General features: G+C 63.7%; 53 protein-coding genes and 1 tRNA gene (2 of these 54 only partly in view). 25 read left to right on the top strand and 29 right to left on the bottom strand.

Features of this window, described 5'->3' with window-relative positions; all coding sequences use genetic code 11:
* Positions 1–407 carry the 5' portion of a ComF family protein gene (locus tag AC3YMN_RS09310; RefSeq protein ID WP_489889783.1) on the bottom strand. The gene continues 334 nt to the left of window position 1, outside the view, so 407 of the gene's 741 nt are visible here — the first part of the coding sequence; it begins with the start codon at positions 405–407; the stop codon falls past the left edge of the window.
* 104 nt (positions 408–511) lie between these two features.
* Here AC3YMN_RS09310 and AC3YMN_RS09305 point away from each other — a divergent pair, with 104 nt between their 5' ends.
* Positions 512–1348, top strand: coding sequence for an SAM-dependent methyltransferase (locus tag AC3YMN_RS09305; protein WP_489889782.1), 837 nt, complete (start codon positions 512–514; stop codon positions 1346–1348).
* A 61-nt stretch (positions 1349–1409) separates the two neighbouring features.
* Here AC3YMN_RS09305 and AC3YMN_RS09300 read toward each other — a convergent pair whose 3' ends face one another.
* The 5 genes from AC3YMN_RS09300 to AC3YMN_RS09280 form a co-directional block, all read right to left on the bottom strand.
* Complete coding sequence (locus tag AC3YMN_RS09300) at positions 1410–1994, bottom strand: CarD family transcriptional regulator (RefSeq protein ID WP_127754578.1); 585 nt, start codon at positions 1992–1994, stop codon at positions 1410–1412.
* Between the two features lie 312 nt (positions 1995–2306).
* The gene (gene fdxA, locus AC3YMN_RS09295; RefSeq protein ID WP_172125747.1) at positions 2307–2645 is read right to left on the bottom strand and encodes a ferredoxin FdxA; all 339 of its coding nucleotides are present in this window, start codon (positions 2643–2645) and stop codon (positions 2307–2309) included.
* A 148-nt stretch (positions 2646–2793) separates the two neighbouring features.
* Positions 2794–3204: an RNA-binding S4 domain-containing protein gene (locus AC3YMN_RS09290; protein ID WP_489889781.1), complete on the bottom strand. Its 411-nt coding sequence runs from the start codon at positions 3202–3204 to the stop codon at positions 2794–2796.
* 3 nt (positions 3205–3207) lie between these two features.
* A complete protein-coding gene (locus AC3YMN_RS09285; protein WP_489889780.1) occupies positions 3208–6282 on the bottom strand; it encodes a helicase-related protein in 3075 nt (1024 codons plus the stop codon).
* A gap of 1324 nt (positions 6283–7606) precedes the next feature.
* On the bottom strand, positions 7607–8404 hold the full coding sequence (locus tag AC3YMN_RS09280) for a DUF3108 domain-containing protein (protein ID WP_127754580.1): 798 nt from the start codon (positions 8402–8404) through the stop codon (positions 7607–7609).
* 229 nt (positions 8405–8633) lie between these two features.
* Between AC3YMN_RS09280 and rpmB the strand changes: the two genes are divergently transcribed.
* Complete coding sequence (rpmB, locus tag AC3YMN_RS09275) at positions 8634–8921, top strand: 50S ribosomal protein L28 (RefSeq protein ID WP_127754581.1); 288 nt, start codon at positions 8634–8636, stop codon at positions 8919–8921.
* Between the two features lie 687 nt (positions 8922–9608).
* Complete coding sequence (locus AC3YMN_RS09270) at positions 9609–10244, top strand: VUT family protein (RefSeq protein WP_489889779.1); 636 nt, start codon at positions 9609–9611, stop codon at positions 10242–10244.
* Between the two features lie 191 nt (positions 10245–10435).
* Here the strand turns inward: AC3YMN_RS09270 and AC3YMN_RS09265 are convergent, their stop codons facing one another.
* The 4 genes from AC3YMN_RS09265 to AC3YMN_RS09250 all read right to left on the bottom strand — a co-directional run bounded on the left by AC3YMN_RS09265 (position 10436) and on the right by AC3YMN_RS09250 (position 15162).
* Positions 10436–11431, bottom strand: coding sequence for an esterase-like activity of phytase family protein (locus tag AC3YMN_RS09265; protein WP_489889778.1), 996 nt, complete (start codon positions 11429–11431; stop codon positions 10436–10438).
* Complete coding sequence (gene cobT, locus AC3YMN_RS09260) at positions 11428–13317, bottom strand: cobaltochelatase subunit CobT (protein WP_127754584.1); 1890 nt, start codon at positions 13315–13317, stop codon at positions 11428–11430. The genes AC3YMN_RS09265 and cobT overlap by 4 nt, the downstream gene beginning before the upstream one ends.
* Positions 13318–13456: 139 nt before the next feature.
* Complete coding sequence (gene cobS, locus AC3YMN_RS09255) at positions 13457–14440, bottom strand: cobaltochelatase subunit CobS (protein ID WP_127754585.1); 984 nt, start codon at positions 14438–14440, stop codon at positions 13457–13459.
* Between the two features lie 92 nt (positions 14441–14532).
* Entirely contained in the window at positions 14533–15162 is a 630-nt protein-coding gene (locus AC3YMN_RS09250) for a J domain-containing protein (protein WP_127754586.1), read from the bottom strand.
* On the opposite strand from AC3YMN_RS09250, the gene AC3YMN_RS09245 reads away from it, so the two are divergent.
* On the top strand, positions 15162–15485 hold the full coding sequence (locus AC3YMN_RS09245) for a BolA family protein (RefSeq protein WP_489889777.1): 324 nt from the start codon (positions 15162–15164) through the stop codon (positions 15483–15485). The genes AC3YMN_RS09250 and AC3YMN_RS09245 overlap by 1 nt on opposite strands.
* Positions 15486–15676: 191 nt before the next feature.
* On the opposite strand, the gene aroB is transcribed toward AC3YMN_RS09245, so the two are convergent.
* Together aroB and AC3YMN_RS09235 are read right to left on the bottom strand one after the other, a co-directional pair.
* Positions 15677–16789 carry a 3-dehydroquinate synthase gene (gene aroB / locus AC3YMN_RS09240; RefSeq protein WP_489889776.1) on the bottom strand — a complete coding sequence of 371 codons (1113 nt, stop codon included), beginning with the start codon at positions 16787–16789 and terminating at the stop codon, positions 15677–15679.
* Positions 16790–16791: 2 nt separating this feature from the next.
* On the bottom strand, positions 16792–17376 hold the full coding sequence (locus AC3YMN_RS09235; protein WP_489889775.1) for a shikimate kinase: 585 nt from the start codon (positions 17374–17376) through the stop codon (positions 16792–16794).
* A 142-nt stretch (positions 17377–17518) separates the two neighbouring features.
* Here AC3YMN_RS09235 and AC3YMN_RS09230 point away from each other — a divergent pair, with 142 nt between their 5' ends.
* From AC3YMN_RS09230 to AC3YMN_RS09210, 5 genes are all read left to right on the top strand, one after another.
* On the top strand, positions 17519–17791 hold the full coding sequence (locus tag AC3YMN_RS09230; RefSeq protein ID WP_489889774.1) for a hypothetical protein: 273 nt from the start codon (positions 17519–17521) through the stop codon (positions 17789–17791).
* Positions 17788–18699, top strand: a complete 912-nt coding sequence (gene xerD / locus AC3YMN_RS09225) for a site-specific tyrosine recombinase XerD (RefSeq protein ID WP_127754589.1) — start codon at positions 17788–17790, stop codon at positions 18697–18699. The genes AC3YMN_RS09230 and xerD overlap by 4 nt, the downstream gene beginning before the upstream one ends.
* Before the next feature lie 144 nt (positions 18700–18843).
* Positions 18844–19797, top strand: coding sequence for an acetyl-CoA carboxylase carboxyltransferase subunit alpha (locus AC3YMN_RS09220; protein ID WP_127754590.1), 954 nt, complete (start codon positions 18844–18846; stop codon positions 19795–19797).
* 148 nt (positions 19798–19945) lie between these two features.
* Entirely contained in the window at positions 19946–20956 is a 1011-nt protein-coding gene (locus AC3YMN_RS09215; protein WP_489889773.1) for a L,D-transpeptidase family protein, read from the top strand.
* Positions 20957–21044: 88 nt separating this feature from the next.
* On the top strand, positions 21045–21692 hold the full coding sequence (locus AC3YMN_RS09210) for a hypothetical protein (protein ID WP_489889772.1): 648 nt from the start codon (positions 21045–21047) through the stop codon (positions 21690–21692).
* Here the strand turns inward: AC3YMN_RS09210 and AC3YMN_RS09205 are convergent.
* Both AC3YMN_RS09205 and secA read right to left on the bottom strand, forming a co-directional pair.
* Positions 21682–22110 carry a VOC family protein gene (locus AC3YMN_RS09205; protein ID WP_489889771.1) on the bottom strand — a complete coding sequence of 143 codons (429 nt, stop codon included), beginning with the start codon at positions 22108–22110 and terminating at the stop codon, positions 21682–21684. The two genes, AC3YMN_RS09210 and AC3YMN_RS09205, sit on opposite strands and share 11 nt — an antisense overlap.
* A 354-nt stretch (positions 22111–22464) precedes the next feature.
* On the bottom strand, positions 22465–25206 hold the full coding sequence (gene secA / locus AC3YMN_RS09200; protein WP_489889770.1) for a preprotein translocase subunit SecA: 2742 nt from the start codon (positions 25204–25206) through the stop codon (positions 22465–22467).
* A gap of 410 nt (positions 25207–25616) precedes the next feature.
* Between secA and AC3YMN_RS09195 the strand changes: the two genes are divergently transcribed.
* Entirely contained in the window at positions 25617–26609 is a 993-nt protein-coding gene (locus AC3YMN_RS09195) for a peptidylprolyl isomerase (protein ID WP_172125681.1), read from the top strand.
* A 6-nt stretch (positions 26610–26615) separates the two neighbouring features.
* Here AC3YMN_RS09195 and AC3YMN_RS09190 read toward each other — a convergent pair whose 3' ends face one another.
* Positions 26616–27230, bottom strand: coding sequence for a TetR/AcrR family transcriptional regulator (locus AC3YMN_RS09190; RefSeq protein ID WP_489889769.1), 615 nt, complete (start codon positions 27228–27230; stop codon positions 26616–26618).
* A 98-nt stretch (positions 27231–27328) separates the two neighbouring features.
* Here AC3YMN_RS09190 and AC3YMN_RS09185 point away from each other — a divergent pair, with 98 nt between their 5' ends.
* The 5 genes from AC3YMN_RS09185 (at position 27329) to AC3YMN_RS09165 (ending at position 30289) form a co-directional block, all read left to right on the top strand.
* A complete protein-coding gene (locus AC3YMN_RS09185) occupies positions 27329–27565 on the top strand; it encodes a hypothetical protein (RefSeq protein WP_489889768.1) in 237 nt (78 codons plus the stop codon).
* Between the two features lie 110 nt (positions 27566–27675).
* Positions 27676–28911: a bifunctional glutamate N-acetyltransferase/amino-acid acetyltransferase ArgJ gene (argJ, locus tag AC3YMN_RS09180; protein ID WP_489889767.1), complete on the top strand. Its 1236-nt coding sequence runs from the start codon at positions 27676–27678 to the stop codon at positions 28909–28911.
* Positions 28892–29662: a GNAT family N-acetyltransferase gene (locus AC3YMN_RS09175; protein WP_489889766.1), complete on the top strand. Its 771-nt coding sequence runs from the start codon at positions 28892–28894 to the stop codon at positions 29660–29662. The genes argJ and AC3YMN_RS09175 overlap by 20 nt, the downstream gene beginning before the upstream one ends.
* Complete coding sequence (locus AC3YMN_RS09170) at positions 29659–30066, top strand: (deoxy)nucleoside triphosphate pyrophosphohydrolase (RefSeq protein ID WP_127754599.1); 408 nt, start codon at positions 29659–29661, stop codon at positions 30064–30066. Before AC3YMN_RS09175 ends, AC3YMN_RS09170 begins: the two co-directional genes overlap by 4 nt.
* A gap of 22 nt (positions 30067–30088) precedes the next feature.
* The gene (locus AC3YMN_RS09165) at positions 30089–30289 is read left to right on the top strand and encodes a Flp family type IVb pilin (RefSeq protein ID WP_172125671.1); all 201 of its coding nucleotides are present in this window, start codon (positions 30089–30091) and stop codon (positions 30287–30289) included.
* Between the two features lie 36 nt (positions 30290–30325).
* Here AC3YMN_RS09165 and AC3YMN_RS09160 read toward each other — a convergent pair whose 3' ends face one another.
* Together AC3YMN_RS09160 and AC3YMN_RS09155 are read right to left on the bottom strand one after the other, a co-directional pair.
* Complete coding sequence (locus tag AC3YMN_RS09160; RefSeq protein ID WP_127754601.1) at positions 30326–31804, bottom strand: M48 family metalloprotease; 1479 nt, start codon at positions 31802–31804, stop codon at positions 30326–30328.
* Positions 31801–32610: a thermonuclease family protein gene (locus AC3YMN_RS09155; protein WP_349236752.1), complete on the bottom strand. Its 810-nt coding sequence runs from the start codon at positions 32608–32610 to the stop codon at positions 31801–31803. The genes AC3YMN_RS09160 and AC3YMN_RS09155 overlap by 4 nt, the downstream gene beginning before the upstream one ends.
* Before the next feature lie 215 nt (positions 32611–32825).
* On the opposite strand from AC3YMN_RS09155, the gene AC3YMN_RS09150 reads away from it, so the two are divergent.
* From AC3YMN_RS09150 to AC3YMN_RS09135, 4 genes are all read left to right on the top strand, one after another.
* Positions 32826–32902 (top strand) — tRNA-Arg (locus AC3YMN_RS09150).
* Positions 32903–33019: 117 nt separating this feature from the next.
* Positions 33020–33775: an SDR family NAD(P)-dependent oxidoreductase gene (locus AC3YMN_RS09145; protein WP_489889765.1), complete on the top strand. Its 756-nt coding sequence runs from the start codon at positions 33020–33022 to the stop codon at positions 33773–33775.
* Between the two features lie 132 nt (positions 33776–33907).
* Positions 33908–35728, top strand: a complete 1821-nt coding sequence (locus AC3YMN_RS09140; RefSeq protein ID WP_489889764.1) for a heavy metal translocating P-type ATPase — start codon at positions 33908–33910, stop codon at positions 35726–35728.
* Between the two features lie 204 nt (positions 35729–35932).
* Positions 35933–36901, top strand: a complete 969-nt coding sequence (locus tag AC3YMN_RS09135; protein ID WP_489889763.1) for a sensor histidine kinase — start codon at positions 35933–35935, stop codon at positions 36899–36901.
* A 114-nt stretch (positions 36902–37015) separates the two neighbouring features.
* Here the strand turns inward: AC3YMN_RS09135 and AC3YMN_RS09130 are convergent, their stop codons facing one another.
* From AC3YMN_RS09130 to AC3YMN_RS09110, 5 genes are all read right to left on the bottom strand, one after another.
* Positions 37016–37237 carry a hypothetical protein gene (locus AC3YMN_RS09130; RefSeq protein ID WP_127754605.1) on the bottom strand — a complete coding sequence of 74 codons (222 nt, stop codon included), beginning with the start codon at positions 37235–37237 and terminating at the stop codon, positions 37016–37018.
* A 121-nt stretch (positions 37238–37358) separates the two neighbouring features.
* A complete protein-coding gene (locus AC3YMN_RS09125; protein ID WP_489889762.1) occupies positions 37359–37853 on the bottom strand; it encodes a hypothetical protein in 495 nt (164 codons plus the stop codon).
* A complete protein-coding gene (locus tag AC3YMN_RS09120; RefSeq protein WP_127754607.1) occupies positions 37850–38584 on the bottom strand; it encodes a helix-turn-helix domain-containing protein in 735 nt (244 codons plus the stop codon). Before AC3YMN_RS09120 ends, AC3YMN_RS09125 begins: the two co-directional genes overlap by 4 nt.
* Positions 38585–38894: 310 nt before the next feature.
* Positions 38895–39719 carry a universal stress protein gene (locus AC3YMN_RS09115; protein WP_489889761.1) on the bottom strand — a complete coding sequence of 275 codons (825 nt, stop codon included), beginning with the start codon at positions 39717–39719 and terminating at the stop codon, positions 38895–38897.
* Between the two features lie 9 nt (positions 39720–39728).
* Complete coding sequence (locus AC3YMN_RS09110; RefSeq protein ID WP_489889760.1) at positions 39729–39851, bottom strand: hypothetical protein; 123 nt, start codon at positions 39849–39851, stop codon at positions 39729–39731.
* A 184-nt stretch (positions 39852–40035) separates the two neighbouring features.
* Between AC3YMN_RS09110 and AC3YMN_RS09105 the strand changes: the two genes are divergently transcribed.
* The 3 genes from AC3YMN_RS09105 (at position 40036) to AC3YMN_RS09095 (ending at position 41706) form a co-directional block, all read left to right on the top strand.
* Positions 40036–40266: a hypothetical protein gene (locus tag AC3YMN_RS09105; RefSeq protein WP_127754609.1), complete on the top strand. Its 231-nt coding sequence runs from the start codon at positions 40036–40038 to the stop codon at positions 40264–40266.
* Positions 40267–40425: 159 nt separating this feature from the next.
* Positions 40426–40920, top strand: coding sequence for an Hsp20/alpha crystallin family protein (locus AC3YMN_RS09100; RefSeq protein WP_127754610.1), 495 nt, complete (start codon positions 40426–40428; stop codon positions 40918–40920).
* Between the two features lie 189 nt (positions 40921–41109).
* The gene (locus AC3YMN_RS09095) at positions 41110–41706 is read left to right on the top strand and encodes an HdeD family acid-resistance protein (protein WP_489889759.1); all 597 of its coding nucleotides are present in this window, start codon (positions 41110–41112) and stop codon (positions 41704–41706) included.
* A gap of 115 nt (positions 41707–41821) precedes the next feature.
* Here the strand turns inward: AC3YMN_RS09095 and AC3YMN_RS09090 are convergent, their stop codons facing one another.
* From AC3YMN_RS09090 to AC3YMN_RS09080, 3 genes are read right to left on the bottom strand one after another with little or no spacing between them, the layout of a single operon-like run.
* Positions 41822–43726 carry a glycosyltransferase family 2 protein gene (locus AC3YMN_RS09090; RefSeq protein WP_489889758.1) on the bottom strand — a complete coding sequence of 635 codons (1905 nt, stop codon included), beginning with the start codon at positions 43724–43726 and terminating at the stop codon, positions 41822–41824.
* The gene (locus tag AC3YMN_RS09085; RefSeq protein ID WP_489889757.1) at positions 43720–45447 is read right to left on the bottom strand and encodes a cellulose biosynthesis cyclic di-GMP-binding regulatory protein BcsB; all 1728 of its coding nucleotides are present in this window, start codon (positions 45445–45447) and stop codon (positions 43720–43722) included. Before AC3YMN_RS09085 ends, AC3YMN_RS09090 begins: the two co-directional genes overlap by 7 nt.
* A 9-nt stretch (positions 45448–45456) precedes the next feature.
* Positions 45457–46650, bottom strand: coding sequence for an NAD-dependent epimerase/dehydratase family protein (locus tag AC3YMN_RS09080; protein WP_489889756.1), 1194 nt, complete (start codon positions 46648–46650; stop codon positions 45457–45459).
* 356 nt (positions 46651–47006) lie between these two features.
* Here AC3YMN_RS09080 and AC3YMN_RS09075 point away from each other — a divergent pair, with 356 nt between their 5' ends.
* Positions 47007–47543 carry a DUF1269 domain-containing protein gene (locus AC3YMN_RS09075; protein WP_172125741.1) on the top strand — a complete coding sequence of 179 codons (537 nt, stop codon included), beginning with the start codon at positions 47007–47009 and terminating at the stop codon, positions 47541–47543.
* Positions 47544–47622: 79 nt separating this feature from the next.
* On the top strand, positions 47623–48210 hold the full coding sequence (locus AC3YMN_RS09070) for a helix-turn-helix domain-containing protein (protein ID WP_127754616.1): 588 nt from the start codon (positions 47623–47625) through the stop codon (positions 48208–48210).
* A gap of 101 nt (positions 48211–48311) precedes the next feature.
* On the opposite strand, the gene AC3YMN_RS09065 is transcribed toward AC3YMN_RS09070, so the two are convergent.
* Together AC3YMN_RS09065 and AC3YMN_RS09060 are read right to left on the bottom strand one after the other, a co-directional pair.
* Positions 48312–49124: a universal stress protein gene (locus AC3YMN_RS09065; RefSeq protein WP_127754617.1), complete on the bottom strand. Its 813-nt coding sequence runs from the start codon at positions 49122–49124 to the stop codon at positions 48312–48314.
* A gap of 18 nt (positions 49125–49142) precedes the next feature.
* Complete coding sequence (locus AC3YMN_RS09060) at positions 49143–49688, bottom strand: GNAT family N-acetyltransferase (RefSeq protein WP_489889755.1); 546 nt, start codon at positions 49686–49688, stop codon at positions 49143–49145.
* A gap of 245 nt (positions 49689–49933) precedes the next feature.
* Between AC3YMN_RS09060 and AC3YMN_RS09055 the strand changes: the two genes are divergently transcribed.
* Positions 49934–50350, top strand: coding sequence for a host attachment family protein (locus AC3YMN_RS09055; RefSeq protein WP_489889754.1), 417 nt, complete (start codon positions 49934–49936; stop codon positions 50348–50350).
* Positions 50351–50377: 27 nt separating this feature from the next.
* On the opposite strand, the gene AC3YMN_RS09050 is transcribed toward AC3YMN_RS09055, so the two are convergent.
* Positions 50378–52417, bottom strand: a complete 2040-nt coding sequence (locus AC3YMN_RS09050) for a response regulator (protein WP_489889753.1) — start codon at positions 52415–52417, stop codon at positions 50378–50380.
* Positions 52414–55507: the 3' portion of a HAMP domain-containing protein gene (locus AC3YMN_RS09045; RefSeq protein ID WP_489889810.1), read on the bottom strand. It continues 2582 nt past the right edge of the window; the window shows 3094 of its 5676 coding nt (coding positions 2583–5676); its start codon lies off the right edge, out of view — the gene reads right to left on this strand; it ends in the stop codon at positions 52414–52416. The genes AC3YMN_RS09050 and AC3YMN_RS09045 overlap by 4 nt, the downstream gene beginning before the upstream one ends.

The following is a 55507-nucleotide window of genomic DNA, read 5'->3' as shown; positions in this document are numbered from 1 at the left end:
TCGCGCTGGCGCCGCCGATGCAGCGGCACCGGCACCAGCACCGCTGGCTTCCCCGCCCAGAGTTCGTGCCCGGCACTGGCCATCAGCCGCGCGCAGAATTTTGCCAACTCCGGCCGGTCACCATATTTGAGGCGCGATACCAGCGTGCGCGCCACCTCGTTATAGACTACCGCTGCACGGGCTCGCTCAAAGGGTGGGGGGTCGGCGAGCGCTTCGGCTGAAACTGCGTCGGCGCCGAGGGAAAACTCAAACGGAATTCCGAGCGGTGGGCAAAGCGGCGCGCTGATCGGGCGCAGTTGGGCAAAGCATCCTGCACAAAGGCCATCGCTGTGCGCCGTTGGCGCTTCACATCGCAGGCAGACGGGCGGGTAGAGCTGATCCAGCACGGCAAGGCCGAGCCAACGCATGCCGGCAACGGCACCTCGCGCCAGCCATTGGCTTTTGACACTGGGCTCCTGGCTCTCCATATAGACTAGTAGTGCCCCTTCCCGCTCCGGCTGCAAGACCCTCCATGCAAGCGCCTCCGCAGATTTTTGACCCAGGGCTGATCCGTCTGCATCTGGATCGCCGGAACAGCACCGAACCGGACTTCGTTACCACCCTGGTTCTGGGTGACCTGGAGGATCGCCTGGCGACACTGCTGCGCCCGTTCAGCCGGGCCCTCATCATCGGTCCAGATCCTGACAAGCTCCCGGCGTTCGGGCAAAGCGGGCATGGCAGTTTTTCCTTCCAGCGCTTGCCTGCTTTCACATCAGTCGGAGAGTTGCCCGAAATAGAGGGGGACAACTACGACCTGATCGTTTCACTGCTGCATCTGCAATGCGTCAACGACGTGCCCGGCTATCTCGCGCGCCTGCGGGCCAAGCTGGCGCCCGATGGCTTGCTGCTGGCGGCCGCGCTGGGCGGGGAAACCCTGACCGAGTTGCGCGAAGCCTTTTTGTCGGCTGACGCCAGCGTGCAGGGCGGCGCCTCTGCCCGAGTAGCGCCGTTCGTCCAGGTGCGTGATGCCGGAGCATTGTTGCAGCGGGCCGGGCTGGCCTTGCCCGTCGCCGATGTGGAAACCCACATTGTGCGCTACCCCCATGCCTTGGCCCTGATGGCCGAGCTCAAGAGCCTTGGTGCCAGCAACCCCCTTGCCGATCGCTCCCGCCTGCCCGCCACCAGAACCCTTTTGGCTGCAGCGGCCGAAGCTTATGCCAGCCGTGATGCCGATCCGGACGGCCGGATCCGGGCGACGCTTGAAATCATCTGGCTTTCCGGTTGGGCTCCGCACGCGTCCCAGCAACAGCCGCTCAAACCCGGCAGTGCGACGACCAAGCTCCGCGACGTCCTCGCCGGAGGAAAATAGCTGCCTAAACAAAAAGGGCCGGCGCTGGCGCCGACCCTTTCAACTCCAACGCTGCGGCGGATTACGCGGCAGCTTCCTCGTCGCTCGCGTCGGCCGCGTCGCCTGCATCAGCAGCGTCGGCCTTAGTGCGCTTGGGCGACTTGGCAAGATTCTTTTCGATCAGCTGCACCGCTTCGGTCAGTGTCAGGCGGTTCACCGCACTGATTTCACGGCTCATGCGATCCATGGCCTGTTCAAACAGCTGGCGCTCCGAATAGCTCTGCTCGGGCTGTTCTTCGGAGCGATACAGGTCGCGCACCACTTCGGAAATGGCGATCAGATCACCCGAATTGATCTTGGCTTCATATTCCTGGGCGCGACGCGACCACATGGTGCGCTTGACACGGGCCCGGCCGGTTACGGTATGAAGGGCCTGATTGACCATGTCCTCTTCGGCCAGCTTGCGCATGCCAACGGACTTGATCTTGGCTACGGGAACGCGCAAGGTAAGCTTGTCCTGCTCGAAGCTGATGACGAACAACTCGAGAGTGAGACCAGCAACTTCTTGTTCTTCGATCGACACGATCATGCCGACGCCATGTGCGGGATAAACGACATACTCGCCGGTCTTGAACCCCAGCCGCTGCTGTGACTTCTTGGCTACCATATGGTGGAACTCCTTGTTGACGCCCCAGTGGACAGTTCCCGGCGGGAAGGACCGTCCACATTAACTCTGCTTGCCCGCGGCGCAGGCGCTGCAGCAGTCGAGCTCCACGATCGTTCCGGTCCGCTTTGCCGGAACGCCATGCCTCTAGCGATGTAGCCAGAAGTCGTGCCCGCGGGCACGGTTGAAGATGAGCTCAACTGCAGACAAGCAACACCCTAGCACAAAAATTCGGCAAAATCAAAAAGAACGAATCAGTGCGGCAACTAAGCCGCATTGCTTTGCCGATTACCATGTGGCCGAGGGTTGGGACCGTCAGTCGCCTTCGCCAGGCGCTTCGGAAAAGTACTTCTCGAACTTGCCAGCTTCACCGTCATGCTGCTTGGCATCCGCAGGCGGATCGCGGCGTTCCGAGAGGTTCGGCCAGATTGCAGAGAATTTGGTGTTGATCTCGAGCCAGGCGTCCAAGCCACTTTCAGTGTCCGGCTTGATGGCTTCGGCGGGACATTCCGGCTCGCACACGCCGCAATCAATGCACTCGTCGGGATGGATGACGAGCATGTTCTCGCCCTCATAGAAGCAGTCCACCGGACACACTTCGACGCAGTCGGTATATTTGCACTTAATGCAGTTGTCAGTGACGATATAGGTCATGGAGGCGGGCTTTTCGGAGCGGACACAAGGGTCAACGGAGATCGCCGGCAGGCGTTGCGCCGGTGCTAAACGCTTTTTCCCCACATCGCAAGGTTGGAGGAGAGCAGCCGATTGCCGCTTCCTGGGTGAGCGCGCAAAGCTGTTCCTTTTACTCGTCGGGGTCCTCGATCAGCCGATCGGTATCGCGACGTTCTTTCTTGGTGGGTCGCCCCGAGCCGGCCACCCGCTCTCCCACCGCCCGCTCGAAGGGCGATAGTGCCTCCCGCGGCAACGGGGGAGGCGACAGGTCTTGGTAAAGCCCGGCAGCTTCGCTGGCTGGCCCCCGCCGCTCACCCACATCAAGAATCTTCCAGATCACGATGCGGCCATGCAGGGTCATGGTCAAAACGTCACCCGCGCCCACCCGGTGATCACTGCTCAAGGTGCGCTCGGAATTGACCCGGACGGCGCCCGCCTCGATGGTTTTCTGCGCGAGGGTGCGCGACTTAAGGGCGCGCGCAAAAAACAGGAACTTATCGAGCCGCTCCTTGCGGACGGCTGGCTCGATCGGCCCCGCCAAGCGCTAGTCCTTCTTGTTGCGCAACGCCGCCAGCGCTGCGAAGGGGCTGTCGGGATCGAAGGCAACTTCGCGCTTTTCGCGCACGGGCTTGTCAACGCGTGGCGCATCGCTGCGCGGCTTGTCGAAGCGCCTGCCTTCGGGTTTTGGCTTGAGATGCTGGGCCTTGGACAAGTCCTGCACTTCGCCCACTGGACGACGCTTGGACAGATCCTGGACTTCCCCTTCGGGGCGGCGTCGGGACGGTTGACGCTGACGATCCTGACGTGGCCGGCTCTCCGCTTCCCCACCTTCGGCACCACCGCGGCGGCCACCTTGCTGGCGGCGGTTGTCGGGGCGCTTGCCGCCGGGGAACCAGACTTCATCCCATTCAGGCTCGGCAGGAGCGGCATTTTCGGTGTTTGCCGCTTCAGCGATGGGGGCGGCAATTTCGTCGCCCACCGGTGCCGTCGCCTCGATGATGGTGGTATCAGGAATGTCGAGCGCCAGGGGCTCGGGCACGAGCTCAACGGCAGGTTCAGACTCGCCGCTAGGTTCCACTTCGCTGGGGTTGTCGGCCAGTGTCTGCTCGAGGGCTGGCGCTTCCGCGCTGGCCTCGGCCGGCGTTACGCTTTCGGTCGCCGCTGCTTCTGGAGCCGCGACCGGCTTGAGCGTCCGGCGCAGGCGATAACCAAGCGACTGAAGGATCGAGGCAAAGTCCTCGCCCGAACAACCCAGCAGCGAGGTCATTTCGACGGTCACGCGGAAGCCATTGCCTTCCGCCGCGCCGACAGGAACTTCACCCTGGTAATGGCCGGGGTCGATCGCGATCAGCGGCCGGATGATGTCGGCAAGCCGCTCGAGGATGTCGATACGAACTGCGCGCTTGCCCGCGACCTTGAAACCCGCAACCTCGTACAAGCGCGTATCGACTTCCGGGTCCACCAGAAACGAGGTGCGTCCCGACAGCACGATATGCGGGATGTCCGAAACGCCCGGCTGCCTGACGCCGCCATGCTTGAGCGCAAAAAGGATCAGCGCCAGCTCCCGTGGAGCAGGCTTGAGCGAAAGCGGCAGGTAAAGGTGATAAGCACCAAACTTGATGCCCAGCTTGCGCAGCTTGCCGCGGACGTCCTGATCAAGCCCCTTGACCTCGTCGCTTACGGCGGAGCGGGGCAGGATGCCGAGATTTTCGAACAGCTGGAAGGCAATGCCGCGGGCGGCGCCTTCAAGATCAGGGGGCGCTTCAAGCGCCATTACGCCTTCAAGCACGGTATTGATGTGGTGACGCAGCCAAAGGTTGAGCCGATCCTGCACACGCTCGAGATCGGGGCCGGTCAGTGTTTCATCGGCGAGCAGCAGGATGCGGGGGCGCAGCAGGCTGTCGCCTTCGAGCAATTCGGCGACTAGATCGCCCTTCCAGCGCAGCCGGCCATCCGTGGCCAGCACGATTTCCTCGTTTGGCGCGCCCGCAAGCCGATCGGCACGATTACGAATTTCGGGCGCCACGGCGTGATCCGCCGCGGCGCGCAGGCCCTTGGCGTCAACATCCCCGTCATTGCGCGCCAGGGTAAAGCGGAAGCCTTCCAGGGTGCCGATCAGGTGGCCTTCAAGGCGCACTTCGCCTCGGTCATTGATCTCGGGAGATACCATGCGTTTGTCTTTCAGATGGCGGAGCAGCACGCTAGTGCGGCGGTCGACGAACCGCTGGGTCAAACGCTCATGGAGAGCGTCGCTCAGCCGATCTTCGATATCACGGGTCTTTTCGCGCCAATGAGCCGGGTCTGCAAGCCAGTTTTTGCGGTTCGCGACAAAGGTCCAGGTTCGGATCTGCTTGATGCGGTTGGAAAGCGTGTCAATATCGCCGCTCGCATTGTCGCAAAACCGGACCTGTTCGGCCAGCCAATCGGCGTTGACGGCGCCGCGGCGCATCAGGTCCGAATAGATCCGCGTGACGATTTCCCCATGCGCCGCCGGAGAAATCCCTTGGTAATCCGGGATTTGGCAGCACTCCCACAGCAGCCGGGCCCCATCGAGCCCTCGCGCCAGCTGCCCCGCCTCGTTGCGCGCGACGAACTCAAGCGCATGCTGGTCGGTGGCTACCGGTACCCGGGTGAGGCTGCGGTGCTCGGGGGCCATTTCGAGGCTATCCCGGAGCGCGGCGATCGATGAGAAATCCAGCCGATTGTTGCGCCATTGCAGCACTTTGATCGGGTCGAAGTCGTGCGTTTCGAGCGCAACGATCATTTCCTCCTCAAATGGCTCGGTGCCGCCGGTGACGCCGAAGGTGCCATTGCGGGCGTGGCGACCAGCGCGGCCGGCGATCTGGCCGAGCTCGGCGGCGGTCAATGGACGGCTTTGGTGGCCGTCAAATTTGGTGTCGTCGGCGAAGGCGACGTGGTGAATGTCGAGGTTAAGACCCATGCCGATGGCATCGGTGGCGACCAGGAAATCCACATCGCCATTCTGGTACATGTCGACCTGGGCGTTGCGGGTGCGCGGGGACAGCGCACCCATCACCACCGCGGCGCCACCGCGCTCGCGCCGGATCAATTCGGCGATGGCGTAAACCTGTCGGGCCGAGAAGGCGACAATGGCGGAGCGCGTCGGTTGGCGCGAGATCTTCTTGGAGCCGGCATAGGTCAGCTGGGAAAAGCGTGGGCGGTCGATGATCTCGGCATTGGGCAAGAGCTTGCGGATCACTGGCGCCATGGTGGCGGCACCCAGCAGCAGCGTTTCATGGGTGCCCCGGGCATTGAGGATGCGATCGGTGAACACATGGCCGCGGTCGAAGTCGATCGCGGTCTGGATTTCGTCGATGGCAACACAATCCACCCGGATATCGGTGGGCATGGCCTCGACGGTGCAAACCCAGAAGCGCGGCTTGGCGGGAACGATGCGCTCCTCCCCCGTGACCAGCGCGACGGACTGAACGCCAACCCGTTCGACCACGCGCGTATAGACCTCGCGCGCCAGCAAACGCAGGGGCAGGCCGATCATCCCGGTGGGATGGGCCAGCATGCGTTCGATGGCGAAATAGGTTTTGCCCGTATTGGTGGGGCCGAGAATCGCTTTGAGCGAGGAGGAGGATGAAAAGCTCATTGCCCTGCTATGTAGGGTCTCGCATCGGCGGTTGCGAGGGGTGGGCGCGTGTCCCAATCGGGGACAGGATCGGGCGCGGTTCTAGCCTAGTTTTCGGCTTTCGAACAGTGCGGGAACGAACGGGGCCCGAATCGGCGCGAATCGGGGAATGCGGGTTTGTTCCACACCAGAGCTGGTGGGGATAACTTATCGGGACCCACAAGTGAGATCGGCAGCGGCGCCCAAGTTGCCACAAAGCGTACACAAAGATGAACCGATTATGAACGTGTCCTGAACCGGGGCGGAAGTGACCTGCTCGTTAAGCTCCACCGGGCGGAAAAACTTATCCCCGTAACTATTGAACAGCGCATTCTGGGCCGTGTGAAAGCCGGCGTTAAGCCTTGGCGCCATTGACTGTCCCAAATCGGGACGGCGTGGGGCAAGGTGCTTGGGGAGATGGAATGTTGGAGAACAATCGGCGGGTGGAAAATCGGCGCTGTCCCGATCTGGGACGTTTCGGCGGGGTTTGGACTGGCGGCGCAAGGTGTGAACCATAGCGTGAACGAACAGGGGGAGAATCGCAGCAATGGCCCGAATCCCGGTTTGTTCACCCCAAGGGATAGACGCTGGGGGATGGCGGGGCACAAGAGTGCGTTGGTACCGGCGAAAAGGATGCTGAACGACCGAAAAGCCGTTCACCAGTGCTGCTGAGCGGTTAATGGGCTGCAGGAATCGGGGAGTGTTGCGCGATCCTTGCTGCAGTTTTTCGCGGAGCGGTGGTGATGTTTACCATTGCGCCCAGTCGGGACGGGCCGGCGGGGAGCAGCTGTTAAGGAAAAAACCGTTGACCGTGCCAGGCCGGGACTGGGCGGCAAGGTGAGATGGGCAAGGCTTGCTGAGGGTTCCACCACCTCCCCCCGGGGCTAGGATCTCGTGGAGGGACGGCTTAAGGCCGGGGTGACAATCGAGGGTGGGGGAGCGCTGGGGCCTACCAGGGGCAGCGGTGCAAGCGGGAGGGGACTAGGGACTGGACCGTGCACGGTGTGAGCGGTGGGGCTGCAGGGGTGGGAGGCGCGGCTTACGCGACCAGCCGGTGCACTTGCCCTCCAGTCCGCCTCACCAGACGGTGTCGCTCCCGCTTTTGAGCCGGGATCCAGCTTGAGGTGGTGGTTTTGTGCACGGTTGCTGTGGCCGCAATCCACGATCTAGCGGCGCAGTGAGGCATTTCGGGATGGGCCCCGGCTCGAGGCCGGGGTGACAGTGGGGGGCGGAAGGGTTGGTGCACCCATGCCACCGCCAAATGCTGGCCCGCCCGCGTCGGTGGCAGCGGTGCCGTTGCCTTGGCTTAGAAGCGCATGCCGGTGAGGACCATGGAGAGATCGCCCATATTGGTGCCGAGCAGCACGCGATAAGGGATGAAATAGCCGGTGGCGCCGAGGGGAGCGTACCAGATGACGATGCGGCCGTTCTCGGCGAGGTAATTGGTGATCTCGGACGTAGTGAAATGGCCCGAGATGGGAATATAGCGCACGCTGCAGAGCACGACCGGCCCTTGATAGCCGGTACGCGGGGAGGTTGCTTCGTCGGTGCCAGCCGGGGTCATCGCAATATCGAAGCGCTCGACGCCCGTGAAGATGCCGGTACGTCGCTGGCACAGGCTTTTGTCGAGTGTGCCGCCCTTGATCACAAAGGCGGAGAGAAAATCGCCCACACCGCCGAGATGGCTGCGCTCGATCGGGATACGGTCATAGTTGTCGACAATGGCCGGGTTGACCTTGAACGCGGCGACAGCGCCCCGCGCAAAGGAGACATCGACATTGAACAGCTCGCCATTGGCCCGGGTTTCAAGGGCGAACTTGTCCGAGCTCAATTGCGGGCTTGTCGAGCGGCCGGCTGAACTGGCTGTGGCGGTGCCGCTGGCAACGAGCGAGCCCAGGCCGGCGACATTGGCCTTGAGATCAAGGCTGTAGCGGGCACCATCATCGAGCAGGTCGACATCCATCGCGGCGATATTGATGCCTCCCAGCGTCAGCACATAGCTGGCGCGGGCATCCACGGACTGCGACTGCGCCAGGGCGGGCATAGAGAGGACAGCAGACAGGCCAGCAACAACAAGGCCACGAGTGAAGCGAGACAGAAACACGCTGATTAACTCTCCAAGCAGGCATTGCGCCAGCAGCGCAGCGAATCAACACAGGAGTGCAAACTGCCGTGCCCGGGGATGAGGTGCAAGGCGCTCGCGCCGGGTTGAGCCGCGCTTGCCTTGACGCCGGGGGCCTATTTCTCTAAAGAACCCGCAGATTTCCCGACAATCGAGGCCCGTTGCGGACTGTTCCGCCACGCAGGACCTTTACACAAACAGGATATATCAAATGGCACGTCGCTGTGAACTGACCGGCAAGGGCGTAATGACCGGAAACAATGTTTCCCACGCCCTTAACCGTACCCGCCGCCGCTTTCTCCCCAATTTGCTCAATGTGACGCTGCTGTCCGAAGCACTGGGTCGCCCGGTCAAGCTGCGCATCTGCGCTGCAGCCCTGCGCACCGTCGAGCACCGCGGTGGGCTGGATGCATTCCTGCTCAAGCAGGCCGATGCCGATCTGTCGCCGCTGGCGCTGGGCATCAAGAAGGAAATCCGCGCGAGCCTCGCGGCCGCCTGAGCTTTCGAGCCGAACTGAATTTTTGAACCGCGTCGGGTAAACCCCGGCGCGGTTTTTTGTTGTTTTTGACTTTTGTTCTGCCGGGTGCCTTGCAGCCGTGAGGTTGGGCCGGAGTGACCAAGTGCGCGATGCGCACCTCCCCCTTGACGGGGGAGGATGGGTGGAGGTGCGAGAGGCACCGTACCGGGGCCAACCGCCCCCCTCCCTTGATCCCTCCCCGCGAGGGGGAGGGTGTTGACTGCGAGATCGGTGTTCTCCGCAATTAGTGTTTGGCGCTAGATTTCGCCGCTGGGCCTCCCTCCCCCTTGAGGGGAGGGCTGGGGTGGGGGTCGGTCGGTGCTTGAACCGCATCACCCCCTCCCTTGGTCCCTCCCCTCAAGGGGGAGGGAAGGCCTGACTACGCACGCCAGTTTTAATCGTAGCGATCGAAACGGGCACAGACCGGCCAAGTGCGCGATGCGCACCTCCCGCTCGACGGGGGAGGATAGGTGGGGGTGTGGAAGCCGCCTTGCCCGGGCCAGCCGCCCCCCTCCCTTGATCCCTCCCCGCGAGGGGGAGGGTGTCGACTGCGATGGCCGGTGCAAATCAAGCTCGACTGTTTTTCGGGGTGGCACCGCGGGCTCGGAGGAGGTAGACAGCGCCCTGCCCCGGTCTGTTGCCGGTCAGCGGTTTTTTGAGGTGCATTCCATGCGTGCTCGTTTCTTGGCGGCTGTGGCCGCCATGGTGGCGGTTGTCGCCGCGTCCAATATCCTTGTGCAATATCCCGTCGGGTTCGAGATCGGCTCGGTCGATCTCGGCGATATCCTGACCTGGGGCGCCTTCACCTATCCAGTGGCGTTTCTGGTCACCGACCTCACCAACCGCGCCTTTGGCCCGGCCAGAGCGCGGGTCGCGGTGGTGGCCGGCTTTGCGGTGGCGGTGATCCTCTCGATCTATCTTGCCACGCCGCGCATCGCCATTGCTTCGGGCACGGCGTTCCTGCTGGCACAGTTTCTCGACATTTCCATCTTCGATCGCCTGCGCAATGGCGCCTGGTGGCAGGCGCCCATCTTCTCCTCGTTGGTGAGCTCGGCACTCGACACGATGATCTTTTTCACCCTGGCGATGAGCCCGGCCTTTGCCGTGCTCGACACGATGTTTGGCCGCGAAGACGGCTCGCTGGGCTTCGGGGCACCGCTGCTCGGCGTCGGGACCGAAGTGCCGCTCTGGGTGTCGCTGGGTCTCGGGGACTTTTTGGTCAAGCTCATCCTCGCGCTGCTGCTGCTGGCGCCCTACAAGACGCTGCGCGGTTGGCTGGCCGGGCGGAGCACGGCGCTGGCTTAAGATACGCACCCGCCGACGAGCAGGGCACCAAGACATCCTCCGCACAGCTGTCACCCCGGCCTTGAGCCGGGATCCATCCTGAGGTGGCGGGGGAGAAATCTCGAGATGGGCCCCGGCTCAAGGCCGGGGTGACACCGGGGGTGGGGTGGCGTTGGTGCCCCATTTGGGCGAACGGCCGGGCGAAGGCCCGCCTATTCGGGCACGCCGAATTCCAGCAGCAGGGTGCGCTGCCAGTCGTTGAAATTGTTGTCTGAGCCGATGAGGATGCGGGTTTCCCCGTCTGGGGCAGTGTGGACAGCAAGGGCTTCCATGTTGTCGATGGTGCCGCCGCTCGCTTCGAGGATCACTTCACCCTGCATGACGCTGCCCGGGCGCACCAGTTCGGCCGGGATGCGGCGCAGGCCCATGGTGAAGGCGATAAAGGCAATCCCGCGCTCGAGCACCAGAAGGTCGCCATTAGGCAGAAAGGCACAATCGGTGGGCACGCGGCCGGGGCTGGGCACCAGCGAAAGCGAACCCTTGTCGGTTTGCCCCAAAAGCTCGGCGCGGTGATTGCCCGCCTCATCCATGATGGCTTCGGTGATGAGGAGCGTCGAGCCGGCCACGGGTGACGATGTGGGCGCGATGCACACCGATTCCAGCGTTTCATTGGAGCGATTATCGCTGAGCCACGGGGGAATGGTGACTTCCCGCGCCGGCCCGTCGGGAACGCCATCGGTGAGGGCGAAATCGGCGACGCGGGTCAGGTGTTCAAAACTGACGCGCACCGCCACGGGCGCGCCGTCGCGATGCACGGTTTCGACCGATTCCGCATCCCGGGCATATTGGCGGGGCAGCGGCGCGCCGCTGGAATTTTGCATCGGCGCAACCTGCACACCGAGCAGGCCGAGCAGGCGATTGTGGTCGTCATAGGCGAGCTGGCCCGACACGAACTGGCCGCGATCGGACACAAACACCACATGCTGATCGGGGCTGGTGAAGGTGACGCCAGACAGGCCGCCGAAATCGTCGTGCTGGCTAACAAGGGCAATGCCGCCCCGCCAGATCAGCTTGCCAGCAGGCTGGTCGAGTGCGGAATTGCCGAACTGGGCGATCTGCACCGCCCCCACCGTGGTGGATTCCGCGGCCTGGCCCGGTGAGCAGGCCAGCAGCAGCGGGCCAAGCAGCAGTGCCAGGCCTGCCCTCAACCCCGGCCCCGGCGGCGGGTTTGGGTGGGCAGTTCCTCGTCAAACAGCGCCGCGAGCTCATCGGTCAGCGCGCCGGCCAGTTCCTCGGCATCGAGCAGGGTGACGGCCCGGCGATAATAGCGGGTCACGTCATGGCCGATGCCCACGGCAACGAGTTGGATGGGCGAGCGCGTTTCGATATCCTCGATCACCTGGCGCAGATGGGCTTCGAGGTAATTGCCGGCATTGACCGACTGGGTGCTGTCATCGACCGGCGCCCCATCGGAAATCACCATGAGGATGCGCCGCGCTTCCGGGCGGGCCATCAGGCGCTTGCGCGCCCATTCGAGCGCCTCGCCATCGATGTTTTCCTTGAGGAGGCCCTCGCGCATCATCAGCCCGAGATTGCGCCGGGCATGGCGCCACGGCTCGTCGGCGGCCTTGTAGATGATGTGCCTGATGTCGTTGACGCGGCCCGGATTGGCGGGACGCCCGGCTTCGAGCCAGGCTTCGCGCGACTTGCCGCCCTTCCAGGCGCGGGTGGTGAACCCCAGGATTTCGACCTTGACGCCGCAGCGCTCGAGCGTGCGCGCGAGAATGTCGCCGCAGATGGCGGCGATGGTGATCGGGCGGCCCCGCATGGAGCCGGAATTATCGATGAGGAGGGTGACCACCGTGTCGCGGAAATCGGTGTCGTTCTCGACCTTGAAGCTCAGCGCCTGCATCGGATCGGTGACGACGCGGGTGAGGCGGGCGGTATCGAGCACGCCTTCCTCAAGGTCGAACTGCCAGCTGCGATTCTGCTTGGCCATGAGGCGGCGCTGCAGCTTGTTGGCGAGGCGAGCGACGGCGCCGGCGAGGTTTTCGAGCTGCTTGTCGAGGAGGGCGCGCAACTGGTCGAGCTCGTCGGGCGGGCAGAGTTCGGCCGCCTTGACGATCTCATCATATTTGGTGGTGAAGACCTTGTAGTTGAACTGATTGGTCAGCTGGGTGCCGGCGTCCTTGCCGGGGGGCGGCATGGGGGCGTCCTCGCCGGCCTGGGCGGCAGCGTCCTCGTCGACATCGGCCATATCCGATTCAAGGCCCTCGACATCGCCGGTTTCTTCCGATTCCCCGGCAGCCTCTTCCTGCTGGCTGTCGGTCTGCTCGTTTTCGCCTTCGCCCTGTTCGGGCGATTCATCGGAACCCTGGGCCTGGTCGGGCTGGCCCTCGTCTTCGCCGCTCTCGTCGGCGTCGCTGGGGTCTTCCACTTCGCTTTCGGGCACGAGATTGAGGTCGCGCAGCAGCGCCTTGGCGGCCTTGCCGAACTCGTTCTGGTCCTCAAAGCGGGTGAGGAGCGTCGCGAGCGAGGTGCCCGCCTTGCTTTCGATCTCGCTGCGCCACAGATCGACCAGCGCATGGCCCGAGGGCGGCACGGGCACGCCGGCGAGCTTTTCGCGCAGCAAGAGGCCCAGGGCCTCGGCAATGGGGGCATCGTCACGGGCGGTGACTTCGGCGAAATTGGCGCGGAACAGGCGGTCCTCGAGCATTTCCCCGATATTGCCGACCATGCCGGGCATGCGCACGCAGCCCAGCGCCTCGACGCGCGCCTGCTCGAGCGCATCAAAGGCGGCGCGGGCCTGCGGGTCCATGGGCGAGCGCTTGCGGTGCGCTTCGGGATCGTGGCTCGCGAGCCGCATCGCCATGGCATCGCCCTGCCCGCGGGCAATGGCAATGTCGCGCCGGGTCGGCAGGCGGGGCAGATTGGCGAGGCGCGCCTTGTCGGCCGTCAGCAGCGGGCGGTCGGCGGTGAAGGTGACCTCAAGATCGCTCTTGCCCCCGATAGCGCGCACGGTGGCGCCCATGGCCGTCTTGAAGGCCAGGGTTTGATCGGGCTTGTTGGCTTTGCTGCGGGGCGATTGTGCCATGCTCATCCGGTCCGGGCTTGCGCCCAAGGTGCGGCGACCTCGTGGATCGACAGGCTCGCCATGAGGTCTATGGGAAAGTCGCAGAAGTCTCGAAAGACCTCACCCTGAGCCTGTCCAAGGGTGAGGCCGTGCAGCGCGATCAGGCCGTGACGGCCAGGTTCGCGGAGCTTTCGGGCAGGTCTTCGCCAAACACGCGCTGGTAGAACTCGGCGACCACGGGGCGTTCGAGCTCGTCGCATTTGTTGAGGAAGGTGAGGCGGAAGGCAAAGCCGACATCGCCGCCGAAGATCTGGGTGTTTTCGGCCCAGGTGATGACGGTACGCGGGCTCATCACCGTGGACAGATCGCCATTGATGAAGGCCTGGCGGGTGAGGTCGGCCAGCCGCACCATGTTGCTCACGAGCTTTTTGCCGCGATCGTTTTCGGCATAGGTTTTGTTCTTGGCCAGAACAATGCCAACTTCCTTGTCATGGGGCAGATAGTTGAGCGTGGTCACAAGGCTCCAGCGGTCCATCTGGCCCTGATTGATCTGCTGGGTGCCATGATACAGGCCCGACGTGTCGCCCAAGCCGATGGTGTTGGTGGTCGCAAACAAGCGGAATGCCGGATGGGGCACGATCACGCGGTTCTGATCGAGCAGGGTGAGGCGACCCGCGACTTCGAGCACGCGCTGGATCACGAACATCACATCGGGGCGACCGGCGTCATATTCGTCGAACACGAGAGCGACATTGTTCTGCACCGCCCAGGGGAGGATGCCGTCGCGGAACTCGGTGATCTGCTTGCCGTCCTTGAGCACGATCGCGTCCTTGCCGACGAGATCGATACGCGAGACGTGGCTGTCGAGATTGACGCGCACCAGCGGCCAGTTGAGGCGGGCAGCGACCTGCTCGATATGGGTGGATTTGCCCGTGCCGTGATAGCCCTGCACCATGACGCGGCGATTAAAGGCAAAGCCGGCCAGGATCGCGAGCGTGGTGTTGCGGTCAAACAGGTAATCGGGATCGACCGGCGGCACATGCTCGGTGCGCTGAGCGTAACCGGGCACGGTCAGGTCGGTGTCGATGCCGAAAAGATCCCGGGCCTGGTATTGGGTGTCCGGCAGGTTGGTGAATTCACTCATGGCGGGCTCTTGGGCAGATGGAACGGCAAAGGAAGGATGCGGCGGCTCTATAGCAGCATTGTGCCCGAGGCGGTAGCCCGAGCCATGGCGAACTACTTGGCGACGAACCCCGATTTCTTGAGATGGGAATAAGCCGCGATAATGGTGCGCAGCCGCTCTTCGGAGGACTTGTCGCCACCATTGGCATCGGGATGGTGGATCTTGACCAGGGTCTTGTAGGCCCGCTTGATTTCTTCGGATTTGGGCGGACCGATGATCCCCAGGGTTTCAAGGGCGCGCTTGTCGAGCTCATTGGTGGGCTTGACGCGTTCGGCCGCCGGGGTCTGGGCCTGGCGGTGGCGATAACGGGCAAATACCCCGAACGGGTCGCCATACTTATCGCCGGGCCGGATGCCGGCCGCGCTCGCGGCACGCGATCCGCGCACACCGGGCTGGCCGGTGGCAAAGCTTGAGCGGCTTTCCGCCTTGGGCGGGGTATGGAGCGCTTCTTCCAGCGCGTCCTTTTCCATGCCGGCAAAAAAGTTGAAGGCCGTGTTGTAGTGACGGACATGCTGCAGGCAGAAATGGTGGTACTGCCCTTCAGCACCATGGCCCTTGGGGGCCTTGTGGGTGCCGGGTTCCTCGCAGCCTTCCCAATCGCAGAGCTGGGCCACGGGTTCGGGCTTGGCTTCGCGACGCGGCCGGATGCGGATGGGGTCGAAGAGCTTGGATTGCGATTTCATTGCGCCTAGTTACTTTGCTTCAAACCAATGGAAACCTCAGCCCGATGTCCTTTAAAGACACCATAACAGCCAAGCTTACCGACCGCTTTTCACCCGAATTCCTCGAAGTGATCGACGAATCCAACAAGCATCGCGGTCATGCCGGTTGGCTGGAGGGGGGTGAAACCCATTTTCGTGTCAGAATCGCGACCCGGCAGTTTGACGGGAAGCCTCGCGTGGCACAACACCGCGCCGTTATGGAAGCGCTGGATGCCGAGCTCAAGAGCCGGGTCCATGCGCTGGCCATCGAAGTGCTGCCCAGTGATGGAAATCACAAGGGCTAGCATTGTAGCGGGAGGACCCTCCATATGGAAAGGGTTCTTGCGTTTTGAAAGAGCGCTTTGGGGCAAAAGCGCAGCTTTTAGCTTGGAAGTTCCCTCCCCGGCCCTCCCCACAAGGGGGAGGGTGAGGCCAGTGCGCTTGGCACCGGAACGCCCAGCTGGCGGCCGCAACCGACCCCCAGCAACGGGACGCCTCAGCCCCGCATATCGTCCAAAAACTGCGCCACGGCGGCTGGATCAACATTTCGTTCAATGAAGGCCTGGCCGATGCCGCGGGTCAGGATAAAGGTCAGGGCGCCGCGCGAGACTTTCTTGTCTTGGGCGATGGCGGCCATGAGGGTTTCGGTGGAGCCGACGCCCCCGGCGATATCGGCCAAGCGCGTGGGCAGGCCCGCTGCTTGCAGATGGGCCTGTACCCGGCCGGTGTCCTGCGACGGCGCGAGGCCCAAACGGGCAGAAAAGGCGTGCGCCAGCACCATGCCGATGGCGACGCCCTCGCCATGCAGCAGCCGATCGCCAAAGCCAGTGTCCTTTTCCAGCGCATGGCCGAACGTGTGCCCCAGATTAAGCAGCGCCCGAACGCCCTGCTCGCGCTCGTCCTCGATGACGACGCGGGCCTTGTGGCGGCAGCAGCGGGCAATGGCTTCACCCCGGGCCGCTCCGCCGGCGAAGATTTCCGCGCGGTTGGCTTCGAGCCAGAAAAAGAAGTATTCGTCGTCGATCAGCCCGTATTTGACGACTTCCGCATAACCGGCGGCAAATTGCCGGGGCGCGAGGGTATCGAGGGTGGAGAGATCGGCGAGCACCAGGCGAGGCTGATGAAAGGCGCCGATCAGGTTCTTGCCGTGGGGCGAATTGATCCCGGTCTTGCCCCCGACCGAGCTATCGACCTGGGCGAGGAGCGAAGTGGGCATCTGGATCAAGTCCATGCCGCGTCGGGCGATGGAGGCGGCAAAGCCCGCGACATCCCCGATCACCCCGCCGCCAAGGGCGATCACCGCATCGCCCCGCTCGAGCCGGGCGGCAAGAATGGCTTCGGTGACATATTGGAGCTGAGTCCAGGATTTGCTGCCCTCGCCCGCCGGCACGATGATGGGGGTGTGAAGGAGGCCCGCGGCATCGAGGCTGCGCTGCAGGCGCGGCAGCTGCGCCTGGGCGACCGTGGCGTCGGTGACGATACCAAAGCGGCGCCCGGCAAAACGCTCGGCGAGAATGGCGCCGGCATCCTCGAGCAGGCGATCCCCGATCAGGATATCATAGGCACGCTCGCCTAGGGCGACATGAACGGTATGGGCGATGGCGGGCATGGCTATGGTTTTTCCTGCAGATGGGCGAGAACGGCTTCCACCAAATCGCTAGCCACGGTTTCCTGGGGCACATCGCGCGATACCACGGTCACATCGGCCTCGGCATAGATGGGGTAGCGCTCCTCGACGAGCCGCTCCAATGTTTCACGTGGATTGGCGGTTTGCAGCAGCGGGCGGTTGGAGCGGCGCGACACGCGCTGGAACAACAGGTCCGTATCGGCCTTGATCCAGACCGAAACCGCTTCGCTTTTGAGCACGGCCCGGGTTTCGGGATGCACAAAAGCCCCACCGCCCGTGGCCAGCACCAGGTCGGGATGCTTGAGCACCCGGGAAATCACCCTGGTTTCCCCGGCGCGAAATTCGGCTTCCCCGCGTTGGGCAAAAATCTCGGGGATGCTCATTTGCGCGGCTTTTTCGATTTCCTCGTCGCTATCGAGGAACTGGCGGCCCATGCGATTGGCGAGGCGCCGGCCGACAGTGGTCTTGCCTGCGCCCATCATGCCTACGAGAGCCAGGGGCCTGCCATCCAGCAGCTCGACAAGAAGTTGGGCTTGGGCCTGCCGGTTGGCCGCAGTGGATCGGGACAAAAGGGGCTCCCCATGTGGTGGTCGCTATCAAGCGGGCGAGACGGCCGCTGTCAAGAAGCGAGCAACGCTCCCAACCAGATCGAAAGCATTTGCCGGTATTTTCATGTACTGTGCCCGCGCCCAGAACAGATTCCGGACAACCATGCCCACCCTGATCCGCCTCCTTGTTACCCTGCTCATCCTGGTTGGCCTTGCTTATGCAGGCATGTTCGCGCTGGTCCTCAGCGTCAAGCCGGCACCCAAGGAAACCACGATCCGCATTCCCACCAATGAGCTGCTGGGCGAAAGCGCGCCCGGCCTGCCGGGGCAAACCCGCGCACCAGCTCCCGCCCCAGCCGCCGAGCCCGCCCCCGCTGCACCGGCGGATGCTGCACCGGCCGAGGCTGCCCCGGCCGAGGCCCCGGCCAGCCCATGAGCGGCACCCATCTGATCGGCGCGTTTCTCGAAATGATGAGCGCCGAGCGGGGCGCGGCACCAAACACGATCGATGCCTATCGGCGCGACCTGTCCGACTATGCCGGCTTTCTGGCCGGCAAGGGCAAGACGCTGCTGACGGGGGAGCGCGAAGAAGTCGCCGCTTATCTCGATCATCTCAAGCAAAGTGGGCTGTCGGCGTCCTCGAGCGCACGGCGCCTGTCAGCCATCCGCCAGTTCCACCGCTTTTTATGTGCCGACAATCTGCGGGCCGACGACCCCACCCGCATTATCGCCAGCCCCAAGAGCCGGCGCGCCCTGCCCAAAGTGCTATCGATCGCCGAGATCGACAAGCTTCTGACCTTGGCTGAAGCGGAAGCCAACACCGAGGCGTCCGCGCCCAAGCAGGCCGCGGCCCTGCGGCTTTATGTGCTGCTGGAGCTGCTTTACGCCACCGGCATGCGCGTGAGCGAGCTGGTGAGTTTGAAGCGCGCGGCGGTGATGCGCGACGCCAGCTTTTTGACGGTGCGCGGCAAGGGCAACAAGGAGCGCGTTGTGCCGCTCAATGATCGCGCACGCGATGCAATCAAGGCTTATCTCAAGACCATTGAGCCGGGCGTGTTCCTGTTTCCTGCGAGCGGCGCCGAGGGATATTTGTCGCGCCAGGTGTTTGCGCGCGATCTCAAGGGGCTGGCAGCGCGGGCCGGGATCAGCGCCAGCCGGGTAGCGCCCCATGTGCTGCGGCACGCCTTTGCCAGCCATCTGCTGGCGGGTGGCGCCGATCTGCGCGTGGTGCAGATGCTGCTGGGCCATGCCGATATTTCAACCACCCAGATCTATACCCATGTGCTGGACGAAAAACTGCGCCATCTGGTGGAAACCCACCACCCAATGGCAGACGGATCGTAAACCTTTCACGGCGTTCCGAGCGGCCCCCTGCTGCGAAGGCGCTTGACTCAGACAGACGCCCTCGCCACTTTCCGGCCACTTTGGGGCGCAACAGCAGCGGCCCATTGGCATGGGTCAAAGATTGACCCCTAACGGGCAGGTTGGATGCAGACTTATCTCGATTTTGAAAAGCCGGTCGCCGACCTCGAGGCAAAGATTGCCGAACTCAAGAATTTGGCAGCGGGCGATCAGGCCGTTTCCATCGACGAGGAAGTGTCGCGCCTGTCGGCTCGCGCCGAAGAAGCGCTGCTCGACATCTACAAGCGCCTGACGCCCTGGCAAAAAACGCAGATCGCGCGCCACCCGCAGCGTCCGCATTTTTCCGATTATACCCGCAGCCTCATCACCGAATGGACCCCGCTGGCGGGCGACCGCAAGTTCGCCGAGGATCCCGCGATCCAGGCCGGGTTCGGGCGCTTCAACGGCCAGCCCGTTGCGGTCATGGGCCAGGAAAAGGGCAACTCCACCGATAGCCGCATCAAGCACAATTTCGGCATGGCGCGCCCTGAAGGCTATCGCAAGGCCGTGCGCATCATGGAAATGGCTGACCGGTTCAACATTCCGCTGATTTCGTTCGTGGATACGGCCGGCGCTTATCCCGGCATCGGCGCCGAGGAACGCGGGCAAGCCGAGGCCATTGCCCGCTCCACCGAAAAATCGCTCGAATTGGGCGTGCCCAACCTCGCCATCATCATCGGTGAAGGCGGCTCGGGCGGCGCGATTGCCATCGCCACGGCCAATCGGGTGCTGATGCTCGAGCATTCGATTTATTCGGTGATCTCGCCCGAAGGGGGCGCCTCGATCCTGTGGCGCGATGCCGCCAAGGCGCAGGACGCGGCCACCAATATGAAGATCACCGCGACGGATCTGTTGGGCTTTGGCGTGATCGACGCCATCGTTCCTGAACCGGCGGGCGGCGCGCACCGCAACCCGGCAGCAGTGATGGATGCGACCCGCACCGCCATCAGCACTTTCCTCAATGATTTCAGCGGCCGCAGCCGTTTGGAAGTGCGCGAACACCGGCGTGAAAAGTTCCTCGCCATCGGCACCGCCCTGTAAGGGGGCGATCACGCCGACTTGACCGCAGGGGGCCCCTGTTCGGGCCCTTTGCGGGCGTGGTAAGAACGGGTTAACCATGATTTCTTACCGCGCGGTAACCAAGCAGGCCTAAGGCTAGCCCCGTGTTCCGCTGTATGGGCTGCCTGCTGTGACCGCCAATTTTCTGCGCAAATTCTGCTCCGTCGTGGTGCTGCTCTGGGCGGGTCTCGCGCTCGCCGGCTGCGGCTTCATCAAGGGCGACAACCGCCACAACCAGCCCCTCGCTGCTGCCACCGTCACCGCGCTGCGCGCGATAGGCTCCTCGCCCGGCGAAGCCATGGTGGTGCGCATCTTCAAGCAGGAACGTACGCTCGAGGTGTGGAAGCGCACCAATACCGGCCAGTTCGCCTTGTTCAAAAGCTACGAGATCTGCACCTATTCGGGCGATCTGGGGCCCAAGTTCAAGGAAGGCGACCGCCAAAGCCCCGAAGGCTTCTACACGGTCACGCCCGGCCAGATGAACCCGAAATCGGCCTATTACCTTGCGTTCAACACCGGCTTTCCCAACAAGTTCGACCGCGCGCTTGGGCGTAGCGGCTCCAATCTGATGGTGCATGGCGATTGCAAGTCGGTGGGCTGCTACGCCATGACCGATGGCAACATGGCCGAGATCTATGCCCTGGCCCGCGAAAGCTTCAAGGGGGGCAATCCCGCCTTCCAGGTGCAGATCTTCCCGTTCAAGATGACGGCGGCCAACCTGGCCAAGCAGGCCACCAACCAGCACCTGCCCTTCTGGAAGAACATCAAGGAAGGCTATGACTTCTTTGAGTTCAACAAGACGCCCCCATCATGGGATGTGTGCGAACAGCGCTATGTGTTCAATGCCATGACCAGCGGCCCGCTCGATCCGCTCGGCCCCTGCCCGGTGCTCACCACCCACCCCACTCTCGTGGCCGAACAGCAGGCGGCCGACGCCAAGATCAATGATGCGCTGGCGCTGATCGACAAGCAGGCGGCCGAAAAAGCCGCCATTGCGGCGCGTGGCGAGGCCATTGGCGGCGCCGTGACCGGCTTTTTCGGCGGGGTCGGCAGTGTCCTGGGCGGCGGTGCGGCACCGGCCCAACCTGCGATTTCGGGCGCTGCGGCACCAGCTCCGCTGACCAAGCCCGCCGGCGTCTAGGCCCCGGCGGGAGCGTGACGCTCCCGTCATGTTTTGGGCACGCTCTTGGCGCATGCCCCGAAGCGATGGGCCACGAAGGATAAGTTTCTTGCACGACGATGTTGCCACCCCCAAGCCCGCCGAGCGGCCCCTGCCGCCGGTCCCCGCGCGCCAACGCTTTGGCGGGGAACGCCTGCTGAGCTTTGTGGCAGGCCTTGTGGCCGTGGGCGCCATCGCCGCCTCCGCCTGGGTTTACACCGATACCCAGCGCGACATCCGGCGCATGTCGAGCGACATCGCCCAGATCCGGGTGAGCCTTGAGCTGTTCAACCAGCAACTGGCCAGTGCGCCGGCGGCTGCAGCAGCCTCGGGGGAAGACCCCTTGGTGGAACTGTCCAACCGGCTGGCGATCCTGGAAGAAGACTGGCGCAACCAAAGCGCAAACACGGCCCCGGCTGGCGCCCTGCCGCCGCTGCCCGACGCCGCGCCCGCCGCCGCCACTGCTGCCTCAGGGGGCGATTGCATGCCCGCGGGCACGCGCTTTTTGGTCACGGGCGGGGACAACTACCCCATTTGCGGCAATGGCGCCGAGGTCAATGTTGCCGCCGTGGAAGCGGGCTATGTCGCGCTGGCGGACGGCACCACCATCCCCAATGGCGGCAATGCCCTGTTGCGCGGCACCACCTGCACCGTCGCGGTGGTGTCCTCGGGCGCTGGTGGCATGACCGGCTACGCCGAACTGCGCGTCAACTGCTGAACTCAGGCTCGGCACGGGTAAAATCGACGCCGCGGAAGCAGGCTTCGATATTGTTGCCATCGGGATCGAGCACGAAGGCGCCGTAATATTCCCCTGCGCCCTGGCGTGGACCGGGCGGGCCGTGGTCGGTACCGCCGGCGGCAAGGGCTGCGCGATAAAACGCATCCACCATGGCGGGGCTGCGCGCGCGGAAGGCAAAATGCATCTGGTTGAGCCCGGGGCGCGAGCCCTCGGCCCAGAATGACGGCCGGCTGGTGCCGATCCAGAGATAGGGGATGGGCTCCTGCGCGCTTTTGCCGAGCAGGAACGCATTGGGGCCGTTGTCGATCGTGCCCAGCTCAAGCGCCCGGGCGATCGCATCATAAAAGCGCCTGCTGCGGGCAAGGTCGGCAACAACAAAGCCGGAATGGTCGAGCATGGCAAACACTCCTGAGGCTGATAGGCGCGCAAACGCGGTTTTTGGACCGAAGTTCCGGGGATGTGGTGGATGTCTCGGCCCGAGGGCCCCGGCTTCGCATTTGCGGAGAAGCCTGAACCCCCACCCTTGATCCCTCCCCTCAAGGGGGAGGGTGTCGACTGGGGAGCCGGTGCGAGAGGTGAAGCGACCCTATTGCTGGATTTCCCGACGACCTCCTCCCCGGCCCTCCCCTCAAGGGGGAGGGAGGGCAGGAGCCGATAGGGTTGGGATAGGGATGTTCCCTCGGCCACAGGCACTAGGCTTTGAGCTCTTTGCGCAAACGAAAAGGCCCGGACTTGCGTCCGGGCCTTTGGCTTAGAAAGCGCCGTGGCAGTGTTTGAATTTCTTGCCCGAACCGCAGGGGCAAGGGGCATTGCGGGAGACGCCGACCATGAGGGCGGGGTCGAGGGGCTTGAGGGAGGGGTCCTCGCCGGTGGCACCCAGCGAGTCGTCGAAAGTGTCGTCGCCATCGGCATCGTTCTCGCCGGTCAGCGGATCGATATGGGTTTCGCGCAAGCCACTCAGATCAGGCGCCGAGACGGGCGGGCGGATCTGCAGCTCGACATGGGAAAGCTGGGTGGTCACCAGTTCGCGCAGATTGGTCAGCAGCGCCTGGAACAGCTCATAGGCTTCCTGCTTGTATTCGTTGAGCGGATCGCGCTGGGCCATGCCGCGCCAGCCCACGACCTTGGAGAGGTGATCGAGGGTCACGAGGTGCTCGCGCCAGAGCCCATCGATGGACTGCAGCAGAATGGACTTTTCCACCTGCCGCATCACGGTCGGATTGGGTGTGCCGGCCGCTTCCATCGCTTCGAGCGTGCGCTGCTCCTTGGCGTCAAAGAAGTCGTCGGCGGCCTTGATCAGGCGCTCGGTGACCGTTTCGGCGTCGATGCCTTCTTCCTCGGCCCATTGGGCGATCGGTGCATCGATGTTGAGATAGGTCTTGGCCGCGGCGGTCAGCTGCTCGACATTCCACTGCTCGGGATAGGAGCGCGGGGGAATTGCCTTGGCGACAATGGCTTCCACCACATCGTGGCGCATGTCGCGCACGGTATCGCTGACGTCCTCGGCATCCATCATCTCGAGACGCTGCTCAAAGATCACCTTGCGCTGATCATTCATCACGTCGTCATATTTGAGGATGTTCTTGCGGATGTCGAAGTTGCGCGCTTCGACCTTGCCCTGGGCACGCTCGATGGCCTTGGTGACCCAGGGATGGGTGATGCTTTCGCCCTGTTCGAGCCCGAGCTTGCCCAGCATGGAATCCATGGAATCCACCGGGAAGATGCGCATCAGATCGTCCTGCAGCGACAGGAAGAAGGCCGAATGGCCGGGGTCGCCCTGACGGCCCGAACGGCCGCGCAGCTGGTTGTCGATGCGGCGCGACTCGTGGCGCTCGGTGCCGATCACCATGAGACCGCCCGCGGCAATAGCCTTGGCCTTGTCTTCGGCGATCTTGGCCTTGATCTCGGCGATCTTGGCATCGCGCTCGGCCCCTTCGAGACCCTCGGCTTCCTTTTCGATGCGCATTTCCAGATTGCCGCCGAGCTGGATATCGGTGCCGCGACCGGCCATGTTGGTGGCAATGGTGATGGCGCCGGGCATGCCGGCATCGGCCACGATCTGGGCTTCCTGCTCGTGGTGACGCGCGTTCAGCACGTTCATGGCGCCGACATTTTTCTGGCGCAGCAGTTCGGCCAGCATTTCCGATTTTTCGATCGAGGTCGTGCCCACGAGGACGGGCTGGCCGCGCTCCTGGCACTGCTTGATCATATCGGCAATGGCGTCGAACTTTTCGGCCGCGGTGCGATAAATGGCGTCTTCGTCGTCCTGGCGCTGCACCGGCAGATTGGTGGGGACGGTCACCACATCGAGCTTGTAGATATCAGCGAATTCTTCCGCTTCGGTGGCGGCCGTACCGGTCATGCCGGCGAGCTTCTCGTACAGGCGGAAATAGTTCTGGAAGGTGATCGAGGCCAGGGTCTGGTTTTCCGGCTGGATCTTGACGTGTTCCTTGGCTTCGAGCGCCTGGTGCAGGCCTTCCGAATACCGCCGGCCAGGCATCATGCGGCCCGAGAACTCGTCGATGATGACGACTTCATCATTGCGAACGATGTAGTCCTTGTCCTTGCGGAAGAGCTTGTGCGCGCGCAGGGCCGAGTTGGCGTGGTGCACCAGGGCGACGTTTTCCACGTCGTAAAGAGATTCAGATTTCAGCAGTCCGACTTCAGCCAACCTGGCTTCGAGCTTTTCGATGCCGGCATCGGTGAAGGTGGCGGAGCGCTGCTTTTCGTCGAGCTCGAAATCGTCCTCCCCGATCAGCTCCATCATCTCGTCGATCTGGACGTAGAGATTGGAGCGGTCTTCGGAGGGACCCGAGATGATGAGCGGGGTGCGCGCCTCATCGATCAGGATGGAGTCCACTTCGTCGACGATCCCATAGGCATGGCCGCGCTGCACCATCTGGGCGCGCGTATATTTCATGTTGTCGCGCAGGTAATCGAAGCCAAATTCGTTGTTGGTGCCGTAGGTGATGTCGGCGGCATAAGCGGCCTTGCGCTCGGCATCGGTCAGGCCATGCACGATAATGCCGTAGGAGAGACCAAGGAAATTGTAGATCTGGCCCATCCAGGCAGCGTCGCGGCGGGCAAGGTAGTCGTTGACCGTGACCACATGCACGCCCCGGCCGGTCAGCGCATTGAGGTAGACGGGAAGCGTCGCCACCAGCGTCTTGCCTTCACCGGTGCGCATTTCGGCGATGGAGCGGTCATTGAGCACCATGCCGCCGATCAGCTGCACATCGAAGTGGCGCATGCCGAGCACGCGCTTACTGGCTTCGCGCACGGTGGCGAAGGCGGGCACGATCAGGTCATCGAGATCGGCGCCATTCTGGAGCTGGGTCTTGAACTGCTCGGTGCGGGCGCGCAGCGCCTCATCGGAAAGTCCCGCCAGTTCGGATTCCAGTGCATTGATGGCAGCGACATTGGGATGAAACCGCTTCACATGCCGATCGGACGCGGTACCGAAAAGCCGCCGGGCAAGTGCAGCAAGAGCCATCTAGATCGTCCTTTGTTTGATCATCGTGGCGCGAAGGGCCGTTTGCGGTCCGCGCAGGGGCAAGAAGATCATCTTTTGCCTCTATAGCACGATGTGGAGCCAGCTGGCCCCGAGGGTTTCGCGCATGCGTCATCAGCCATTCTGGCCACCGAAAGCATGCCGTAAAATGCGGCTGAGATGTAAGAGCGCCCCCTTGCCTTGTCAACTTCGGCGAAATCGGCCACATCTGCGCGCGGCTCAGTAAAAACGGGTCCGTCATGGAGCCTTAACCATCCCCGACGCTTCCCCCTTGGGCGGCACATTTTGGCCGCTAAGCCATGACAGGCAGGCGCGCGCCTGATCGGGGCGCCCCCATTGCCGACCACCAGCGGCCATGCCCATGGCATGCGCCCGTCAAGGAGAACCACGCTATGCTGTTTTCATCCAAGCGCCTCGGGCGCACCGTAAGTGCCTTGGCGCTGGTTCTGGCCGCGGGGCTGCCCGCCCTGGCCCAGGACGCGGCTCCCGCGGCTCCAACGACCGAAACTGCCCCCGCTGCCGAGCCGGCTACCCCGGCCCCTGACGCGGTCGTCGCAACAGTGGGTGGGGAGCCCATCACCGAGGCTGACCTCAGCTTTGCGGCCGAGGACCTGACCCAGGAACTGAGCCAGATGCCTCCCGAACAGCGCAAGGCCTTCCTGTTGCGCGTGCTGATTGACATGAAAGTGATGGCTGGCGCCGCCAAGGAAGCGGGCATGGACGCCACGCCCCTGTTCCAGCAGCGGCTGGATTACCTGGAAGAGCGCGCCCTGCGCCGCGCCTATTTTGCCGATGTGATCGCGGCGGCCGTGACCGAAGAAGCTGTGCGGGCCGAATACGACAAATATGTCGCGGAGTTCGAGCCAGCCGACGAAATCCATGCCAGCCACATCCTGGTGCAGACCGAAGACGAGGCCAAGGCGGTCAAGGCCGAGCTCGATGGCGGCGCCGATTTTGCTGAAGTGGCCAAGGAAAAGTCGATCGACCCCGGTGCAGCCAATGGCGGCGATCTCGGCTTTTTCAGCGCTGGCATGATGGTGCCGCAGTTCGAAGAGGCGGCCTTTGCCCTGACCGAGCCCGGCCAGATCAGCGATCCCGTGCAGTCCCAGTTCGGCTGGCACGTCATCCGGCTCGAGGAAAAGCGCAAGTCGAGCCCCGCGCCCATCGAGCAGGTCGCCGGCCAGTTGCAGCAGCAGCTGCTGATGAACGCTTTTGATGCCGAAGTCGCCAAGCTGATGGAAGGCGTCGAGATCGAGATTCCCGATCCCGCGCTGGCCGCTGCCGTCGAAGCCCAGACCGAGCCGGCGGAAGCTGCAGAAGCTGCCGAAGCGGGCGAAGAGGAAGCTGCTCCGGAAGCCGCACCAGAAGCGGCCCCCGCGCAGTAAAACCGATCAGGCGCCGGGGGCGAGCAGCCCCCGGACCATCTGCCGGGCCAGTTTGGCCAATTGCTCAGGGTCGCATTCGACCCGCCCCGTCAGCAGCCGGTGCCACACAAAGCCGGCCAGCGCATCGGCCGCAAGGCCCACATCGGTATCGGCCGCCAGCTCGCCCCGCGCCACGCCCCGCTCGAAAATCGCCCCGGTCTGGATCCGCCGCTGCGCCGCATAAGCGCGCAGCGACTGCGCGGCCTGTTCGTCGCGCTGGGCTTCCGCGATCACGAAGCGAAACACATTGCCCGCGCCGGTTTCCCCCCAATGGGTGAAGATACCGGTGAGGAATGCCAGCACATCTCCTTCGGTGCTGCCGGTATCGGTATGCACCGCCGCCGGCTTGTGGCGGTGATAAACATCAAGCAGCAGCGCGGTTTTGCCCGGCCACCACTTGTAGATGGTGGGCTTGCCGGCCCGGGCGCGCTTGGCCACCGCCTCGATGGAGAAGCCGCCGATCCCCTCTTCGGCCATGATGGCTTCGGCCGCCTCAAGGATTGCTTGTTCGGTTTCCGGATTGCGCCGGGCACCGATGGAGCGGCGTCGATCATCGGCCTCGTCTGCTGGGGAAATGCTCATGGCGCTAATATGAGCCAGCCCAACCATAAAGAAAAGACTTGATCGAAACGGCGCGTTTCATTATAGAACGAAACGTACCGTTCTGTTGGAGCATACAAATGCCTTCTTCCCTCGCTTCGCGCCTGCGCATGGCGCTGGTCATGACGCTCGCGGTTTATCCCATCGTCACGCTTTATCTTTACCTGCTGACCCCCCTCACCGTTGGCTGGGACATCTGGCAGCGCAGCCTCGTGCTCGTGCCATTCATGGCCAGCACGATCGTGCTTGTGGTCGTGCCTTTGATCGGCCGGCATTTCGGTGGTTTTATTGCCGGCAGGAAGCGGGCCGCCAGCTAAGGCGGGAAAACCGGTCGGGACGGCGGGCCACCCCGCCCCGGCCGTCTTGCGAATGGGCTATGTTTGAGGCACACCCGGAGCCAGCTTTCCTTGTTCAAAGGCGTTTAGGCATGGCCCATCCGGTTTCCCCGCTTGCCCCTCAATCCTATCCGGAACTGCCGGCCGTCGCCGGAGTGCGCTTTGCCACCGCGGAAGCCGGCATCAAGTACAAGAACCGCACCGATGTGCTGCTGGTGAGCCTTGCCGAGGAGACGACCGTTGCCGGCGTCGTCACGCGTTCGCTGTGCTCGTCGGCGGCGGTGGATTGGTGCAAGGCCAATCTGCCAGCGGGTGTGGCGCGCGGGCTTGTGGTCAATTCAGGCAATGCCAATGCCTTCACCGGCGCCAAGGGGCGCGACAGCGTGGCAGCGACTGCCGATTTTGCCGCCAAGGCATTGGGCTGCGCCCCAAGCGAGGTCTTCCTGGCGTCCACGGGCGTTATCGGCGAGCCGCTCGATCCCAGCAAGTTTGCTGGAGTGCTCGAGGATGCGGCCACGCGGCTGGGCGACACGCCCTGGATGGAGCCGGCCAAGGCCATCATGACCACCGACACCTTCCCCAAGCTTGCGGGTGCAACGCTCGACATCGACGGCAGTGCGATCACCATCAACGGCATTGCCAAGGGCTCGGGCATGATCGCGCCCGACATGGCGACGATGCTGAGCTTTGTGTTCACCGACGCGCCGATCGCCGCCGATGTGCTGCAGGCGCTGCTGAGCCAGCATGTGCGCACCACCTTCAATGCCGTAACGGTCGACAGCGATACCTCCACCTCCGACACGCTGCTGGTATTCGCAACGGGCCAGGTACCCGGCGTCGAGCCGATCACCAGCCTCGAGGACCCGCGCGCCGAGATCTTCGGCACCGCCCTCCATGACGTGCTGTTCGACCTGGCCATCCAGGTGGTCCGCGACGGCGAAGGGGCTACCAAGCAGGTGAGCGTGCATGTGCAAGGCGCTACCAGCGACGAGAGCGCATTTCGGATCGCCAAGTCCATTGCCGATAGCCCCCTCGTCAAGACGGCGATAGCCGGCGAGGACGCCAATTGGGGTCGCGTCGTGATGGCGGTGGGCAAGGCCGGCGAGCCGGCTGACCGCGACAAGCTGTCGATCCGCTTTGGCGACCTGGTGGTCGCCCAGGCCGGGGAACGCGCGGCGGTCTACGACGAAGCCGCGACCTCCGCTTACATGAAGGGGACCGAGCTGGAAGTGACCGTCGATATCGGGCTCGGCCAGGGACGCGCGACGGTCTATACCTGCGACCTGACCCATGGCTATATCGACATCAATGGCAGCTATCGGAGCTGAAATGGTGCTGCCCGGCGTCCTCGAACTGGAAGAGGCCGGGCTGCAGGCCTGGCCGGGTGTGGAAACCGAATATGACGGCGGCTGGATCCGGCGTGCCGCAAATGGCTTCACCAAGCGCGCCAATTCGGTGCAATGCCTTGACCCCGCAGATGGGACAAACGCCGTGGCGCGGGTTGCGGCGAGCCGCGCCTGGCTTGAACAACGCGGCCTGCCCCCCGTGTTCCGGCTGACGCCGCTGGCAAGCCCTGAGCTTATTGCCGCGCTCGATGCCGGTGGGTGGCGCAGCATCGAGCTGTCCCATGTTTATGCGGCAAGGCTCGGCGCGGTGGCGCCTGACACGCGGGCGCGAGCGACCGACCCGCTCGACCCGGCCTTTCTCGCAGCCCAAGCCCGGCTCCAACCCTATGATGGGCCGACAACCGACAAGTTCATCGCCCTGCTCAAGGCGATGCGCGTGCCCGCCCGGGGCGTCGTGGTTTATGCCGGCAATGGCGAGCCGGCGGCTTCGGCCTTGTTCGCGCTGGCCGGCGATATTGTTGTTGCGGGCAATGTCGTCACCGACCCCCGGCAGCGGCGGCAGGGCTTTGGCCAGGCGGCGATGCAAACCGGGCTTTATTGGGCCCAACATGCCGGCGCCACGTTCGCGGCGCTCAATGTTGCGGGCGACAACCTCGCCGCCAAGGCACTCTACCAGCGCCTCGGCTTTGTGCACCAATATGATTACACCTACCGGATTGTTCCCAGCCCATGAGCGCATACCCCACACTGCTTGTTGTTGCCTGTGCGCTGGTGGATGCGGACCGGCGGGTGCTGATCGCCCAGCGGCCCGAGGGCAAGTCGCTGGCGGGGCTGTGGGAGTTTCCGGGCGGCAAGGTCGAGCCGGGTGAATCACCCGAAGCCGCCCTGATCCGCGAGCTCGAGGAAGAGCTCGGGGTATCGACCAAGACCGCGTGCCTCGCGCCCCTCAGCTTTGCCAGCCACCCTTACGAAACTTTTCACCTGTTGATGCCACTTTATGTGTGCCGGAAATGGCAGGGCCAGCCGCAGGCCAAGGAACATGCCGCTCTTAAATGGGTGCGCCCGCAGGCCCTGCGCGATTATCCCATGCCCCCGGCCGACGAGCCATTGATCGCCGCCCTGTGCGATCTGCTCTAGGGAGCAAGGAGGCGCAGCGCCGATGCCGACCCGGATAGTTCATCGGTTTTTCGCCGAGGAGCGCGGCGCCACCGCCATCGAATATGGCCTCATTGCCGCCCTGATTGCAGTGGCCCTGATCACGAGCCTCGTGGCGCTGGGCGACAATGTCACTGTCTTGTTCGGCGACGGGGTCGGGGGGGCGTCCCGCGCGATCGAGGACGCCATGGAGAGGACGCGCTGACGCCAACGGCGCGGCATCAGCCCCGACGGGGGCGCGCTAGTGCAGCGCGACCACCTTGTATTTTTCCCCGACCCGGATCGGATCGCCGGGGAACAGATCATTGATGATGTAAAACAGCTCGGTGCCGCGATTGAGCCCGGCCATCTGGCGCGCCAGCGATTCACTGGTGTCGCCCGGTTTGGCCGTGACGATCCGCACCGCGACGCGTCGGATATCGGCAAGGTCGGCGGTCGTCGTGCGCCGGAAGCTCTTGAGCGTGGCTTCAGCGCCAGCCGCAAAGCGGGCACTGTCGGACTTGGCCGCAAAGATGAAGCGGTAAACCTGGCCATCAAGCCGCATCACCGACACGCGGAAGAACCACTGATCGGTTTGCGCCAGGCCCGAGGCCATTTCGATGCCGTTGAAGCTCTGCGTGCTCACGGTTTCGCCCTTGAGCCCGGCGATCCAGCCGGACTTGAGATAATCGGCCAAGGGCATGCTGGCATTGACCTCGGCACTGTCGAAGCGCACCGCCTCGCCATCGCCGGCAACGCCCACCACCGCGCTTTGCGAGTTCTGCAGCGTATAGCCCTGGGGCACGGTGAAGGTGAACTTGCTGGCCGGATGCACGAAGCGCCGGCCGATGATCGAGCCTTGCGCCGGGCTGTCGCCGAAGGTCAGGCCTGTGATGCTGGCCAGATATTCCTCGCGCCCGACCTCGCCAATGCCGGCCTGGCCGAACATGGTGGTTGCCGTATCCATCGCCTTCTGGATGCGGGCGGGGGTCGATGGGTGGGAGGACAGGAATCCCTCGCCGGCATTTTCGCCGGCCGAGAAGCTGGCGAACCGGCTCATCACCCCGAGGAACCGCGCGGCCGCGGACGGATCATAGCCGGCCTTGCCGGCAAACTTGATGCCCTCGCGATCCGCTTCCAGCTCCTGGCTTTGGCCGAAAGCGGCCATGGATTCGCGCGAACGGTTGGACAATTGATCGGTCGAGCTGTCGCCGCCAAAGACGCCGGTGATCACACGGTCGACAATGGCCGTGGTGCGGGTGCGATCGGTCCGGGCGCGCGCATGGCGCAGCGTCACGTGGGCGATTTCGTGTGCGAGGACCGCAGCGAGTTCACTGGTGTCGGACGCCAGCGCGAGAATGCCTCTCGTGACATAGATATAGCCACCGGGCAGGGCAAAGGCATTAACCTCGGCACTATCGAGAATGGTGACCTGGAACTGGGCATTGGGCTGGTTGGCCGCGGCCAGCAGCCGGCCGACAATGCGCGCCACCATGATTTCGGCGGGGCGATCGGAATACACCCCACCATAGGCGGCGATGATGCGCGGATGCTCGCGCCGGCCGATCACCACATCCTCTGGATCGGTGCCTTCGGGCACGACCAGGGGAGCGGGATTATCGCCCGTCTGGGTCACCGCAATATGGGTGCCGCTCATTGTGGTGCAGGCCGAAACCACCAGCAACGCGCTCGCGAGCAATGCGAGCCGGACCGGCCGAGCCTTACGCAGATACCCCGTCATTGTGTGGCTAAAACCTCGATCTGCTCGGGATGGGTTACTTCGATGCGTGGACCATCCCGATCATCCACCCATCCTCTGATCCGGACCAGGGCGCCTTCCAGCGCCATTGGATCAAAGCCATCTTCGGCAAACAGCCGCAATGCGGATGCCTCGATAACGGCGGTGAAGTCTTGCTTCCAAAACCGGCCGAAATTGAGATAGACCCGCCCGCCGCTGCGATCGGCCAGCAACACCCGCCCTTCCACCAGTTCATAGTGGCCGGCGCGCGCGAGCAATTCTTCAGGCCGATCTGCCGCCCGCACGCTGTAATAGGGATCGGACCAGATGCCAAGCCCGGCCGCCCGGGCCCGCCCTTCCGCGGCGAGCAATAAATCAAGGCACGCCCGGTTGTCGGGAAAGGAATATACCCGCGCCAGCCCTTGGGCGATCATCGCCTGCTGGGCCCATTGTTCTCCCTCTGGCCCCTCGACAAAGAGGTGGGCCAGGGCGCGCTCATAGCGATCCACTTCCTCCCCGCCGTAGCCCAGCCGCACGGGGCGGTTGAGCGCGAGGGTTTCGAGCGCCGCCTTGGCTTGCGGCGCCAGCGGCCAGGTGGGAAAACCCTCGCGCCCCAAGGGCAGCTTGGGCGCCTGGGTGCCGATCAGGCGCACGACGAGCCCCGAATCAAGCACCACCGTGTCGCCATCGGTGACCTGGACAACCGTGCCGCCGGGCACCATGCGCAGAGCTTCGCACGCCATCGCCGCGGCCGAAACGCTGGACAGCGCTGCAAGCGTGGCGAGCCGAACAAAGCTGGTCTTGAACACGGGGCCGACCTCGGTAAGATTCGGTTCACCATAACGGCAAAGCCTGCAACAAAACCTTACCGAGCCAGTTCACGGCCCCACGAAGCGCACCAGTGAGGCTTTAGCGCAACACCGCACGCTGCGGGTTTTCCCCTAGCTGCTCCTGAAGCGAAAAAGCACGGTCGTTTCGCGCGTTTGCACCCGCCCGCCAGGTTCTGTATAACCCCAGACCGTGTGGTCTCGTAGCTCAGCAGGATAGAGCACAGGATTCCTAATCCTGGGGTCGTGGGTTCGAATCCCGCCGGGATCACCATTTCGCCGCCCGCGCCGCTGTGCAATTTACCCGCGGCATTCACTGGCTTGATTTCGGTCAAGGCCGGCGCGGCGACAGCACCCTAGTTTCGTTCTGACTCAACGCAGTGAGGAACGCATGGACCAGGATTTCAAAGGCAAGGCCGCATTGGTGACCGGGGCAGCGTCGGGGATCGGGGCAGCCATTGCCCATGAACTTGCGGCCCGTGGCGCTTCGGTGATGGTTGCCGATCTCAACCAGGAGGGTGCCGACGATGTCGTCCTGGCCATCCGCGCTGCGGGTGGAACCGCCCAGGCTTACGCGCTGGATGTGGGCTCGGCCCTCGAAGTGGAGGCGCTGGTCGATAATGTCAAACGCAGCTTTGGCGCGCTGCATTACGCCGTCAACAATGCCGGGATCAGCGGCCCGGCGGCCCGCACCGGGGAATACCCGCTGAACGGCTGGGCGAGGGTCATCGACGTCAATCTCAACAGCGTGTTCTACGGCCTGCGCTACCAATTGCCTGCGATCCAGGCTTCGGGTGGCGGGGCGATCGTCAACATGGCATCCATTCTGGGCACGGTCGGCTTTGCCAATTCACCGGCCTATGTGGCGGCCAAGCATGGCGTGGTGGGCCTGACCAAGGCGGCCGCAGCCGAATATGCCGAGCACAATATCCGCATCAATGCCGTTGGCCCTGGGTTCATCGACACCCCGCTGATTTCGGACGCGCTTGACGCGCAAACCCTTGCCGGCTTGCGCAATCTGCATCCGATCGGCCGGCTGGGCACCCCGCAGGAAGTTGCGGCGCTCACCGTGTTCCTGCTGTCCCCGGCTGCCAGCTTCATCACTGGCAGCTACCACCTGGTGGACGGCGGCTACACCGCCGTTTGATCGAGAGCGCCGGGCCGTCACTTGCGCGCCAGCTGTCCAGCTGGCGCGGATGGTCGCAACTTGACGGCCATCAAGTCGGGGTAGCGCCAGCGGGATACAACAGCCACCAAGATCCACGGGGGCCAAGCCAAGATGAAGCAGCGGACCACCTACCTGCTGCTGGCGCTGGCCCTGGTCGGGCTCCTCGCCGGCCTTTTGGTCATGTGGCAAGGGCCGGCAAACTGGGCCCACGCCATCTGGACCGCGGCAACCCTGCCCGTGCTGGGTGCCCTGCTGGTCCAGATCTGGACCTCGCTGCGGCGTGGGGATGTGGGGCTCGACGTGGTGGCGGCGCTGTCCATGTCGGCAGCCCTCGTTTTCGGGGAACCGCTGGCCGGCAATGTGGTCGCCCTGATGTATGCCGGCGGGCAACTGCTGGAAAGCTACGCCCAGGGCCGTGCGCAACAGGAGATGACCGCCCTGCTGGGCCGGGTAGCCCGCACCGCCATGCGGTTCGAGGGCGAGCACCTCGTGGAAGTGCCGATCGATGAGGTCGCTCCGGGCGACCACCTGCTGATCCGGCAGGGCGAGGTGGTGCCGGTGGACGGCAGCCCGCTTGATGGCGATGCGGTGCTCGATGTCTCGGCGCTGACGGGAGAAGCCAATCCCGCCCGCGTGGCCGCCGGCGGCGAGGTGATGAGCGGCTCGACCTCGCTCGGCCCGGCCTTCACCCTGCTTGCCACTAACCTCGCGCGAAACAGCACTTATGCCGGCATTGTCCGGATGGTGGAAGCGGCCCAGCGCAGCAAGCCGCCCATGGTGCGCATGGCCGATCAATACGCGATCTGGTTTCTGGTGCTGACGCTCGCAATGGCCGGCCTCGCCTGGGGCCTGAGCCACGAACCGGTGCGCGCCCTGGCCGTGCTGGTGGCGGCAACCCCCTGCCCGCTGATTCTGGCCGTGCCGGTGGCCCTGATTTCGGGCATGTCGCGCGCCGCCAGGATCGGCGTGATGATCAAGAATGGCGGCGTGTTCGAAACCATGGCACGGATAAAGGTGGTGATCCTCGACAAGACGGGCACGCTCACCTATGGCCGGGCCGCGGTGACGCAGATCACCACCATGGCGGGCTACACCGAAAACGATGTGCTCGGGCCGGCCGCCAGCCTCGAACAAGCTTCCAACCATGTTGTGGCCGAAGCGCTGATTGATGCCGCCGCCGAGCGCAAGCTGCAGCTTTCCGCCCCCAGCCACGTCACGGAAACGCCGGGCACCGGCCTTGTCGGCACGGTCGAAGGGCAGCGCGTCGTGGTCGGCGCACCCGATTGGGTGCTGGCGCAAATACCTACACACAGCGTGCCGCCAGCCCAGCTTGCCACCTCCGAAGAGGCCATGTCCGTGGCCGTCGCCATCAACGACGAGCTTGCGGGGTTCATCATCCTTGCCGATCGGCTGCGCGAGGATGCCGGCCAGGTCTTGCAGGCACTCCGTGCCGCCGGAGTGGACCGGATCGTACTGGCTTCAGGCGACCGGACTGCGGTTGCCCAAGCAGTGGGCGACCGCCTCGGCGTTGACGCTGTGCGGGGGGATCTGAAGCCGGGCGACAAGGTGGCAGCGGTCCGCTCCGAACATGGGTCAGGCTATACGATGATGGTGGGGGACGGGGTCAATGATGCCCCAGCGCTCGCCGCCGCCGATGTGGGCGTTGCCATGGGCGCGCGGGGTGCGGCCGCGTCCTCGGAAGCGGCGGGGGTCGTGGTGCTGGTGGACCAGCTTGCCCCGCTGGCCGAAGCCATCGGCATTGCCCAGCGCTCGCGGGTCATTGCCCTGCAAAGCGTTACGGTCGGGCTTAGCCTTTCGGTGCTGGCGATGACTGCCGCTGCCTTCGGCTTTTTGCCTCCTGTCCAGGGCGCGCTGGTCCAGGAAGCGATCGATGTTGCCGTGATCCTCAACGCCATGCGGGCGCTGCGCTGATCCGACGCATGCGCCGGACGCCACCATACCCATCTGCGTTGACGGTGATCAAGAAGGGCCAGTGAGCCGATCATATAGTGGCAGCCAGCCCAGGAGATTCCCGATATGCCGACGCCAGGTGGCTATCCCCTTGAACCGCGGCCTCGACCCACGAAACGCCCTGGGTCCGCGAACCGTGAAACGGCACTCCTTGATCGCCCTTTCTTGCAGGAAACCAGCAAGCTCAGGCGCGCTCTCGATGCGGCCGGGGTGGCGCTGTGGTCATGGTCGCCCGAAACCGACGCTTTCATCATGGACGAACTCGGCTTCGATCTATGGGGCTTGCCGCGCCGCAGCAGGGTGACGCTGGAGGACCTTTCCTCGCGCGTCTACCCGGCCGACCTTGAAATGGTGCGGGCCAATCTGCGGGCCACGCGCGCCATCAAGGGCACCTACGAGATCGATTTCCGCATCCTTGTGAACAAGCAGGTGCGCTGGGTGTCGGTCCGGGGCCTCGGGGAAGACGAGCGGCTGCATGACGGGCAGATGGTGGGGGTGTTCCTGGATGTGACCCGACGCCGGCAGGCCGAAGAAAACAACGCATTGCTGGCGGGCGAAATGAGCCATCGGGTCAAGAACCTGCTGGCCATTGCCGAGGGGCTGGTCGACCTGTCGTCGCGCTCGAGCACCAGCGTTGCCGAGATGACCGCGGAACTCAAGGGGCGGCTGCAGGCGCTGCGCCGTGCCCATGATTTCGTCCGGTCCCTCCCCGGTCATGCGGCGGGCGGCGCTGCGCTCGAGGACCTGATCAGCGTGATCCTGGCGCCCTATGATGCTTCGGGTGATTTCAACCGGATTTATGTCGATGTACCCCCGATGGAAATCGGCGAGCAATCAGCCACCACCCTGGCCTTGGTGATCCATGAACTGGCGACCAATTCGGTCAAATATGGCGCGCTGTCCGTGGGATCGGGCCTGCTGGTTATTTCGGGGAGCCTTACGCCCGACGAGCTGTGCCTGATCTGGACGGAACGCGGGGGCCCCCCGGTCAAGCCGCCGACCGACCAAGGCTATGGGGGCAAGCTGCTCAACCGCAGCGTCACGGGCCAGCTGGGCGGCTCGATCCAGACCGACTGGTCCGACGAGGGGATCGTCGTCACCCTTTGGGCCAATACCCACCAATTGGCAGTCTGACGCCAGCTGTCCCTTCGGACCCTGGCCGGGCAGGCGACTGCAGGAGTGGGGTTTGGCTGCTTGCCCGATCGGGGCAGCGATGGGGCCTGTCAGCCCCATCTGCTTGCCCGGCGCTCAAAGCCCGGGGCGGAGCGCGCGGGCGGTGACAGCCACATTGCCTTCGGGGCGGGAGGTATGGCCGGGGACGATCACGCCCATTTCGTCGAGCTCGCGCAGCACGAACTCGGGGAGTGAGCTGCAGGAGCAGGCGGCCTCGTGCCGCAGGTGCCAGCCCAGCAATGCCGAGCGCGGAAACAGCGGGCGCGGGTTGTCACGGTGCCATCTTGTGTTGAGCATGGTGCCCTCCAAACCAGGGCCAGGCATTCAACCTGGAGAGTTGTGTCGGTGGTGGTCCCTGATGGCGACGGGCCGACCGGGAACGAACAAAGCGTTTCCCCATCCAAGTCGCATCAGCGGGTCAGGGCGCGGGATCGCTTGCCCCAGCGCTATTGCGGCTATTGGCTTCCAGCTCACCGTCGCGCCCGGAGGCTCCTTCGGGGTGCAAGGGCAGATCACCCGCGTCCGAGCCTGGGCCCGGATCGAGCGGGGCCGCATTGGCTTTGCCCGCGCCAGTCAAGGGGGCCGCAGAGCGCAAGGCGCTTTGCCGGAACCGAACCCTCGCCGGCACCGCCCGGAAGGAGCGCGTGCGCCGGAAGGGGAGCGTAGTCGCCTGGTGCCGGCAGCTGCCGGGCGCGGGATTGTTCAACAAACCCGCCGATTTCAACCGCAGTCCATCGAGGAACGCTCTGACCTTGCCCGCGAACTGGGCAATGATCGGCGTGGGAGCCGGATCGGGCACACCGCCCCATGATCGTGCAGCCTCGTGCAACGCCACGCTGGTCTGGGCGGTGTCACCACGCAGTTCGAACTCGAAATCATCGATGATGGGCTGGGTACCAATGCCGTCTTTCACTTGTTTCTCCTTTCCGATCGGGCGCCTTGCGCGTCACCTTGGAGACTAAGAGCTCCGAACTCAGAGGCCTTGACGGGGGTCAAATCGGCTTCATGCCCGCAGATGGCCTCGAGCGTCGCCCGGTCCAAAATCTCGATGGAATGAATATCGGGGACGCGGATCAGGCCCTGGTCGCGGAACCGGCGCAGGATGCGCGACACGGTTTCAAAACTGACCCCAAGATAGTCGGCAATATCGTTGCGGGCCATGGGCAACTCGATGCGCGAGCCTGCGCCCTGGCGGGCGGCGAGATCGCACAAAAAGGCCGCCAACCGCTCATCGACGATGGTTTTACCCAGCACCAGCAGATGCTCCTGGAAGCGTGTCAGGCTTTGCACCACCAGCGGGAAAAGCTTGGCTGCCGCCTCGGCATCACGGTTGGGCCGCAACACGCGGATGCCGGTGACCCCAACCGCTTCGGCAAAGAAGCGATGCTCGCGCCCGCACTCCCAGCCAAACACATCGCCCCCAAAGGAAAAGCCGCAAACCTGCCGCTTGCCTTCGGGCGTGAGGCGGCCGATGCGCACACATCCGAACTCAACTGCATAGATCGGGCCGGCAAGTTCTCCCTGGCCATAAATCTCGGATCCAGCCCCATAGGTGGACAGCGCATCCTGGGCCGTTTCCGCCAAGTACATTGCCGGGCCTGACATGGCAGGGGCCGGCTGTAGCAGCATGGTCTGGAAGGTCATGCAGTTCTCCCCGTATCCTGGTTGATCCCTGTCGATGCACCTGATTTCCAACAGTGCCGATGCGAGGTCGCTGGTCGCCAGCTATGGGCCTCGCCCGCTTCAAGGAGGGTAGGGAATTGGGCGACGGGCTCGTTGATGGAAATCAAGCACCGGGTTTTATCGGGATCAAAAAAGCCGGCGGCATCCCCCGGCACCAACAGCGCCGCAACCAAAGGGACCCCCTGTCGCACCCGAAAAAGGCGACGCCATAGACGATAGGGGAAGGAGGAAACACCGGCGATTTTCGCTCGCCGGTGCTCGGACGCGGGCGTTATCGCGACATCAGCACCGGCACATCGCATTTGCTGAGCAGCGCCCGGGTGACGCCGCCGAGCACGCGTTCGCGCAGGCGCGAGCGGCCATAAGCGCCCGCCACCACGAGATCGGCGCCGGACAGCCGCGCTTCGCTCAGCAAGGCGTCGGCGGCGGAATGCCATCCGGCCAGTTCCTTAATTTCGGCATGGATATCATGACGGCTGAGATAGCGCGCGATATCGGCGCCCGACGAGGTCTGGGCCTGCTCTTCGGGCTCATCTGTGACCACGGCCAGCACAACTTGCTGGGCCTTTTTCAGGATCGGCAAGGCGTCCTTGATCGCCCGCGCCGCTTCGCGCTGGTTCTTCCAGGCTACCAGCACGTTTTCGAGCTGGAACGATGCCGGTTTCTGGGGCGGCAGGAACAATGCAGGCCCGCCCGAGCCGAACAGCACCCCCTCCTCGTCGCGATAGTTCTTGTCGGGATCACCATATGGACGAGTGCCAATAAAGAGATCCGACGCCCGCGCTTCGGCCGCGAGCCCCTCCCCCACAGTGTCGGTGACCCCCGAAACGATGCGCAAGTCGTTGGGCACCACCATCAGCGCAAAGCGGGCGGCGAGCACCTCCCGGCGCTGTCGCGTCAACGCAGCCGCTTCGTCCATCAAGGTCGGGAGCACATCGGCATAAATGAGGCCAGGCGTGGCGACCAGTTCGGGCTCAAGATGCACCAGCAGCCCCGTCAGATGGGCATCAAACACCCCAGCCAGGGTTTCGGCATAATCGAGGCGCACCCGATCTTCATCTGAGCCGGTGAGGTGAACGACAATATCCTTGATCATGGCGGGCGCTCACTTGCCTTGGGGGTTGGGTTTGTGCTGCGGGGCGGGCTGCAGGGTACCGAGCGCCAGAAAGAAGTAGGAATAGCGCGACGGCCAGCGGAGCGGGCCAGGGGCTTGGTTGGGGTTTGACATGGCGGCTCCTTTTGTTGCCTCAAGCTTCCCACCTCCAGCCCGCCGCGCTTTGACGGAGGTCAAAACCGGCACCAAGCGCACGCCCACCGCCCGGTCCAACGGAATGCCCCTCTCTTGATTCCCGTCAACGCAGCCCGTGCAAGGGGGCGTATCCTCCTTGCACGAGGTAAGCAGGACAGGGCGGATGAAGCCGATCTGGATCGCCGTTGCCATCATTTTGCTGGTGTTCGCCGCGATGGGCGCCGCGATCTACCAGACCAGCCCCTGCAAGCGCATGCTGGGCTTTTCGGCGGCAGCATGGCGCGGCCAGATCGTGGTGTGCTCGGGCGTGTCCGAAACCCGGATCGCCGCCCTCCGCGAGACGGGTTTGGAGCCCCCCGGTGGCTCACTTCCCCACGGGCAGGCGGCTGGCTGATCCTGCGCGCTACAAGTCGGGAATGTGCTCGAAAAGCCCCGTTCACCGGCGCTCCGGGCGCCCAATCGCACTGTTCCTTGACTTTGGTCACCGCGCCAATTGGTCCGCGATTGTAGCCTTGCTGGCATCCTGAGGGATGCAATCAGAAAGGACCAGACCATGACCATGACTGATAAAACGCCTGCGACCACCAACGGCAATGGCCGGATGCCAGCTTCCACGGGCGAGCATCGGCAGATTGACGCGCTTCGCGACCGCATCGAGGAGTTTTTTTATGCCCTGACCCCAGGTTTTCCAACGTCGCTCAGCAGCAGGATGCGCGGCTTCCTCCCCGATGCCGAGTTGCGGCAAACCGATTCCGGTCTGATGCTGTCGCTCGAACTACCCGGGATGAGCGACGAGGACGTCAAGATCACGGTTCAGGATCGCACCGTGACGGTCAGCGGGGAAAAGCGGGAAACCACCGAGTCCCAGGAGGGCTCGGTTTATCGCAGCGAGCGCAGCTATGGCTCGTTCAACCGCACTTTTACGGCACCCTTCGCTGTTGATCCCGAGAGCGTCAACGCCAAGTTCGAGAACGGCGTGCTGACGCTGACCATTCCCAAGCCGGCGGGATATTCCGATACCCCCAAGGAAATTCCCATCCACCATTGACCATGAGATAAGGCCCACCGTGGGGGCGGGCACCTGCGCAATTTATCGGGTTGGCGGCGTCCCCCGCCAACCCCCGAGCGGCCGAGGTTATCGGCAGTCTCAGCCCTTTCGGCCCTCGCCGGCCCCAGCAGGCACCGGGTCGCCTTGCTCGGGCCTTTGCCCAGCATCATTGCTCGCGAGGAGCTCGAAATGAGTGATCAATCCACAGAGCACAAACGCTATGGCGCCTATGTCCTGCTTGCCCGCAGTGCAATCATGCTGGCAGCCGGGATTTATGGCCTCAATGACCCCGAAGCGGCCCTTCGGCTTCTCGTGGTGATTTCCGCAATGCTGCTGGTGGCGGACGGCATGCTTGGGCTGCTGGCCGACATTTTCCGCACCCCCACCATCAACCTGCAATTCAACGATGTCGTGCGCAACGTCCTCGAGATCCTCGCGGGCATCCTGATCTTCAGCAGCCAATATGTCAGCCCGGAAGTGACGCCCAAATTCATCATCACCGTGGTGGGTCTTCTCGGCCTTTGCGCCGGGCTGGTGGAACTCTACATCGTTTACAAATATCGCAGCACAGTGGATCGGTTCTGGCCATCGGTGTTCACGGCGCTGGCTCATCTTGGCGTCGGGATCGTGCTGCTGGCGATGCCATCGCAAAGCGCTCTTCAACTGATCAACATCGTTTCCATCCTGCTGATCGTTTATGCCTGCGCCCTGCTGGCGGTCGCCTGGTATATGCTGCGCTCACGCCAGCCCGCAGCGCCGCGCCAGGCTCCGGCCCCCCGACAATAAGCGGCGGGCTAGAAACGCTTTTGGGGGGCGAAGCCCCCCTTTTCTTCGGATACTGATCGGGATGGTGGTCCTGGCCCCTGTGGCCTGAACCCTCGCGCCAGGGGCGAGCTGAGCCTTAGCTGGTCGCCCCAATGGTCCGGTGCGCCATCGCGGGGGCAGTGCCGATCCGCCTTTCATTGGCGAGCCGCGCCCGCTCGCGCGCTGGCGACAGCACCCCCGCGCGCGCGGTGTAGCGCTCGAAGGTCATCGAAAGCACCGCTTCCAGGGTGAAATAATAGCGCAGCATGCGGAAGGCGATATAGGCGGGCAGCTGCAGCAAGTCGCCAGGGCGAAGATTGACGAGAATGGCGATAACTGCGTTGAGCAATGGGGCGCCCATCAGAATGGCCAGCAGCGAGGTGGCGCTGGCCGTGCTTCTGGGATCGGCATGAAGCAGCAGGAAGTTGATCGCGAAAAACAGCAGCGGCCAGCCCATGGCGCGCCGCCCCGTATTCATCAGCATGAAGGGCAGCACGATCTTGCCACGCACCGAGGGGGTAAAACCTGCCAGCAATTGGCGGTTCCGGGCCGCCACATGATAAAGCGAGCGATACCAGCGCTGCCGCTGTTCGCGCAGATGCGCAAAGCTGCGTGGCACCTCGGAGATGAACCGCAGCTGTGGATCAACGATCAGCCGATACCCGGCTTCCCCGATCCGCAGCGCGGCGTCGGTATCTTCGCCGTTCAAGCCATTGGCGAACCCGCCAACCTCCCGCACAACCGCGGTGCGGTAGCAGGCGAACATACCGGGAATGCCGATAATCACGTCCGCAGCGCCGAAGGCGACCTGATCATAGCCCGACTTGAGCAACACCTCGATCTGGCGCGGCCCATCAAAGGCTCCGCCACCTGGCGGCATGGGCATGCCACCGACACAGCCGACATAGGGATGGGCGAAGTGCGCGAGACAATCCGCCAGCAGCTGCGGATGGAGCAGCGTATCGGCATCGAGGCGGGCAAAGAACTCGGTTTGCACCGCCGCAAGGCCCCGGTTCAAGGCACGCGACTTGCCCGGCGTGGGCTCACGCAGCAACTGCCCCGTCACATGCTCGCAGCGCGCAAAGGCTGCCTCGGCCGCCGCCGGCGTATCGTCGCTGGAGTTGTTGTCCACAACGATCAGCGTCACGGCGCCGGCATAATTGCCTGCCGCAATATCGGCCGCCGCAATGGCGGCGGCGATGTTGTGGCTTTCGTTATGGGCCGGAATGAGCAGGGTTATGTCGGGGGCAAAATTCTTGCGGCCCCGGAACAGGTTCTGAAACGCAGCCAGGATGTTAAGAAGAAAGAAAATCAGCGGCACGAACATGAACAGGCCGACGGCGACGCCCCCCAGCAGCGACATCTCGCGCAGCCGGTAAACAATGGGCAGATCAAGCCGCATCACCCAGACGGACACCGCCGCCGAAATCACGATCGTGCTGGCAAGGATCAGCAGCGAGCCCAGCTTGAACCGCAAGTTGAGCGGAGCATCGTTGCGCTCGGGCATATCGGCGCAGGACAGCATGGTGAGCGAAAAGATGTAAAAGCCCGCAAGACCGGTGATGATGCTGATCGCCTGCAGGGGCAGGCTCGCGCCGGTCAACGCCAACAACACGCCATTGCAAAGATCGAGCGTGGCACAGAACAGGGCAAAAGGCAGCACCAGCTCCAAGCCAAACAGCAGCCGCGCCCAGCCTGGCGCCTGGATCGTGGTGGCGAAGGCGAGATAGAAGCTCAACACGAAGATGCGCAGCGGCACGGCATAATTGCCGTCATATTGCGAGAAATAAAGGTCGCCGTCCGGGAATATCGCCCGGAGTGCCGGTTGCCGTTCGACCAGGATCAGCAGCACGAACGAGATCAGCGTAGCCAGCGCCAGCACCTGTGGGGCACTGGTGCTGGCTACGGGGCGGGAAAGCAGCGGCGGCGCCGAATCATGGGATCTGTATTGATCCGGCTGCAGCCGATGCTGGAGTGCCTGGCGTTGGGGTGTTTCTACCATGATACAAACAGCGCACCGGGTTGAACAGGATCGGCAGTCCCGCGGTCGCGCCACTCGTCCAAGGGCCAGACGGCAACGCCATCAGGGTCCTGGCCTTCATGGGCAACAACAAGAAAGCCCTGGGAAGCATCGTTGTCGCGCAGCGCCTGGAGCGCGGGCTGGTCCAGCATCTGGATGCTGACCGGCTTTTCCTCGAGGAACGAGGCCGGCACATCAAGGGGCAGGATCAGGTCAAGCAGGCGCTGGGTCTGCAATGTCGCGCCCTGGTCGGCGCTGGCGGGACCGGCAACAAAGACTCCGCCCGAGCCGGCCAGCGCGGACACGAGGACCTGCTTGGCCCCTTCGGGGGTCTGGACGGGATCGAGATAGCTTTCGGGCAGCAATTGCGCGGCAGCTTCGGGACCGGCCCGGCAGATGCCCTGGTTGGGGGAATTGTCGACCAGGACGATCGCCAGCTGGTTGGACAGGAACTGGAACTGGGCGGGCAATGGCACATCGAGGGTGATGGCGCCATCGGTGCCGGGATGATTGGCGGCATGAACGAGATTGCCATTGAGCAGCACCCGCAGCGACCACTGGTTTGGCTCGACGAGTTGACTCGTCTTGAGCGCTAGATGGAGGCGTGCTGGCGCGAGCCCATCGGGCAGGTCGGCGAGCTTGTAATCGAGCAGCCAGCGGCTCGAGCCGCGGAAGGTATGCGCCGCCAGATCGGGGGTAAGCGCATTGATGGGCAGCGGCCACTGGGCCTCGTAACTGGCGGGCAATGTAGCCCCCTTGATCCGTGCGACCATGTCGAGGGCCTCCGTTCCGGCAAGCGTGATTTGACCGGCGTCGTTCATGCTCAGGGGCTCGGCGGCCTCAGCCACGAGCGAAAAGGATCCGTTCTGGTCCAGGGGGCGCGCTTGGGCCGGAACACCCTGGCGCGACAACCACTGCGTGGCCCAGGCCTGCATCGCCGGCTGGTCGGGCGCCCACAAGCCGATCGGCTCGGAGGCGAGCGCGATCCTGGTTTCGACATCGCTGCGGGGCGCATCGAGCTGCAGGGCCAGCCCACTGCTTTCGAGCACCGCGATGGCAGCACCCAGATTGGCGGCATTGGTGGGACAGATCTGGCCCCAGTTGGTGGTGCCATTGGCATCAAGGGTGACAAGGATTTCTCCCGCCGCCAGGTCCGCTGGAAGCAAGGGATAGGTCAGCTGCAGCGTGGTCGTGCCGCGCATGAGCACGATGGCATCGCGTTCGGTGCCATTAACGAGGACGGTCAATAGTCCATCGCCCTGCTCGACCAGCTCGCTTTGCAAATCCAGCTGCACCTGGCCCTCAACAATGTTGAGGCCCTCGGGCAAAGGGAAGCGCAGGCTCGTCTGGGCGGGGAAACCCGCCAGGCCCATCCAGATGCCGGGCTGTGCCCGAGGAATGCGCACGACTGCCTCGCCCGCGGTCAAGCGGGCCGGAGCTGCCTGTTGTCGACCGGTAGCGGCTGGAGCCGCTTCGGCTTGCGCCGCCGCCGCAGGGGCCGCCGCTTGGCCTTGGGCCGGGGGAGCCCCAGCCGGCGGGCTGTCGGCCTGCGCCAGTTGGATGGGTGCTGCGTCGCCTCCTTCCGAGAAGCCGAGGCGCTCGGTGAGATTGGCGGCAAAGCCGGGGTCGCTGAACAACACGGACAGTGTCGTTACCCCAAAGATGATCACGGCGAACATGACGAGGCGGAGGGCATCACGCATGGCTCAAACTCACTCTTTCACAAGGCCGGGGCGATGGTTTCGGGTCCACAAGGAGCGGGCCGCCACCATTTTGGGGTTGTAGCGCGACTTGAAGCGCTCCACGATTTCCATGGTTTCGCCGAACAGCTGTTCACGCAGCAGGATCGGATCGAGCCCGAAAGATCGGAAAGCCGCATTGGACATGAGCAGATCGTTTTCGGCGTCTTCATTGCGGGGATTGTCGACATAGGCGATGCGCGCGCCGGTCATGGCGGCGATCATCTCGGCCAAATCCCGCACCCGCTTGGTTTCGGCAACCTGGTTGAAGATCTTGACCCGATCGCCGGGCTGGGGCGGATTGTCGATGGCGAGCTGGACGCAGCGTACCGTGTCCTGGATGTTGATAAAGGCGCGCGTCTGCCCTCCGGTGCCATGCACGGTCAGGGCATGGCCCACCACGGCCTGCATCAGGAATCGGTTGAGCACCGTGCCGTAATCGCCATCATAATCGAAGCGGTTCACGAGGCCGTCGTGCTGGCGGGTTTCCTCGGTCTGCGTGCCCCAAACAATGCCCTGGTGCAGATCGGTGATCGGCAGGCGATCATTGTGGGCGTAGTATTGGAAGATCAGCTGATCCATCGACTTGGTCAGGTGATAGACCGAGCCGGGACTGGTGGGGAACAGGATCGAGCGCTTCACAAAATCATTGTCGTGGGCCTTGATCAGGACATCGAGATAGCCTTCGGGGATTTCGACCCCGGCGCTGGCATAACCATAAACGCCGGTCGTCCCCAGATGGACGACGTGAATAGACTTGGCAAGATCAACAATGGCCGCGAGCAAGTTGTGCGTGCCACCAATATTGTTCTCCATCGTATAGCGCTTGTGACTTGAATTGGTCATCGAGTAAGGGGCGGAGCGTTGTTCAGCAAAGTGGACGACGGTATCGGGCGCAAATATCTCGATGGCGTCGCGCAGGCTGTGGAAGTCGCGGGCGACGTCGATAAAGAAGTAGTCGATCTGCTGGCCCGATATATCCCGCCAGATGTCGAGCCGCTCCCGGATGGAGGTGATCGGGCTGAGGCTGCCCGCGCCCATTTCGTCATCGATGTGGCGGCGCGACAGATTGTCGATGATGCCAACCCGGTAGCCGCGGGCCGAAAGGTGCAAGGCTGTGGGCCAGCCGCAAAAGCCGTCCCCGCCAAGAACGAGTACCGATCGCATTTTCAACTCCGCACTGGGACATGCATCCGGGAGGACGCTCCTGATAGCGGGGGATCATAGGGGGCACATCGAACAGCTTATTGACATCGGTCAAGATTGCGGAATTGTTCCGGCACAAAGAAGACCGACTGGAACAATAAACTTAGAGACTAATTCCACTATTTGCTCGTGTGTATTTCAGACTGTCACACAATCTAAATTGCCACGATCGCAGTTATTCTATGAATCAAAATCCAAGTACTCTGGAAACGGAACTAAATATTGCCTCGACGTATTTTGATTTTTGTCAGGACGGCGGTGAAGCTTCTTCAGTTCACGTACCGGCGGACACACTTGATTTTCAAGGAGATGGCAAGGTGAGTGACCTAATAGCGATATCGTTTGACGACGTGAATGAAGCCGACCGCGTGCTCCACGAACTCAATCAACTCCAAAAGGAGTACCTGATTGATCTCGACGATGCCGTGGTGGTGATCCGCCGCCACGACGGCAAGATCAATCTCAAGCAGAGTTACAATGTGGCCGGCGCGGGCGCCGCCTATGGTGGGCTTTCGGGCATCGCCTGGGGCACCCTTGTCGGCCTGTTGTTTCTCAATCCGCTCGCCGGCCTGGCCATAGGCGGACTGCTTGGCGCTGCCACTGGCGCCATTTCGGGGTCGCTCGTCGATTATGGGCTGGATGACACCTTTGTCCGCTCCGTGGCGGAAAAGCTCACGCCCGGCACCTCGGCCTTGTTCATCCTCGTGCGCAAGGCGCAACCGGAAAAGGTTATCGCCGAGCTGTCCAAGTTCAATGGCACGATCCTGAAAAGCTCGCTTTCGCCCGACCAGGAGAAAAAGCTGCACGAGGCAATCATGCGCGCTCGCCAGCAAGACAATCCGGTCGCAGCCTAAGGAGCCATGCCATGCATCTTGCTGCCCCAGACTGACGACCCTCCCGATCAGCAGCGCAATGAACCCTTAGGAGCCAGGCATGAGCCAACATGTTAAGACCTCCAGTGCCGAGGCACCTATCTCCATCTACAGCAATGGCATGAAGATCTACCGGCAAGGGGACCCTTCGGGGTCCCTGTACTCGGTACAGTTCGGGTGCGTCCTCCTGGCCCGCGTGACCTATGGCGGCAATCGCCAGGTCGGCGGGTTCTTTTTTCCCAACGAAGTGTTTGGCTGGGAAAGCGAAAGCGAACACTGTTTCTCCGCTGAATCGGCAGGAACCACCGGTATTCGGGTGTTCGGGCCCACCAAGGACCCCAATGCCGCCGAATGGCGCCACAAGCAGCTACTGCCCAGTCTCACCCGCCTGCGCGAACAATTGTTGATCGTTTCGCTGGGAACGGCCGATGCGCGCCTGGCGGCGTTCTTTTGCGACCTCGTCGAGCGCAACGGCAACAATCTTCTGGCGCTTCCCATGCACCGGCTCGACATCGCCGCTTATCTTGGCATCAGCCCCGAAACGGTTTCGCGGGTCCTGCGGCGGTTCAAGGATGCCGGGATCGTCAGCGTGCCCAGCACCCACTACATCAAAGTGCTGAACCTGCCCGCACTCCAGCAGATCCAGTGATCGCATAGCTCCCGCCCCCCTCCCCGCTGGGGGAGGGCGGGCCGGAGCGCCTCAGTGCACCACCAGGCCCTTGGGGCACAACCGTCTAGGCAGGCATGGCGCTAACGGGCCATCAGCACCGGAATATCGGCATGGGTCAGCACATAGCGGGTGGCCCCGCCCAGCACCCAGTCCATGAATTTGGAATGGCCATAGCCGCCCATCACCAGCAGATTGGCCCCGGTGCGCCCGACCTCGTCGAGCAAGGCTTCCCCTGAGCCCTCGGTGTCGGTGTCGAGCGTCCTGACCTCGGCCGAGATGCCGTGGCGCCGCAAATGGCGGGCAAGATCACCAGCGGACAGGGCGTCCTCATCCTGGCGCAGCGAGACGATGATCACCTGGCTGGCCTGCTCGAGAAAGGGCATGGCTTCGGTAATGGCGCGCACCGCCTCGCGGCTGCCATCCCAGGCGACCGTCACCGTATTGAAGCCATTGGTGTGCCGGCCATTCTGGGGCACGAACAAGCACGCCCGCCCCGAGCCGAACAACACGGACACTTCCATGTTCACGTCCTCGGCCGGATCCTCCTCGGGCCGGGCTGCCACAAAAAGGTCGGCGACCCGGGCGCGCGCAGCCATGGCCTGCCCCGCAGCGCCCGACGACACATCGAGCCGGCGCACATCATGGGGGATGCCCAAATCGTCAAACCGGGTTTTGAGCTTTTTGAAGCTTTCATCGGCGCGCGCAGCGGACTGCTCGAACCAGGGTTCCATCCCGGCCATCACGATGGGGTCGAGATCAGAGGTTTCGGGCAGGATATGCACGTAAAGCCCCGTCAGATGGGCATCGAAGCGGTTGCCGATGGATTCGGCTACCCCCAAGCGCGCTTGGTCCTGGTCTGAACCGGTGAGATGAACCACGATGTTCTTGATCATTTTGCAGCCCTTTTCGCCTTAGGATTGATGCGCATCGAGCGCCCCGGCCAGGGGGCGCAATTGCTTTTCCAGCACAACCACTGTGGGATCGCCCGGGCAGGCCCGGGAGGTGAAACCCATCTCCTTTTCGAGACTGATGGCCGACAGATTGGAGCGGTCCTCGATCGACTCGAGCCGCCCAACGCCCCTGGCCTGGGCAAAGCGGCTCACATAGCCCAGCAGCTCCCAGCTCACGCCGCGGCTCTTGAAGTCCTGCCGGATGGAGATGGCGACTTCCCCCACTGCCATGGCGGGATCGCAGGCCAGCATGGCCGTCGCGATCACCGCGCCTGTATCGGGGTCGATGGCGACGAAATTTTCAGTGCGCTGATGGTCGACCTCGGTCATGGCCCGGAGGCGATCCTGGCCCACCTTCTTGACTGTGCTGAGGAACCGGAAGCGCAGATCCTCGGGCGAGACATGCCCGAAGAATTCCTGCAGCGCCACCGCGTCATCCCCCCGAACAGGCCGGACATGAAAGGTAAAGCCGGTGCGGGTGGTGAGGTCGCTCTCCCATTGAGCCATGGCGGTGGCGCTCCTGCTCGCGCCGACCGGCTTTGCGCCGGGCGGTGGCCCGCACCATGCCCCATTCCCGCAGCAAGGTTTTGACGCTTATCAATTCCCGCGCGTCCTGGCGGGCCGGTTTGCCGAGCGAATGCGCGTGGGGTTTACGAGCTCGTTAAGCCCATGCGGGCAAAACCGGGAACATCGCGCCAAACGCATCGTTTGCCTGCAAATCGCCCGCCCGCGGGGACCCAGGAAAATCAATCATGTCCGATATCATTTACATTCCCCAGCGCACGCTGGTGGTGGTCGCTGATGGGCACCAGGCCGTGCTGCTGCGCACCCATGGGATCAGGGCAAATCTGAGCCTGACCGAGGAACAGCGCCTCACCCCACAGAACCTTGACCGCGAAGGCCCGTCCGGGGTCCGCCCCGAGGAGCAAACGCCCCGCCAGACCGACGAGGCGACCTTCGCCAAGCAACTGGCCGAAGCCCTTTACACAATGAAGCAGGCCAACAAGTTCGAGCATCTCGTGCTCGCTGCCGATCCGCAGACCCTGGGTCAGCTGCGCCAAACCATGCACAAGACCGTTTCGGCCAGCATCATGCTGGAGTTGCCCAAGGAACTCACCAGGCAAACAACCACGGAAATCGCCGCCGCCATCCGCGACGCGGCCGGCTGACGCCGACCGCCTCGTTTTGAAGCGCGGCTAGTGCGTCGAGCGCTGGACGGCGACGTTGCGGACCGCTTGCAGCAATGCGGCCCGGGTAAAGGGCTTGGCCAGCAGCGGAACATCGGGTGGCCGGCGAGCGACGTCTTCCAGATCGGCGTAGCCGCTGATGATGACGGCGGGCCATAGCGGCCGCTGCGCCCGCGCGGCTGTGATCAGGTCAAGTCCGGACATGTTGGGCATGGCATAATCGGTGACAATGACGTCGAAGCGGTCCGCCCCGCCCCGGATCAACTCCAGCGCCTCGGTGCCGCTCGCCGCGCAAGTGACCGCATAACCGGCATCGCTCAGATGCATCTGGGTAAGATCGCGCAAACCCACCGCGTCATCGACCAGCAAAATCGTTTGCCCGGCGGTGACAGCCAGCTCCGGCTCGCTGATCGCGTCCGAGATCAGGCTGGGGGCGATCTCGGCGCAGCGCGGCAACCAGACCTCCATAACCGTGCCCGCCCCTACTACGCTCGAAGTGAGCAGCGTTCCCCCCGACTGCTGGGCAAAGCCCAGCACGGAGCTTAAGCCCAGGCCTGTGCCCTTGCCCGCATCTTTGGTGGTGAAGAAAGGCTCGAGCACCCGCTCCAGCAGTTCGGGCGGAATGCCGGTGCCGGTATCGGCGACCGACAGCACGACGTAATCGCCGGCCTTGAGGTCCCCTCTGTCAACCGGCAGGTGCCGGTTGACGCCAGTGATGGTCACCGTGCCGCCCGTCGGCATGGCATCGCGGGCATTGATCACGAGATTCATCAGCGCCAGCTCAAGCTCGCCTCCGTCCACAAAGGCGGGCCAAAGCGCCGCCTCGAGTTCCCAGCTCAGCGTCACGAGCCCACCCAGAACCGGCGCGAGCAAGCCATCAAGCGCCTGCGCCACCGCCTCGATCCGGATCACCTCGGGCTGCAGGTTCTGCCGGCGCGAAAAGGTCAGCATGCGATTAACCAGATGCGCGCCTTGCTGGGCGGCATGGCGCATCATGCCCAAAACCTTGCGGCCGCGTTCATCAAGTTCGCTGCGCCGCTCAAGGAGGCCAATCCCGCTCAGCACGGAAGCCAGAAGATTGTTGAAGTCGTGCGCGATCCCGCCGGTCAGCTTGCCGATCGCATCGAGCTTTTGCGATTGCAGCAATTGGTCCTGGAGCCGGCGCTGTTCGGTGATGTCGCGCAGCGTGCCGACATGAATGCCATCCCGTCCGGAAACCGGCACCCTTTGATCCACGAAGACGCGATAAGTGCCGTCGCGATGCTGCCAGCGATACTCGCCCGGCTTGAAGGCCTCGCCTGCCGCGCCAATGGTCCCGTCGCGATCGTCGGGGTGGATGCGCCCGAGCCAAAGCCTTGCGTCCTCGGCAAAGGCTTCGGGGGAAAACCCGGTCAGGCTCTCGATATCGCCGGCAATGAAGCTGGGCGCCCCAGCCCCGGCCTCGATCTGATAAACCGCAAGCGGCAGGGAGCGCAGCAGCAGGGCCTGGCGCTCTTCGGCCTCGCGCAGCGCCTGGTCCGTGCGCAGCTTTTCGGCCTGGGCGCGCAGCGCCTCGTGCAGCAGCACCTGCTCGCGCTCGGCATTACGCTCGATCTCGCGGGTTTTTTCAAACAGGCTGACAAAGATCTGCACCTTGGAGCGCAGGATGGTGGGATCGAACGGCTTGAACACGAAGTCCACCGCGCCGCTGTCATAGCCGCGCATCAGATGGGCATCTTCCTTGTTGATCGCGGTCAGGAAGATGATCGGGATGTCGCGCGACTGCTCGCGCATGCGCACGAGCTTGGCCGTTTCATAGCCATCGATGCCGGGCATCAGCACATCGAGCAGGATCACCGCGAACTGCTCCTTGAGCAGGAATCGCAGCGCTTCGGTGCCCGAGGACGCGGTGACGATTTCGGCCACATCCTGGAGCACTTCGCTCAGCGCCAGGAGATTGCGCGGATCATCATCCACCACCAGCACGCGTGGACGAGGCGCCGCCCCGGCCAGGCTGTCGCCGGGGCGGCCAAGTTCCATTCCGCTCAGCTCGGTCAAACCCGAGGTCATGCGCGCGTCGCAGTCATGCCCAATGCCGCGCTCCGTTCCCGCGAACGCGCGACCCAGACCCGCAGCAGGGCCAGCAACAAATCAAGATCCACCGGCTTGGCAATGTAATCGGACGCTCCTGCATCGAGGCATTTCTGCCGGTCCCCCTTCATCGCCTTGGCGGTGACCGAGATCAGCGGAATATGCGCCAGAGCCAGGCGGCCCCGGATCGTGCGCATGGTTTCGTAGCCATCCATTTCGGGCATCATGATGTCGACCAGGGCAATATGGGTATCGGGATTTTGCTCGAGGATGGCGATACCCTCGCGCCCGCTTTCGGCATGCAGCACCTCGATGCCGCACGTTTCGAGCATGCTGGTGAGCGAATAAATGTTGCGGATGTCATCGTCGATGATCAGCACTTTGGTGCCCACCAGATCCTGGGTGGCAGCGCGATCGCTTTCGCCCGGGCCGGACGCTGGCTGGCGCGCGACGAGCTCGGTCAGCTGGGACAGGCTTTCGGCGCGCGGCAGGCCGGCAAGGGCGCTGTTTGCGGCCGAGCCCAGCAGCGCTTCGGCATTGGCGCCAAAGATCACCGTCTTGCCCAGAACTGCGCTCCCGTGGCTGCCAAGCCGCCCAAGAGCGGCCTGGTCGTCCTTGGCGGAGCGGCCAATCGCGACCACGACGTGATCATAGCCATCCAGCGCCGCCTCATCGCTGTTGGCCGGCAGCAGCGCCACGGCGGTGACGGCGGTCAGCCCATCCCGGATCGCCTCGGTGGTGGCCAGGCGCCGCTCGGCGTCGGCGTCCACCACGAGCACACGGCGATGATTGCGATCCGGATTGCTGCTGATGGCCTCGAACACGGCCGTCAGCTGCTGCGGATCAACTGGCTTGAGCATCACGCTGGCCGCGCCCTTGGCGGTCAGCTCTGCCGCATGCTCGGCGCCCGAAATCACGTGGATCGGGATCGATGCGGTCTTGGGATCATGCTGCAACAGGTCAAACAGCACCCAGCCATCGATATCGCTGAGCCCAAGATCAAGCGTGATCGCATCGGGCATGGTCTTGCGTGCCAATGACAGCGTGCCCGAACCGGCATTGGACAGCACACCCTTGAGCCCGGCGGAACGGGCGACATCCAGCAGCACCCGGCCAAAGGTCGGGTCGTCCTCGACGATCAGGATCACCTTGTCGCCGGGCTGGATCGTGTTGCGATCATCGCCATCGGGCGCCTCCCCCGGGCTGGCAGGGCTCGCGGGACTGGGCTCGACCGCAGCGGGGCTATGCTGCAGGCCCAGCGTTTCGGGACCATCAAGGGGCACGACAAGGGTGAAAGTCGAGCCCTGGCCGGGCGTGCTCTGCACCTTGAGTTCGCCCCCCAGGAGATTGGCGATCTCGCGGCTGATCGAGAGCCCAAGCCCGGTGCCGCCATATTTGCGGCTGGTCGTGCCATCGGCCTGCTGGAAGGCTTCAAAGATCAGCTTCTGCTTTTCCTCGGGAATGCCGATGCCGGTATCGCTGACGGCGACAGCGAGCATGCGACTCCCGCCCTGGCCGTGCGCATCCACCGCTTCGAGGCCGAAGCGGAGTTTGACCTGCCCTTGTGCGGTGAACTTGAAGGCGTTCGATAGGAGGTTCAGCACCACCTGCTGCAGCCGCTTTTCGTCGGTGCGCATGGTTTCGGGCAGCGCCGGATCGATGTCGATGGCAAAGTTCAGCCCCTTGTCGGTGGCGAGCTGGCGGAAGGTGCGCTCCATATGCTGGCGCAGCTGGGTCAGCTTCACATGACCGATATCGATGGAAACTGTGCCGGACTCGATCTTGGAGAGATCGAGAATGTCGTTGATGAGGTTGAGCAGGTCCGTGCCCGCCGCATTGATGGTGCGCGCGAATTCCACCTGCTTGTCGTTCAGGTTCCCCTGCTGGTTGGAGGCGAGGAGCTTGGACAGGATCAGCAGCGAATTGAGCGGCGTGCGCAGCTCGTGGGACATATTGGCCAGGAACTCGGACTTGTATTTGGAGGTCAGGGCCAGCTGTTCGGCCTTTTCCTCCAGCGCCCGGCGCGCCATTTCGATTTCGAGATTCTTGTTTTCGACCTGCTTTTTCTCGTTTTCGAGCAGCTGCGCCTTTTCCTGCAGCTCCTCGTTGGTAGCGTGCAGTTCTTCCTGCTTTTTGGTGAGTTCGGACTGACGCGACTGCAGCTCGGCGGTCAGCAGCTGGGACTGCTTGAGCAGCCCCTCGGTGCGCATGGTGGCCGCAATGGTATTGAGCACGATGCCCACCGATTCCATCAGCTGGTTGAGGAAGCTCTGATGGGTGTCGTTGAACTCGCTGAACGAGGCGAGCTCGATCACGGCCTTTACTTCCTCTTCAAACAGCGCCGGCAGGATGATCACATTGGCCGGATCGGCCGAGCCGAGGCCCGAGCTGATCTTGAGGAAATCGGGCGGCACATTGTCGAGCATGATGACGCGCCGGTCGGCGGCGCTTTGCCCGATCAGCCCTTCGCGCAGCGCCACCTGGCTGCGGATCTGGGCATGGCTTTCCGCCCCATAGCTGGCGGCGAGTTCCAGCCGGGTTTCGCTGTCTTCGCGCGTCGTCACATAGAACACGCCATATTGCGCGTTCACCAATGGGGCGAGCTCGCTCATGATCAGGCGCGACACGGTCGAGAGGTCGCGCTCGCCCTGCAGCATGCGCGAAAAGCGCGCCAGGTTGGTCTTGAGCCAATCCTGCTCGGCATTCTTGAGGGTCTGATCCTTGAGATTGCGGATCATCTCGTTGATGTTGTCCTTGAGCGCGGCGACCTCGCCCGAGGCTTCCACCGAAATGGAGCGCGTCAGGTCGCCCTTGGTCACGGCTGTCGACACTTCGGCAATGGCGCGCACCTGGGTGGTGAGGTTCGCCGCCAGCTGGTTCACATTGTCGGTGAGGTCGCGCCAGAGGCCCGCGGCACCCGGCACGCGCGCCTGGCCGCCGAGCTTGCCCTCGATGCCCACTTCGCGCGCCACATTGGTCACCTGGTCGGCAAAGGTGGCGAGCGTTTCGATCATGCCGTTGATGGTTTCGGCAAGGGCGGCGATTTCGCCCTTGGCATCCACCGCGAGC

This window comes from Devosia sp. Z11_6, assembly GCF_058133665.1.
This window is presented reverse-complemented; position numbering and strand designations above follow the sequence as displayed.

What these genes read in the sequence shown, in the direction of transcription:
- AC3YMN_RS09305 (WP_489889782.1), top strand. Translation starts at nt 512, where the DNA reads ATGCAAGCGCCTCCGCAGATTTTTGACCCAGGGCTGATCCGTCTGCAT.
- AC3YMN_RS09300 (WP_127754578.1), bottom strand. Translation starts at nt 1,994, where the DNA reads ATGGTAGCCAAGAAGTCACAGCAGCGGCTGGGGTTCAAGACCGGCGAG.
- fdxA (WP_172125747.1), bottom strand. Translation starts at nt 2,645, where the DNA reads ATGACCTATATCGTCACTGACAACTGCATTAAGTGCAAATATACCGAC.
- AC3YMN_RS09285 (WP_489889780.1), bottom strand. Translation starts at nt 6,282, where the DNA reads ATGAGCTTTTCATCCTCCTCCTCGCTCAAAGCGATTCTCGGCCCCACC.
- rpmB (WP_127754581.1), top strand. Translation starts at nt 8,634, where the DNA reads ATGGCACGTCGCTGTGAACTGACCGGCAAGGGCGTAATGACCGGAAAC.
- AC3YMN_RS09270 (WP_489889779.1), top strand. Translation starts at nt 9,609, where the DNA reads ATGCGTGCTCGTTTCTTGGCGGCTGTGGCCGCCATGGTGGCGGTTGTC.
- cobT (WP_127754584.1), bottom strand. Translation starts at nt 13,317, where the DNA reads ATGGCACAATCGCCCCGCAGCAAAGCCAACAAGCCCGATCAAACCCTG.
- cobS (WP_127754585.1), bottom strand. Translation starts at nt 14,440, where the DNA reads ATGAGTGAATTCACCAACCTGCCGGACACCCAATACCAGGCCCGGGAT.
- AC3YMN_RS09250 (WP_127754586.1), bottom strand. Translation starts at nt 15,162, where the DNA reads ATGAAATCGCAATCCAAGCTCTTCGACCCCATCCGCATCCGGCCGCGT.
- aroB (WP_489889776.1), bottom strand. Translation starts at nt 16,789, where the DNA reads ATGCCCGCCATCGCCCATACCGTTCATGTCGCCCTAGGCGAGCGTGCC.
- AC3YMN_RS09230 (WP_489889774.1), top strand. Translation starts at nt 17,519, where the DNA reads ATGCCCACCCTGATCCGCCTCCTTGTTACCCTGCTCATCCTGGTTGGC.
- xerD (WP_127754589.1), top strand. Translation starts at nt 17,788, where the DNA reads ATGAGCGGCACCCATCTGATCGGCGCGTTTCTCGAAATGATGAGCGCC.
- AC3YMN_RS09220 (WP_127754590.1), top strand. Translation starts at nt 18,844, where the DNA reads ATGCAGACTTATCTCGATTTTGAAAAGCCGGTCGCCGACCTCGAGGCA.
- AC3YMN_RS09205 (WP_489889771.1), bottom strand. Translation starts at nt 22,110, where the DNA reads ATGCTCGACCATTCCGGCTTTGTTGTTGCCGACCTTGCCCGCAGCAGG.
- secA (WP_489889770.1), bottom strand. Translation starts at nt 25,206, where the DNA reads ATGGCTCTTGCTGCACTTGCCCGGCGGCTTTTCGGTACCGCGTCCGAT.
- AC3YMN_RS09195 (WP_172125681.1), top strand. Translation starts at nt 25,617, where the DNA reads ATGCTGTTTTCATCCAAGCGCCTCGGGCGCACCGTAAGTGCCTTGGCG.
- AC3YMN_RS09190 (WP_489889769.1), bottom strand. Translation starts at nt 27,230, where the DNA reads ATGAGCATTTCCCCAGCAGACGAGGCCGATGATCGACGCCGCTCCATC.
- AC3YMN_RS09185 (WP_489889768.1), top strand. Translation starts at nt 27,329, where the DNA reads ATGCCTTCTTCCCTCGCTTCGCGCCTGCGCATGGCGCTGGTCATGACG.
- argJ (WP_489889767.1), top strand. Translation starts at nt 27,676, where the DNA reads ATGGCCCATCCGGTTTCCCCGCTTGCCCCTCAATCCTATCCGGAACTG.
- AC3YMN_RS09175 (WP_489889766.1), top strand. Translation starts at nt 28,892, where the DNA reads ATGGCAGCTATCGGAGCTGAAATGGTGCTGCCCGGCGTCCTCGAACTG.
- AC3YMN_RS09170 (WP_127754599.1), top strand. Translation starts at nt 29,659, where the DNA reads ATGAGCGCATACCCCACACTGCTTGTTGTTGCCTGTGCGCTGGTGGAT.
- AC3YMN_RS09165 (WP_172125671.1), top strand. Translation starts at nt 30,089, where the DNA reads ATGCCGACCCGGATAGTTCATCGGTTTTTCGCCGAGGAGCGCGGCGCC.
- AC3YMN_RS09160 (WP_127754601.1), bottom strand. Translation starts at nt 31,804, where the DNA reads ATGACGGGGTATCTGCGTAAGGCTCGGCCGGTCCGGCTCGCATTGCTC.
- AC3YMN_RS09145 (WP_489889765.1), top strand. Translation starts at nt 33,020, where the DNA reads ATGGACCAGGATTTCAAAGGCAAGGCCGCATTGGTGACCGGGGCAGCG.
- AC3YMN_RS09140 (WP_489889764.1), top strand. Translation starts at nt 33,908, where the DNA reads ATGAAGCAGCGGACCACCTACCTGCTGCTGGCGCTGGCCCTGGTCGGG.
- AC3YMN_RS09130 (WP_127754605.1), bottom strand. Translation starts at nt 37,237, where the DNA reads ATGCTCAACACAAGATGGCACCGTGACAACCCGCGCCCGCTGTTTCCG.
- AC3YMN_RS09120 (WP_127754607.1), bottom strand. Translation starts at nt 38,584, where the DNA reads ATGACCTTCCAGACCATGCTGCTACAGCCGGCCCCTGCCATGTCAGGC.
- AC3YMN_RS09115 (WP_489889761.1), bottom strand. Translation starts at nt 39,719, where the DNA reads ATGATCAAGGATATTGTCGTTCACCTCACCGGCTCAGATGAAGATCGG.
- AC3YMN_RS09110 (WP_489889760.1), bottom strand. Translation starts at nt 39,851, where the DNA reads ATGTCAAACCCCAACCAAGCCCCTGGCCCGCTCCGCTGGCCGTCGCGC.
- AC3YMN_RS09105 (WP_127754609.1), top strand. Translation starts at nt 40,036, where the DNA reads ATGAAGCCGATCTGGATCGCCGTTGCCATCATTTTGCTGGTGTTCGCC.
- AC3YMN_RS09100 (WP_127754610.1), top strand. Translation starts at nt 40,426, where the DNA reads ATGACCATGACTGATAAAACGCCTGCGACCACCAACGGCAATGGCCGG.
- AC3YMN_RS09095 (WP_489889759.1), top strand. Translation starts at nt 41,110, where the DNA reads ATGAGTGATCAATCCACAGAGCACAAACGCTATGGCGCCTATGTCCTG.
- AC3YMN_RS09090 (WP_489889758.1), bottom strand. Translation starts at nt 43,726, where the DNA reads ATGGTAGAAACACCCCAACGCCAGGCACTCCAGCATCGGCTGCAGCCG.
- AC3YMN_RS09085 (WP_489889757.1), bottom strand. Translation starts at nt 45,447, where the DNA reads ATGCGTGATGCCCTCCGCCTCGTCATGTTCGCCGTGATCATCTTTGGG.
- AC3YMN_RS09080 (WP_489889756.1), bottom strand. Translation starts at nt 46,650, where the DNA reads ATGCGATCGGTACTCGTTCTTGGCGGGGACGGCTTTTGCGGCTGGCCC.
- AC3YMN_RS09070 (WP_127754616.1), top strand. Translation starts at nt 47,623, where the DNA reads ATGAGCCAACATGTTAAGACCTCCAGTGCCGAGGCACCTATCTCCATC.
- AC3YMN_RS09065 (WP_127754617.1), bottom strand. Translation starts at nt 49,124, where the DNA reads ATGATCAAGAACATCGTGGTTCATCTCACCGGTTCAGACCAGGACCAA.
- AC3YMN_RS09060 (WP_489889755.1), bottom strand. Translation starts at nt 49,688, where the DNA reads ATGGCTCAATGGGAGAGCGACCTCACCACCCGCACCGGCTTTACCTTT.
- AC3YMN_RS09055 (WP_489889754.1), top strand. Translation starts at nt 49,934, where the DNA reads ATGTCCGATATCATTTACATTCCCCAGCGCACGCTGGTGGTGGTCGCT.
- AC3YMN_RS09050 (WP_489889753.1), bottom strand. Translation starts at nt 52,417, where the DNA reads ATGACCTCGGGTTTGACCGAGCTGAGCGGAATGGAACTTGGCCGCCCC.